The sequence below is a fragment of the Antribacter sp. NEAU-D49 genome, from assembly GCF_057158775.1.
Map to the genome: position 1 here is coordinate 113812 of NZ_JBXTSN010000006.1, position 57671 is coordinate 171482.

Sequence of the window (57671 nt, forward strand, 5' to 3'; positions counted from 1 at the left end):
CGACTCGTCCGCGGCGGCGTTGAGGCCCGTGTGCGGTTCTGCGACGCGGCCTTCGTCCCTTCCACGGCGAAGCTGGACGCGACTGTCGACACTCCACGGACCTCGCTCCTGCGCCGATTCGAGCAGATCCTCGCGCCGTACTTCGACCCGCGCGACAACACGAAGACGCCGGCTGACAGGACCGTGGCCGCCGCGCTGTTCCAGCCCTTCTGGGACGCCCTGAACAAGATCGACGAGAGGGACTGACATGCCTACCTACGACCGGATCGAGACCGCCGCCTACCGGTTGCGGCTACCCGCGGACCTGCCACAGCTCCTGGGCGGGTTCCACGCGTTCAACTTCCCCGGATCCTGGCCCGAGGTGATCCGCCAGGTCTGGGAGCACGACGCGAAGTCGTACGACCCGGAGAAGAAGCTGCCCGTCTACGGCGTGAACCGGGCGATCCGCGCGCTCGTGCCAGATGTGCTGTATTCAGGCTCCGAGCTCGACCGGAAGGATGGCCTGAACACCTGGCTCTACGCGCGCGAGCCGATGGACGCCGGGCTGCTCAAGCGGGTGGTCCAGTCCTGGCTCCAGACCAAGCTTGACGCGAAGAGCGACTATCCCCGGCTGCGCGACGCGGTCCGGGCGCTCGACCTCGACTCCCACACGACGGACTGGCGACCTGCCGAGATCGACCCCGACGGCATCGGGGTGAACGAGGCACGGACCGCGACGATTGACCCCGTGCTGTACCGGCTGATCCCCGAGGCGATCGCCGAGCGGATCCTGCGACTCGGGACGTTCGACGGTGAGCTCTCGTTCCGCCAGGTCGCCAGTGACAACGGTGCCGAGCTCATGTCTTGGCCGCCGCAGTCGTACCCCAAGAAGAGCCGAAACGGCGAGACGCGTCTCTGGTATTACTCGGCCGTCCTCACGATTGTCCTGCGGACCGTTCCCTTTGACCCCGCTCCGCGGCTGCACCTCGCGGTCTCGACCCGTCGGTGGGTCTCGGACAACAAGCTCTTCGTCCCGCCGAACCTCTCGCCGTCGGTGTATGTCCTCCCGATTGCCGATCCGGCGACCGGCTTCGCCGGGGCCCGGTTCGCCGTGCCGTCCCTGACCTGGAGCAAGACGGTGGGGGACTACGTCTGGCGGAACAACGGTCCGGCCGGTGTGCTCGAGAGTCTGACCGTGGGCGGCAAGTTCCCCGACGCCGCACGTATCAAGAACGATCCCGGCGCCTACCTCCCGCCCACCTCGAACCTGGAGGCGGTGGTGGCCTTCCACACGAGAATGCGGACGCATGCGGTCCAGCCCGGGGTGATGCCAGACGAGCGCCGGCGGATCCTGTCTTGGGCGGCCGGGGCCCTACCGGACGCCTTTGAACCGGCGCTCCAGCTGGAGAAGATTTCCCTGGTGGGAGTCGAGCGTCGGCTCGTGGAGCGTACGTCGTTGCCCATGGAACCGAAGGAACCGCGGCGCAAGCACGCGCCGGACGACGCAGAGGCAGCCCGCGAGTACGAGGAGAAGCGTGCTGCCTACGAGCAGAAGCACGCGGTGTGGAAGGTTGAGCACCCCGTCAAGGCCGCAGAGCGGGCTCAGGACGAGGCGAGGAACGCCCAGGTCAACCGCGAGATGCTCGCCCTCGGGCTGCAGGGCAGTGAGCTTCGGATTGACCTCGTCACCGACACCGACGCGGTCCGCGCGGCTTTGGTGAAGGCCGCAGGGGAGTGGCTCGGCCTCGAGCCGGACAGCGGGATGCCATCGGATCACGTCATCTTCCAGGACGGGGACCTCCGAGTGAGGCTCGTCTGCCACCCGGCCGGCCGCATGGCCAGCGCGCTCGGCGACGGCACGACGCCGAAGCGCGGCGCTGCCCACCGGCAGGCGATCGACGAGCGAGCGGAGGCGGTCAGCGCCTTCCTACGGAGCCAGGAGCTTGCGAGCGAGCTCGCCCTGGTCGAGATCCAGGGCCCGGATGCTTACCAGAAGCAGGAGCGTCGCAAGGACCCATACCACGCGATCCGCCAGGGGGCCGCGCGTGCCGGTCGGGTCACCCAGTTTATCACCACTGGCGACGGCGACGACCTGACATTCCGGGCCGCGGCGGCGTGGGCTGACGGGATCCGGTCCCTCGGGATCGGGTTGGGCACCCCGCACTCGGCCGGGCTCGGCCTACCCGAGCAGATCGACCAGGTGGCGTTCTGGCTGGTACGGCGCAACGTCACCACGACGGTCTCCCGTCCTGTCTTCATGCCGATCGCCGTCCTGATCCGGCCCGGACAGCCGCGGGTGATGGCCCGGACGCCTGAGACCAAGGACTGGGTTCCCTACAACCAGCTCCTCTGCGATCTCGCTTGCGCCGACCAGCGACCCAAGGACCTAGCCAGTGCTCAGCGGCAGAGCGAGGAGATGGGGCGGTTCATGAGGGTGGCCCTCCCGTCGCTCCGTGGACGTCCGCTCCTGCTCCTCGCGGATGCGGCGAACCTCCGCAGCCGGTGGTCCTGGCTGCTTGACACCGGACTGCGAGCCGACGCGATCTCCCTCGGCGAAGCCGCCACGACGCGACTCGCCGCGCACAACAAGGAGCTTCGCGTGGTCCGCGTGCGGACCGACGCCGGTCGTCTGGAGACGCCCATGTGGTGGACCGTCCCGGGCGAGGACGGGGTCTCCGGCTTCACGTCCGGGCTCTTTCGCGCCGCTGACACGGACACTGGTGACCGCGTCTTCTACAGCCTGACGGACAAGAACAAGAACCTGAACAAGCACAACCGGAGCCTGCGCAAGTTCACGCGTAACGGCGTCAAGGCCCCGTCGCCGAACGAGACCGCCCCGGTGCCCAGGATCATCGAGTTCGACGTCGCCGGCCTGGCCCCATCCGACGGGGACGACGCCGCGGCGGCCTGGGCGACTTTCGTCCACCAACAGCGGTTCACTGAGGACCGTCCGGACGGGCGTGAGCTGCCCCACGTGCTGGACCTGTGCTCCAAGGCGGGGAAGTACGCCTTCCCGGAGAGCCTGGCCGAGGAGGCGGACGACGACGGTCCGGACCAGGTGACTGCCGACGACATGGGGTTCATACAAGAAGCGCTGGACCTGGAGTTGTAGCGGCTCATCGTGGTGGCCGGGAGGGCCCGGCCACCACGATCGTCGCGGTCTTCATCCCGTCGGCCATGGAAGCCGCACGTCGATGACGAAGGATCCACCGGACGGCCCCGCGGAGAGGGTCCCGCCGAGGCGTCGGGCGCGGTCGGTCATTCCGGAGATTCCGGAGTCCGGACGAGGCAGGCCGGTGAGACCGTCCGGGAGTGGGTTGGTGACCACGATCGTCACCCCCATACCGGGAGCTCCGCGGAGTGTGATGTCGATCGGCAGCCCGCTCGCGTGCTTGATGGCGTTGGTGACGGCTTCTTGCACGATCCGGTAGCAGGCCCGGGTGAGGGTACTGGGCGCGGTGTGTCCTTCGGCGAGGTCGACAGCGCTCGTGACCCTGGCACCGATCCCCTTGAGTTCGTTCAGCAAGGTGGTGAGGTCGGCGAAGGAGACGGCGGTCTGTCCGTCAGCCCCAGAACGCAGCGTGACCAGGACGCTTCGGAGCCCGACGTGGGCGCTCTGAGCGTCGGCTCGAATCAGTGCGGACAATTCACGGACCTCGGGGCTGTCCGACTCGACGGCGAGTGCGGACGCTGCGAATCCGATCCTTCCGAGGTAGTGGCCGACAGAGTCGTGGACCTCGCGGGCGATTTCGGCGCGTTCGGCTTCAGGCGTGCGGCCGGGGTCGGGAGCCGCGGCGACCGGACGAGAACTCTGCTGAGGAAGCAGTTCGCTCTGTGCGCCGTGCCAGACGATTGCGAGCCGGTCTCTCGGCCGGGTGATTGCTACGTACAGCAGCGACCGCTCGCGCTGCAGCGCTTCGGGCCGTTCATCCTCGTGCAGCCGGTCGAGCGCTCGGGTCGCGCCAGCCGCGGCACCGAAGATCAGGACGTTGCGGAATTCCATGCCCTTCGACCGGTGCATGGTCATCACGACGATCCGGTCCCCTCCGGGGGCAACGTTGTTGCCGACGTACTGGCTCGGTACTCCCTCGCGGACCAGGCGCTGGTGCATGGCGGTGGCGTCATGCCTCGTCTTGACCAGGACGGCGATGGTCTCCGCCGGGACGTCGTCCTCGAGCCACCCCCGAAGCTTCGTGACCGTCGCTGCGTAGGCCTCGTTCAGCGTCCCGCGACCGATCAGCTCGGGCGGCGGTCCGGACCGCGCAGACCGCATCCCGGTGTCGTCGAGGACTCCGTCCTCCAGGTCTGTGAGATCGTGACCGGCCAGGACGCTGACCGCATAGTCGAGGTTCTGGGCGGTCGTGCGATAGTTCAGGCGCAGTCGGCGGGAGCGGCCGGTCACGTGGATGCCGTGGCGAGAGAGCACGGTCCTCGCAACGTAGATGCGCTGTTGCGAATCCTCGGCGAGAAAGAGGTCGTCCGGCCCGGGAGCACTCAGGGCCCGGAGCAGTAGGAGCCGCGCTGGCGTGAGGTCCTGGGCTTCATCGACCAGGACATGGTCCGCAATACTCCGACCACCGGTGGCAGCGGCTTGGTCGAGGGCGAGAGCAGCCAGCTTTGCCCTTTCGTCGAAGTCGGTGGTGTTCCCGTCGACGGACAACGAGCGGTAGGCCTCGATGACCTCCCAGACCGCCTGCCGCTGGGCCCGGCCGAGCCCGACGCCTCGTCCAAGGCGCCGGGTCCGGAGATACTCCTCACGCGTGCTGACTGCCTGGGGCACGACGACGGCGGCGTACTCTGCGACGAAGAAGTCCCGCTGACGCAAAGGCGCAGGCAGCTGCTCGCCGGCTTGGCGCAGCGCGGCGTCCCAGACTTCGTTCTCCGTCATCTCGATGAGACCACCACGAGGGCGCCCGAAGACGGTGTGCACAGCAGCGGCGAGGTCGAGCCCATGATCGGCAGCATGTGAGACCAGGTGCCAGGAGATCGAGTCGACCGTCGCGACATGGACTCCGACGTCGCCCGGCCGCTTCGCGAGCTTTATCCCCTTGTCCAGCTCTCGCAGACCGTCTTCAAGGGCTCCGGCGAGCGTCTTGTTGTACGTCGTAAGGATGATCCGCGCGTCGGGGTTCTTCCGATGCAGGTAGCGGGCACGGTGCAGCAGTACGACGGTCTTGCCGGTCCCCGCGCCGCCGGACAGGCGGAACGCGCCCTTCGTGTTCGCCGTCGCGTACGCCGCCTGCTCTGGATGGAGGAAGACCCGCCAGGCGGCGAAGGTGCCGTCAATGGCGGCCCGTAGGTCTTCGTCATCCTCGAGGTAGGTGAACTCCATCCGGGACGTCGGATGCTTGAGCGCGTCGATTAGGTCGTCGTCGGTGTCGTTCTCGGTGCCACCCGCGACGGGCTCGATGTCGTAGGCAGCCCGAACATCCGGGATGCTCTTCCCGTCGGCGAGCCACAGGAGGGCATCAGTCTGGAACGTCGACGGCGCGGCCAGAGCGATCTCCATCAGGCTGTCTTGGTCGGTCGCTCCGATCGCTCGGTAGGCGATCAGCGGGGCGATCCCAAGGTCGATCAGATCCTCGAACGTGATGTCGTGAGCCTGGAGAATCGGGACCAAGGGGCCCGTCGGGGACGCTTCCTGGCCGGCCCCTGATCCCGCCACCGCGTGGGCTGTGCGTTCTGGGACCGGTGTGGCCGCAGCTCCGCTCTGGTCGACGCGGATCACCTCGGCGCCGCTCGTCTGGGCGTTGCGTCGGAACACCACGTTCTTCGCGTAGGAGTTGGCTTCGTCGTGTTCGAAGGTGCCCAGGTAGATGTACCGGTTCTCGCCGTCGGAACCACTGAGTTGGATCAGTACCGCGCGGAGACTGTCATTGACCCGGCCGGTCCGCGCCCGGCGGTCCGCAGCCCCGGTCATGGGCTTGATGCGTAGCCCTGGCGCGGTGTCGTCCCGGCGCAGCTTCTCGATGAACGACCAGACGAGAGACCGCAGGCTGCCATCGATCGAAGGGATTTCCGACGGGATGATCACCTGAGGCACGGAACGAGAATAGTCGCCGAGCAGGGGTTTTACTTATCACCGTCGCGCGCGGGTCCTGTTCTGGTGGCGACCGCGAGAGGTCAGTCGGGTGCTTCGAGCCCTGCCAGCGCCGCGAGCACGGCCAGCTGTGTCCGGTTCCGCAGGCCAAGCTTGGCGCGTGCCTGGGCGAGGTGGACCTTGATGGTCTCCTCGGACAGGTAGAGCCGCTTGGCGATCTCGGTGTTCCCCAGTCCCTCGACGAGGAATGCAGCGATGTCGCGTTCGCGCTCGGTAAGCAGAGCGATCTTCGCGCGGGCAGCGACTCCGCTGCCTGCACGGTCCTCGGATCGCTCCCTCATCCGCTGCAGGACCGCCGCGGTCGCCTCGGTCCCCAGGACCCCGTTGCCCACCGCGACGCTGCGGACGTGGGCGGCGAGGTTCTCCTGGTCCTCGTTCTTGGAGAGGAAGCCCGCAGCGCCGGCCTCGATCGCCTGCACGACGGCGTCTTCGGTGCTCAGGCTCGTCAGCGCAACGCAGTACGGTGGGTCCGGCAGGGCAGCGACCTGACCAATGGCTTCCACACCGTTGACGCGGTGCATCAAGAGGTCGACAAGGACCACGTCGGGTCGGTACTTGGCCACTGCGTGGAGCACCTGGCCGCCGTCATCCGCTTCGCCGACGACATCCAGGCCCTCAGCAGTCAGGAGCCTGCGGATCAGGGACCGAGTCATGGCGTCGTCGTCCACGATGAGCACTCTTGTCACGGCCCCACAGTAAGGCGTCGTTACCGGGCTGAGCCGCGGGCTACCCGAACGGGTAGTCGGAGATACCGAAACGGGGGATGGGCCCATGGGATGTCAGGTGCGAGGGTAGAGACGCCAGCGAGGAGACGGCGCCGCCTCGCGCCGGACCGGGTGAACCTGTCAGTGATTCCTCTGACGAGGCCCGTTGCCCGTGGTTCGCCATCGTGACATCGGTGGTCACTTGGTAGTTTCGACGACGTACGACGCTGGTGACGACCACCGGCCTGGACGGTGGGACGGCAGGGGAATTGGACGCCTTCAAGGTTCATCGGAACCTCATCGAGGACTACCGGCGGTTCACGACGGGTTACTTCGACTTGCGCGACGAGCGGATCCGCTCCTCCGTCGACGAGCAGGTCGCCAAGGGGGCCCAGTGGCCCGACCCGTGGCTCGCGCTGAACCCGTCGTTCGCGTCCGGCGGGACCGTCGAGCACCTCGTGGCCGACGGCGGCCTCCACGAGCGCACCGCGGAGATCTTCCGCGTGGGCAAGGAGAAGAGCCCCGCGACAGCGTTCCCGATCACGTTCCACAAGCACCAGACCGACGCGATCGAAGCAGCCCGCAGCGGTGACTCCTACGTCCTGACGACCGGTACCGGCTCGGGCAAGTCGCTCGCCTACATCGTCCCGATCGTCGACCACGTGCTGCGCAACGGGTCCGGTCGCGGAGTCCAGGCCATCATCGTCTACCCGATGAACGCCCTGGCGAACAGTCAGATGGAAGAACTCGAGAAGTACCTCGTCAAGGGCTTCGTCGATGAGAAGGGAAACGGGAAGCCCCCGGTCACGTTCGGTCGGTACACCGGACAGGAGTCCGACGAGGAACGCCGGGCGATCCTGGAGAATCCACCGGACATCCTCCTCACCAACTACGTGATGCTCGAGTACGTGCTCGTGCGGCCGCACGAGCGCGAGAAGCTGGTCGAGGCAGCCCGCGACCTGCGGTTCCTCGTCCTCGACGAGCTGCACACCTACCGCGGTCGACAGGGGGCCGACGTCGCGCTCCTCGTACGCCGGGTGCGGCAAGCCACGGGCGTCGGCGACGCGCTGCAGTGCGTGGGAACTTCGGCCACCATGGCGACGGCGGACACGGTAGAAGGCCAGCGGCGCGAGGTCGCTGCCGTCGCCTCGACGATCTTCGGGACGAACATCACTCCGGACCGGGTCATCGTGGAGACGCTCGTCCGCGCGACGAAGGACCCCGCTCCAGCCGCAGAGGCGCTCGCTGCCGCCGTTGACGCCAGGGCCGACGCCGAGAGCAACGACCCGGTCCTCGCAGCAGGCTACGAAGCCCTGCGCCAGGACCCGCTCGCCGGATGGATCGAGTCGAATTTCGGCATCCACGAGGAACCTGGGACTGGCATCCTCGTCCGCACGACGCCGATCACCGTCGAGGACGCAGCCAAGGACCTCGCGCTCACTACCGGCAGGAGCCTGTCGTCCTGCGCCCAGGCGATCCGCTCGACCCTGATGGCTGGAGCGACCAAGGCGAAGCACCCGGTCACCCAACGGCCCCTTTTCGCCTTCCGGCTGCACCAGTTCATCTCCAAGGGTGCATCCGTCTACGTGACGGCCGAGCCTGAAGACACTCGCGTCATCGAGCACGACTACCAGGTCTACACCGAGGAGCACGGCGCCGAGCGGCGCCTGTACCCGCTCGCGTTCTGCAGGGAGTGCGGCCAGGAGTACCTGATGGTCACGCACGACCGGGCGGGCGGAGAGTTCCGGGCCCGCACCGGGAACCTGGTCAAGGCCGACGACGGCGACGGGTACCTGTACATCAGCACGAAGAACCCCATGCCCGTGGACATGCTGCCCCAGCTCCCGCAGACCTGGATAGACCCGGCAGGGAAGGTCGTCCCGTCGCGGCGGCACCGAGTGCCGACGTCGTACCGTGTCGACCTCCTCGGCAAGGCCCGTCCGGTCACCGACGCTCACGAGACCCAGGTCTCGACGGCAGACGGCACCTACACCACGTTCGTTCCGGGCGGCCTGCTGTTCTGCCTGCGCTGCGAGATCGCTTACAACAATCCGCGCCAGAGCGAGATCTCAAAGGTCGCAACACTCGACATGGAGGGACGGTCCAGCGCTGTCACGATCCTGTCCACGAGCATCATCCGGTCGCTGAACGCCGCAGAGGACCTGCCCGACGAGGCCCGCAAACTGCTCACCTTCGTGGACAACCGCCAGGACGCGAGCCTCCAGGCCGGGCACGTCAACGACTTCATGCTCGTGGGGCTCCTGCGCTCGGCGCTCTACCTGGCCGCGAAGGGGGCAGGGGAGACGGGCCTGGACCCGTCGGAGGACTTCGTCTCTCGGATCGTCAAGTACTTGCCGCTGGAGTCGAAGGACTACATGCAGGCGCCAGAGGCCTTCGACACGACCCAGGCGGACCGAGCACTGCGCCAGGTGATCGAGTTCCGGGCGCTCCAGGACCTCCGTCGAGGCTGGCGCGTGACGCTGCCGAACCTGGAACAGACGGGACTGATCCGGGTCAAGTACCCCGTCGCCGAGCGGCTGTGTGGCGCCGAAGAGCGGTGGACCGGCACGCATCACCTGCTCCGTCACCGGACCGCTGCCGAGCGGTACGAGTACGTCCAGGTCCTCCTCGACGAGTTCCGTCGTGTCCTCGCCCTCGACACAGAGGTCTTCTCCGAGGAACGGATGGAGACCCTCAAGCGCGCCAGCGAGACGCACCTCAGCGGAGTCTGGACGGTTGGCGACCAGGAGCGTCTGCCGACGCTCGGCTTTGGCTCCCTCACCCCGCAGAAAGCAGGCGGCGCCCCCGGATACCTCTCGCTAACTCCTCGCGGTGGCTACGCCCGCTGGCTTGCAGGCAGGCTCGACACCGCCAAGATCGACCTCGACACGATGGACGCGGTCATGCAGTCACTCGTCGACGTGCTCGTCAACGCTGACGTCCTCGTGAAGTTCAAGGACGACAAGGGAGCCGACGGCTACCGCCTGCGCGTCTACCAGGCGCGCGTGGTCGCGGGCGACGGCACGCACGCAGCCCCCGATCCCATCCGCCGTACCGTCGATCCTGAGCGCACCGCCCGCGTACTGCCGTTCTTCCGGGACATGTACCAGACGATCGGCAAGGACCTCGTCGGCCTCGTCGCGCGCGAGCACACCGCCCAGGTACCAGCCAAGGACCGCGAGGAGCGTGAGGACGCGTTCCGCAAGGGGGAGCTCAAGCTCCTCTACTGCTCGCCGACGATGGAGCTTGGCGTCGACATTGCCAAGCTCAACGCCGTCGGCATGCGCAACGTCCCACCCACCCCGGCGAACTACGCCCAGCGGTCCGGTCGGGCCGGCCGCTCGGGGGATCCCGCCCTGGTCGTGACGTACTGCGCGTCCGGCAATGCACACGACACCTACTACTTCAAGCGCGGCAACGACATGGTCTCCGGACGCGTCCAGCCACCGCGGATCGACCTGACCAACGAGGAGCTCGTCCGGTCCCACGTCCACGCCGTCTGGCTGGGGGCATCCGGCGCGACGCTCGGCCGCTCGATGAGCGACGTCGTGGACACCACCGCCACCAGTTACGCCGTGCAAGCGGACCTCGCGGCAGCGATGACGGCACCGGACCTGGCCGCGAAGGCGCACGAAGCCGCCCGCCAGGTCCTCGCCCCGCTCCAGCCCGTCCTGGACCACGCTCCGTGGTATGTCGACGACTGGTTGGAGACCGTCGTCGACCAGGCGCGTCAGGAGTTCGACAAGGCCTGCGAGCGCTGGCGCACCCTGCACCGCACTGTGAAGTCCGAGATGGACCTGGCCAACGTGCAGGCGCAGATCGCCTCCTCCGCGAAGAAGGACCGCCAGGCGGCCCGCTATCGGCACGCCGACGCGCAGCGGCAGCTGGAGCTCCTGCTGAACTCCGGCGAGCAGGCCGGTCAGGGCGACTTCTACCCCTACCGCTACTTCGCCTCCGAGGGCTTCCTCCCCGGCTACTCGTTCCCGCGACTGCCGCTCGCCGCATACATTCCCGGTATCCCGAACGCGAAGAACCGGGAGTCCACCTGGCTCCAGCGTGCTCGGTTCATCGCGCTGCGCGAGTTCGGGCCCCGCGCCCTCATCTATCACGAGGGTGCCCGCTACCGAGTGGTCCGCGTCAACCTGCCGCGAGACGGCGAGGGGGAGACGGGCAAGCTGACTCTCCACAAGACGTCGTACTGCACGAGCTGCGGCTACCACCACGAGCGAGCAGTGGGCATAGACGTCTGCGAGAACTGCGGCGAGCAGCTCACCGCGACCATGGACAGGATGCTGCCGCTCCAGGCGGTCGTGACCCGGCGTGCAGAGCGCATCTCCGCCGACGAGGAGGAGCGCACCCGCGTCGGCTTCGAGGTCCTGACCAGCTACCGCTTTCTCCCGCGCGGCACCGACCCCGGCTTTGCCGACGCCGCCGTCGAGACCACCGGCACACGGCTCCTCGACCTGCGCTACGGCGACGCGGCCGAGCTCCGCATGACGAACATCGGCGAACGGCGTCGCAAGAACAAGGACGACCACGGCTTCTACCTCGACACCGTCCGTGGCACCTGGCTCACCGAGGCCCGCGCCCAGGAGGCCGACGAGCCCGCGGACGACGACGAGACTCAGGTCAAGGCTGAGGACCTCAAGACCGCGCAGAAGGTCATCCCCTTCGTCCAGGACCGCAAGAACATCGCGATCCTGCGCTGGGCCCAGAACCTCAACCGGTCCGAGGCCGTCACGCTGATGTACGCCCTGGAACGCGGCGTCGAGGCGACGTACCAGCTGGAGGACTCCGAACTGTCCAGCGAGATGCTGCCCGACACTCTCCCCGGCACGGACCCCGATGCAACCCGCGGGCGCTTCCTGCTCGTCGAGTACGCCGAGGGCGGCGCCGGCGTGCTACGCCTCCTCCAGTCCGAGCCGGATGCGCTGGCAAAGGTAGCCCGCAAGGCGCTGGAGATCATGCACATGGACCCGGAGACCGGGGCCGAGGCCGAAGACGCCTGCGTTCGCGGCTGCTACCAGTGCCTCCTCACCTACGGCAACCAGATGCACCACGAGACCATCGACCGGCGCACGGCGATCGCCCGGCTCCGTCGGCTCACGGGCGCCGCCACGACCCCAGCGGTCGTCGCGGCGACGCCTTCACCGACACCCGACGACGTCGTGCTCCCCGCCGCGCCCCGGGCGCGAACGCTGTTCGAGACCCTGTTCGCCAAAGGCTTGCGCCTCCCAGACCGCATCGACGACGAAGTCTCCGGCTTTCCCGCCGACCTCGTCTATGACACGCTCCAGACCATCGTCGCGGTGAGCACCGCGGAGGCCCCAGTCGAGACTCCGTGGGACCTCGTCAGCGCCGGCTGGCACGTCGTCCTTATCGATGACACGACAGACCTGGACCAGCTCATCGCAGAGAACCCCTCGACCTTCGGGAGCCCCGTCTGATGCCCTACGCCTCCGGGACCCTCGTCCGCGCTCGCGGACGGGAGTGGGTCGTGCTACCCGACAGCACCGACGACTTCCTCGTGCTCCGCCCACTTGCTGGCGGCGAGGCAGACATCGCGGGCGTGCTCCCGCACGTGGAGCACGTCGAGGAGGCGACCTTCCCGCTGCCGAGCCTCGACGACGTGGGCGACTACCGTTCAGCGAACCTCCTGCGCGACGCCCTGCGGATCGGGTTCCGCTCCACCGGCGGCCCGTTCCGCTCGCTCGCGTCCCTGGCCGTAGACCCACGTCCGTACCAGTACGTGCCGCTGCTCATGGCCCTGCGCCAAGAGGTCACGCGCCTCTTGATCGCTGACGACGTCGGCATCGGCAAGACCGTCGAGGCGGCCCTCGTCGCCCGCGAACTCCTGGCCCAGGGGTCGGCCAGAGGCCTGACGGTGCTGTGCCCGCCTTCGCTGGCCGAGCAGTGGCAGGCCGAGCTTCGCCAAAAGTTCGGGCTGGAGGCGGTCCTGGTCCTGGGATCCACCGTCACGCGCCTGCAGCGCGGCCTGGCGCACGACGAGTCCATCTTCCAGCGCTACCCGCACACGATCGTCTCGACCGACTTCATCAAGTCTGACCGGCGGCGCGACGAGTTCCTGCGCACCGCACCCGACCTGGTCATCGTCGACGAGGCACACACCTGCATCTCGGACGGCACCTCCGGTGGCGGCCGAGGACGTCAGCAGCGACACGACCTGCTCAGCAGGCTCGCCGCAGACCCCGAACGGCACCTCGTGCTCGTCACCGCCACCCCGCACTCCGGCAAGGAAGCATCCTTCCGCAACCTCCTCGCGCTCCTCGACCCGGCCCTGGAGAACGCCGACTTCGCGAGTGACGCGGGCCGACGTCGCCTCGCGCGCCACATGGTCCAGCGGCGCCGAGCGGACATCCGCACCTACCTCGACGAGGACACCAAGTTCCCGAGCGACCGCGAGACCCGAGAGGTCGCCTACGGCCTCTCGCCCGCGCACAAGTCGTTCTTCGAGGACGTCGTCGCATACGCCCGCGGCCAGGTGCAGGACAAGTCCGGCACCACGCTCGACCAGCGAGTCCGATGGTGGTCCGCGCTCTCCCTGCTCCGGTCGGTCGCCTCGTCGCCAGCAGCCGCGTTCGCGACCCTGCACGCCCGATCCTCCGCCCTGGCCGCCGGAAGCGCAGACGCGGCGGACGCTCTCGGCGCGTCGGCGGTCCTTGACCAGGTGGAGGACGACGCGACCAACGCCGACGACACCGTCCCCGGCGCGATCCCCCTGCCTGACGAGGCATCCCCCCACCTGCGGACCCTCCTCACCCTGCGCAACGCGGCGAACCAGCTCTCTCCGACGGACGACGCGAAGCTCGCCATCCTGATCAAGGAGATCAAGGGCCTACTCAAGGTCGGCCAGTCGCCGATCGTCTTCTGCCGGTTCATCCCCACAGCGCACTACGTCGTCGAGCAGCTCCGAGCGGTGTTCCCGAAGCAGCTGGTCGACGTCGTCACCAGCGAGCTCGCGCCCGACGACCGTGCCGCCCGCGTCCGGGACCTCACATCCGACGAAGCTTCGCGAGGACGGATCCTCGTCGCCACCGACTGCCTGTCCGAGGGAGTGAACCTCCAGAACGGCTTCCAGGCCGTGATCCACTACGACCTCGCCTGGAACCCCACCCGCCACGAGCAGCGCGAGGGCCGCGTGGACCGCTTCGGCCAGCAGGCCGAGGTCGTGCGCGCGCTGACACTGTACGGCGAGGACAACGGCATCGACGGCATCGTCATGAACGTCCTCCTGCGCAAGCACGCTCAGATCCGCAAGGACCTCGGGATCAGCGTCCCCGTCCCCAACGACGCCAGCGACAAGGTCCTGACGGCACTCCTCGAAGGCGCGCTCCTGCACGGCAACCAGGGCGAGCAGCTCACGCTCGATCTCGGCCTGACCGAAGCCGCCGCGCTCGACGAGGACTGGCGGTCCGCGGCTGACAGCGAGAAAGCATCCCGCGCCCGGTACGCGCAGCACGCCCTGAGCCCGGCCGAGGTTTCCTCCGAGGTGTCCGAGGCTCGTTCCCGCCTCGGACGGCCCGACGACGTCGCCCGCTTCGTCACCGACGCGCTCGCGCAGCTCGGAGCGCAAACGACGAAGACCGACCTCGGCTTCGACCTCGCGCTGCACACCGTTCCGATCGGCCTCAAGGACATCCTCCGCACCGGCAAGGATGTCCTGCCGTGGGCACGTGATCTGCCGGCGCCCGTCGGCGCCGCCATCCTGCACCGCACCGACGAGCGTGTCGGCTCCCTGGCCCGGTTTGTGCTCGACGGCGCCCTCGACAACCGCGTGCCCGAGGACCAGCGCCCTGCCCGACGGCTCGGCCCCATCACGACGACGGACGTCACCACCATGACGGTCCTGCTACTGGCTCGCTTCCGGGTCCACCTCACACTGCCAGGACGCTACGGTTCGGCCACGCAGGTCGCCGAAGAGGCGCGGACGCTCGCCTTCACCGGCAACCCCGCCACGCCGCATTGGCTAGAGCGCGACGAGGTCGAAAAGCTCCTCAAGGCACGCCCGACGTCGAACACCGCACCGGATCGGGCTCGAGGATTCCTCTCGGCCGTGCTCGGAGCGCTCCCTGCCCTCCAGCCTGCGCTGGAAGCGGAAGCACAGCGAGCAGCAGACGAACTGCGCGAGGCCCACACCCGTGTCCGGCGCGCCGCCCGCGGTACCGACCGAGCCGACGGCACCGGTGTCCGTGGCCTCGCCGTGCGCTCGCAGCTGCCCGTCGACCTGCTCGGCGTCTACGTCTACCTGCCCGACACCACGCGAGGGAACGCCGCATGAGCACCGCGCTGCAGGCCGTTCGTATCGAGGGCGGCATCGTCCCTGCGACCCTCTTCCAGAGGCTCCAAGGTGGTGACCTGGCCGACGGTTCACTGGCGCCCTCGTCGTACCACCTCGCCGCCCGCGAGACCGTCCGAGACGCCGCGAACCGCGCCTGGACCTACCTCACCGGCGTCTACGAGGCCTGGTCCGAGGCTCAGGCCAAGGAACCGGGCGGACTCGACGCGACCACGTCGGCGACCACTCGGGACCGGTGGCTCCTGCCGCTGCTCGACCAGCTCGGCTACGGCCGGGTGCCCGTGCACCCCGGCGCACTCACCGTGGACGGCAAGGACTTCCCGCTGACCCACCTGTGGCAGCACGTCCCGGTGCATCTCGTGGGCCCCGGCGTCGACCTCGACCGTAGGCATGCCGGCGTGCAGGGCGCAGCCCGGGCGCCGCAGGCCATGGTGCAGGAACTGCTGAACCGCTCCGACACTCACCTGTGGGCGATCCTCGCCAACGGCAAGAAGCTGCGGCTGCTCCGTGACTCGACTGCTCTCGCCGGATCCGCATACGTCGAGTTCGACCTCGAAGCCATCTTCGGCGGTGAGCTCTTCGCCGAGTTCGTGCTGCTGTGGATGCTGTGCCACCAGTCCCGCCTGGAGATCCGCACCGTCGAGCCGGGAACGGACCCGAACCCGGCCGACTGCTGGCTCGAGACCTGGCGTGCCGACACGGTCAAGGCTGGTGCCCGTGCACTGGAACGTCTCCAAGACGGAGTGAAGAAGGCACTTGAGCACCTCGGCAGCGGGTTCATCGCACACCCCGGCAATGCGACGCTCCGGGAGGACCTCGGCACCGGCAAGCTCACCGACCGAGACCTGCACCGCCACCTGTTGCGGCTCGTCTACCGGCTCCTTTTCCTCTTCGTCACCGAGGACCGCGGGGTCCTCCTCGACCCCGCGGCCGACGCCACGGCGAGGCTCCGCTACGAGGCCTATCTTTCGACCAGGCGCCTGCGCGACACGGCTCGGGTACGGCATGGGTCGGCCGCGTATGGAGACCTGTGGCAAGGACAGCGTCTCGTCCTTCAAGCCCTCGGCGGCGACGGCGAGCCCGCGCTCGGCCTGCCCGCGCTCGGCGGACTCTTCGACCCTGAAGAGGGCCGGGGCGAACCGCTGCTCGTGGCCGAGCTCGCCAACGACGCTCTCCTGGAGGCGGTCCGCTCGTTGTCTTGGATCCAGCGCGGAGATCGCCTCCAGCCGGTCGACTACCGCAACCTTGGTGCGGAAGAACTCGGCGGCGTCTACGAGGTGCTGCTGGAGCTGGTCCCGCAAGTCTTCCTCCCTGAGTTCAGCTTCACATATGTGTCTGAGAGCGTCAGCGGAAACGAACGCAAAACCACAGGCTCCTACTACACTCCGCCAGCGCTCGTCTCGGCGCTCCTGGACACCGCCCTCGACCCGGTCATCGATGACGCGGTTTCTGGCGCCGCCGACGGCACCGAGGCGGAGAAGCGGCTCCTCGCGCTCACTGTCTGCGACCCCGCCTGCGGCTCCGGTGCATTCCTGGTTTCAGCCGCCCGACGAATCGCGCGGCGCCTCGCCGCGATCCGGGCCGGCGAGGACGAGCCGACACCCGCCGACGTCCGGCACGCCCTGCGCGACGTCGTGGCGCGCTGCATCTACGGCGTCGACATCAACCCGCTCTCCGCGGAACTGGCCAAGGTCTCCCTCTGGCTCGAAGCCATCGAGCCCGGCAAGGCCCTCGGCTTCCTCGACGCCCGGATCCGGGTTGGAAACTCGCTGCTCGGCGCTACACCCTCATTGCTGAAGAACGGCCTGCCCGACGATGCCTTCAAGGTCCTCGCGGGCGACGACTCGAAGTACGCCTCCGCGATCAAGAAGCGCAACAAGCAGGAGCGGGGCGCCTTCGGCAGTGTTCAGGACCAGCTCGACCTCGATTTCGGCGGGGGCGCGGTCCACAGCCTGGCCGAGCACCGGAGGCAGTTTGCGACGGTGTACGACGACGCAGCTTCCGTCCGGCGCCTGGCGCGGGCGTGGCGCGCCTATGCGCACGACCCGGAGTATGTACGCCGCAAGGTGCACGCCGACGCCTGGTCGGCGGCGTTCGTGTGGCCGCTCAAACCGAGCAACCTGTCGTTGGCGAGTTCCGAGCGCGCGGCGGTCGTCGACGTCCCGACGAGCGCGATCGTCCGGAAGTTCGAGACCGACCCTGATGCGAAGGCGCTCGTCGCCACGCGGGAGCAGGTGGAGGCGATCGCCGACGAGTACCGCTTCTTCCACTGGCACCTGGAGTTCCCCGAGATCTTCGACCGTCCCGACGGCCGTGCGGGAGACGCTGGCTGGACCGGCGGGTTCGACTGCATGATCGGCAACCCGCCGTGGGAGCGCGTCAAGCTCCAGGAGCAGGAGTTCTTCGCCGTACGAGACCCGCAGATCGCGACCGCGCCGAACGCCGCCGCGCGGCGACGTCTGATCGACGCCCTCGCGGACAGCGACGATGTCGTCGAGCGAGCCCTGTACCGCGAGTACACGGCGGCCCTACGGCGTGCTGACGGCGAGAGCAAGCTCCTGCGCAAATCAGGCTCCTACCCCCTGGCTGGCCGTGGCGACGTCAACACGTACGCGGTGTTCACCGAGCTTTTCCGGACGCTTACCGGGCCGAAGGGGCAGGCGGGCGTCATCGTGCCTACGGGCATCGCCACCGACGCCACGACCCAGCACTTCTTCCGCGACCTCGTGGAGACAAAGAGCATCGGGGCGCTCTACGACTTCGAGAACGCGGCGCCGATCTTCGACGGGGTGCACCGGAGCTTCAAGTTCTGCCTGCTCACCATGACCGGCCGCGACCGCGACGCCGGCGCAGCCGACTTCGCCTTCTTCCTCCACGACGCTCGTGACATCGCTGCCCGGTCCTTCGCGCTGACTCCCGAGGAGATCACGCTCCTCAACCCGAACACAGGCACCTTGCCAATCTTCCGCACCCGCCGCGATGCGGAGATCACGCTCGGCATCTACCGCCGCGTCCCGGTCCTGATCAACGAGGCCAAGGTCAAGGCGGGCGACCCCGGGGGCAACCCGTGGGGCGTCAAGTTCATGACGATGTTCCACATGTCGAACGACTCCCACCTCTTCCGGACTCGAGAACAGCTCGAGGTCGAGGGCTGGGTGCTCGAAGGCAACGTCTTCGTTCGACCCGAAAACAGCGGGGGGGGGGGTAGGCCGTGAGCAGGTCTGGCTGCCTCTCTACGAGGCCAAGATGATGCACCAGTTCGATCACCGCTGGGCTACCTACGAGCCCGATAGCACCGTCCGCGACGTCACTCTCGACGAGAAGCGAGACCCGTCGTTCTCCGTGCTGCCCCGTTACTGGGTCCAGCAGCAACACGTAGCCGAAGCGCTCAAGGACCGCTGGGACAAGACCTGGCTGCTGGGATGGCGGGACATCGCCCGGGCGACGGACGAGCGGACCGCGATCGCGGCGCTGCTCCCGACGACGGCGATCGGAAACAGCCTTCCGATCTTCAGCGCGATGAATACGGCGAGCATGCCGTTGCTTGTGGGAGCCTGGTCCTCCCTTGCGATGGACTTCGCAACGCGGCTCAAGGTCGGTGGCACGCACCTCAACTTCTTCGTTGTCCAGCAGTTGCCGGTCCCTGAACCGGAGGCCGGCCAGCAGCCAACGCCCTGGGATCAGGCAGTCACACTGACGGGCTGGATCCGAGACCGGTTGGTCGAACTCAGCTGTACGGCAGATGACCTGGCCCTGGACACTGTCGGCGCACCGTTCGAGTTCGAGCCCGAGCGCCGATCGATCCTTCGATCCGAGCTCGACGCCGCCTACTTCCACCTGTATGGCCTCGACCGGTCGGACGTCGAGTACATCCTCGACACCTTCCCGATCGTCCGCCGAAAGGACGAAGCCGCCTACGGGGAGTACCGCACCAAGCGACTCATCCTGGAGGCGTACGACACGATGACCAACGCAGTCGCGAGTGGCTCAACATTCCGCTCGACACTTACTCCTCCACCGGGCCAGGGACCCCGCCACCCCGCACAAGACCGAGAGGTCGTCCTGCCATGACCGAGGCGTTGGAGCGCATGCTTCCCTTCTACGAGGCCAAGATGCTCGATCAGTTCCATCATCGCGATGCCGACGTCGTCAAGAGCGCGACCGCAGGAAAGCGGCAGAACCAGCCGCGGTACCTGACCGATGCGGAGCTTGAGGATCCGTCTCGTGTGCCGCAGCCAAGCGTGTGGATCGCCGAATCTGATCTGCCTAGCGACACCGCGGCGTGGCTGGCAGGTTTCGCGGACGTCACGAGTGCGACCAACGAACGGACGATCCTGGCTTCGGCCTTGCCCCGATCCGCCGTCGCCAATACCTACCCCCTCTTCGACGCGTCTGACCGTGCCTGCGTGGTTGCATTGCTGAACTCGTTCGCCCTCGACTACGTGGCGCGACAGAAGGTTCCAGCGCTTCACCTCAACTTCCGGTATGTCATGCAGTTCCCCGTCCCCGCTCCCGGCGCCTTCGATGTCTCAGCGCCTCATTGGGGTGGTTCGCTGCGAGACTGGCTGCACGTGCGGGTCCTTGAACTCCAGTGGAACGCCATCGACATGGCTGCTTTTGCTCAGGACCTCGGGGATGCTGGCGAACCCTTCGTGTGGGACCCAACGCGTCGCTCTCTCCTCCGAGTAGAGCTCGACGCTGCGTTCTTCCACGTCTATAGTCTCGGCCGCGACGACGTCGACTACATAATGGATACCTTCGAGGGCGTTCGGAAGCGGGATATCAAGGCCCACGGCGAGTACCGCACAAAGCGCCTCATCATGGAGGTGTTCGACGCGATGCAGCACGCCATCGATACCGGCACCGAGTATCAGACGATCCTTGACCCCCCGGCCGGCCATGGTGCTCGGCACGAATCGGGCGCCGAAGCGTGAATACGCCAGCGGTCGAGCCGAGCCGGATGGACAACCCGAGCCTGTCCGTGCAGGCAGCGCGTCCGGTTCTTGATCACCTGTACGGGGACCAGATGTCTCTCGTCGACCCGACCCGCCGGATCTGGACGGCGGAGGTTGCTGAGGAGGTCCGGCACCGTATCGAGGACGCGCTCGACCAGGGCAAGGAGTCGACGTGGATCAAGCTGGCCAAGCAGCTCGATGGCGCTTCCGACGAAGCGATTCTGCTGGCGGCCGAACTCACGTACCTGCGGGAGCTGCCGCTGATCCACCGACAGCTCGGCCCAAGCACGAAGCGCGAACACGTCTCCCTGATCCTGTCGTGGCTTCCGGAGCTGCCAGAGATTCCGGAGCCGATGGAGCGAGGCTTCGGGGTCGAGGGTGCCTGGCATGGCGGTCAGGGCTACGTCCAATACGCGTGGCGTCACCTCGTATGGATGTGCCGGTTCATCAAAGTGTGGGCCGGCCTGTCCCAGACCGAGCGGGACGCTGCCCGGAAAGATCCGTGGACCTTCCGTCGGCTCACGGACGAAGCTGGCTCGCTCGCTCCGAGCATGCAGTCGTGCCTCCTGTATCTGACCTACCCCTGGGCGTTTGAGCCGTCGGTGAGTGTGGAGCACAAGCGGCAGATCCGGGACGCCTTTGCCCACGAGATCGGCGGCGCGACCGGTGACGACGGGTACGCAATCGACCGTGACTTGCACGAGATCCGGAAGCGGATCGAGGCGGCGCAAGGCGCAGAGATCAACTTCTACGTCGAGCCGTTTCTCGGTACCTGGTGGCGACGGAAGAAGGCGAACGAGCGGGCGTGGGCTGTGCGTCCGAAGCCTGGAGGCAAGGAGCTTGTCGAGGCGTGGCTGGGAGAGGGATATGTCTCGCTCGCGGCGACCCACCTGGGTGACGTCGAGCCCGGTGTCACGAAGAGCGCAGTCCGCGAGGTGATCGATTCGCGGTACGACCACGTGGACTACGCCCAGCGTCTCGGACTGACCGAGGATTACCACGCTTTCCTGTCTCGGATCCAGGACGACGACATCGTGATCGCACGCAACGACGACGACGCCTGGATCGGGCGGATCAGCGGTCCGCCGCTGTTCTACGACGTTGAGCCGAGGCTTCGTCGCGCGGTGGACTGGTCGGCCGAACCGGTTCCCGCGTCGGACTTGCCGTCTCCTGTGCCGAGTCTGCTCGGGACGCCGTCGCGCAATGTGATCGACCTGACCGACGCACGGGACGACCTGGAGAGACTGCTCCCTGACGCCGCGATGGTGCCTGTGGTCGAGCCCGACGAGATTGAGGAGCCCGCTACGCAGGCTGGCCCGCTCCGGCTGCGCAGGGCAGACGAAGGGCTTGTTCGTGCAACCTTCACCGACATGGACTGGCTGGCCGAGTACATCGGCCTGCTGGAGGCCCGGCGGCAGGTGATCGTGCACGGCCCGCCTGGCACGGGCAAGACCTTCCTGGCGCAGAAGATTGCCCGGTACGTCGCGGGCGATGAGCAGGTACAGCTCGTCCAGTTCCATCCGTCGTACGCGTACGAGGATTTCTTCGAGGGGTTCCGGCCACGGGCGCAGGGGGACGGGAGCCTGACGTTCGACAAGGTGCCGGGCCCGCTGCGTCGGATCGCATCGGATGCGACGGCGAACCCGGGTTCGCCGTACGTGTTGGTCATCGACGAGATCAACCGTGGGAACCTCGCCAAGGTGTTCGGAGAGCTCTACTTCCTCCTGGAGTACCGCGAGGAGAATGTGACGCTGCAGTACTCACCAGAGTCGCCGTTCACGCTGCCGAAGAACCTGTTCATCATTGGGACGATGAACACGGCCGACCGATCGATCGCCATGGTCGACGCCGCGATCCGGCGCAGGTTCGCGTTCATCGAGATGCACCCCGACGTCGAACCGGTTGACGGGCTCCTTGCGCGGTGGCTCAAGGCGAACGGGGGCGAGGACGACCGTCCACGCCTGCTGGCCGCGCTCAATCGGGCCATCGGTGACGCCGACCGTGACTTCAAGATCGGGCCTTCGTACCTTATGCGGGCCGAGGCAGATTCTGACGAAGGGCTCACCCGGATCTGGAAGCATGACATCCTCCCGCTGCTGGAGGAGCACTACTTCGGTCGCCTCACACGGGAGAACATCGCGGCGACCTTCGGGCTGGAGGCGCTGCGGCGTCGGATCGCGCCGGTTGCTGAAGTAGCGGACGTCGGTGAGTATTCCGCGGCGGCGCCGTCGGACACCTGATGCGCGTCGACTTATCCGAGAACGATCCTGACGGTCGCGTACTTGCACTATCGGGCGAAATCGCGATGTCGCTGGCTAGGTCAGGGCTCGTCGAGGTCCGACCCCATGGACCGGACGCCCGGCACCTCGTTCCCCTGCGGAACAAGGTGGGGGCAGTGCGTGTCGGTGGCCTGGACGTCGTCGTGCAGCCGAAGGCGCCGTTTGCGTCGGTGCTGTTCATGCTGGGGTACGCCCGCGACCCGGGATTCACCGCGGATGAGGTTGATGGGCTGGCCGATGACGACCTGTGGGCAGCCGTGGGGGAGACCCTTGCCCGGCTCGCTGAGCGCGCGCTGCTCCAGGGTGTATTGCAGGGATACGTTACCCGCGAGGACGCACTCGCCGTGCTCCGCGGTCGTATGCGTGCTGCAGACCAGGTTGCACGCCACCCCGGCACGCTGCTTCCGCTCGAGATTGCGTACGACGAGTACGAGGTCGACATCCCGGAGAACCAGATCCTCCGGGCCGCGCTGCGGTGTATGGGATTCGTGCCAAGACTTCCGGGAACTCTCCGAGCGCGACTCGCGCACCTTGGCGGGCGCCTGGACGGGGCGTCTCCGCTCGTCCCGGGCTCTCCGGTACCGCGCTGGGTGCCATCGCGAGCAAACGTGCGGTACCAGCCTGCGCTGCACGTCGCAGAACTCGTTCTGCGATCGATCGGCATCTCGACGGCGGGCGGGAACGTGCCGGTGGCGTCGCTTGTCGTCGACATGGCGAAGGTGTTCGAGGATTTCGTCGGCACCGCGCTGCGTGAATCGCTCGCAGTGCTCTCACCCTGCGGGCGAACCGTCGAACAACACCCTGCATGGCTCGACGAGGGTTCCCGGGTACGGATCAAGCCCGACATCGTCCACCTCGTGAATGGAGCGCCGAGGCTTGTTGTGGACGCGAAGTACAAGCTCGGCTACGACGACGGCGGGTACCCGACAGCAGACGTCTACCAGGTGCTGGCCTACTGCACCGCGCTCGGCTTACCGCGTGGCTACCTCGTGTACGCGGGGTCACGAGTCGAAGGCGCCAAGCCCGTCTGGCACAGGGTGCTGAACACGGAGATCGACGTGATTCCGTGGCCGTTGGATGTTGCGACCCGACCTGCGCTGCTCCCCGTGCAGGTCCGCGGGCTCGCTGCCGCGACGCTCGCGAACTCTTCGGAAAGGAAGGCGCTGGGGTGATCGACTGGGGATCGGTCGGTGAGTGGGTCGGTGGCATCGGCGGCGTGGCCGCGGCGGCCGTGCCATTGATTCTCTGGTACCACGACCGGAAGGACCGGAAAGCTGCCGAAAGGGAACTCCGTGATTTGCGTGAGCAGTCGACGCGAGACGCCGTCGAAGCGCAGGCGCGGAGTGTTGCCGGATGGGTCGATCAGAGAGGAGTGTTCATACTCCGGAACGGATCACAGCTCCCAGTCTTCGACGTCCAGGCGAGATGGGAGCTCGAAGACCAGTCCGGTGAAACGATGGACGGTGGCATCGGAGCGTGGGAGGCGATCAGCCCCCAGGGCGAGGTGACGGACAGCACCTACAGGCCACCGGGGGTCCTCACCTGTTACGTGACGTTCCGTGACGCCGGCGGAGGCTGGTGGCGCCGATCGTCGAACGGAGACCTGGCCGCTCTGTCCGAGAAGCCCAACAGGGTTGTACCTATCACGGAGCCACCGGAGCCACAGATCTTCTGACGTGCGGATCCCGCGGCAGAGGACTCAGCGGTCATCGACATCGTACGATCGGAGGGCGGGGCGCCTTGTCCCGCAGATGAGCCCCACGACGACCCGTCGCGGCTCTCATCGGCTCCCCACCAACGGGGAGCGGCACATTGGCCCTTCCCCCAAGGTTCCCCCACGGAGCAATCCGAAGCGAAGAACCAGCAGGTCAGGGCCACAACGCACAGTTCAACGTCTGAGATTTCGGTGGGCGTGCAGGTCCGAACCGCACCGGTGACGGATCACGACGGAGGTTGGCGCCTACCTCGAGGATGAACGTTCTACGGCCAAAATGCGCAGGCTCACGGCCGTGACGAACGCGATGAAGACGAGCAGGACCACGTCCGAGACGCCAAAGGTCTCGGGTGCGATGAGGTAGCACCACCAGGCCCTCGGCAGCCAGCACCCGAATCGCCCCGGTGAGTCTCGACTCACCGAGGCGATTCGCACCTGCGGCTCGTGCCACGCTTCGCCACCGACTTCGATGGCGTACCCATCGACCTAGCCCGAGCCCGGCGAGGACTTCCGCAGCTGGCGCTGCCTCCGCTGTCTGCAGACGGCGCGCCCCGTCAGCGGCGCCGCCCCTGCGACCACTGCGCCTGAACCGCCTGCTAATGCCCGCGCCAGATCGACCACTGTTAGGCGGGGACGGGCGTCGCCTGCGACTTGAGGTGGTCATAGGCATCGGCCGCCACGAACAGCATCCGAGCGAACTCCCGCATCTCGGCTGAGTCCTTCGGGAAGTTGCAGGGCATGTCGATCCGCGGGACGCCCTGCGGCTCCCGCTCGTAGACGATCACGGTGAGATTCTCGGTCTCCAGCACTAGGTCACGGCAATTGTCCGAGTTAGTCCCGAGCATGCTCGGGTCGAAGATCATGCCGATCGTCTTCATGACCTCAAGGGCCTCGACCGCGCTCAGTTCGCCCGTCCGAACCTTCCCCAGGTGAGACGGGTCGACCGGGACGCCGCGAGCCTCACCCCAGATTTCCATGCGCTTGGCCCAGTCGGACAGCCCGGCCTTGATGCTCGGCGGCATGCTTCCCACGATGTCATTCCCTTCGGTCGAGTTCCTACGGCACGTGCAGTCGCAACCTTCAGGGCACGCCTTCGCGCTCGCGACCCACGACAGGGATGTATCAATTCGGCCACCTTGACCTCCAGCGCCAGCGAACGAATTGCGACAGGCTGGGCCGATCCTTGGCACGCCGTCACACCTGTCACGTGTGATGCCCCTGTTGTCGGCGGGTGAGGTCGCGTTAGCCCTGCTGCCTGACGACTACTGCCACCAGTAGCATCACCAGATGGGGCAGGTCCGGGGTGTAACGGATGATCCGATCCCGATTCACGCGCCGCAACAACGATGGAGGGGCCCCTCACCATGACCTACGAGACCGAGGACGAGGTCAAGAACGCGCTCGGCATCACCAGCTGGCGAAACCTGTCGAAGGACACCGTCATCAGGTTTGCCGCAATGCGATCCGACATTGACGCGGACGTCGCGAAGGCGATCATCGCTCAGATCCCGGCGTACGCGAGGCTCAGCGTCGACGTGCTGACAGTGGTGCGCAAGGCACATGAATCCACGGTGGGAGCCAACCGGCACAGCCAGGATCGAGTGCACGACGCCTTCGCTGATGTTCGACAGATGGCCAAGGAAGAACTCAAGAAGCCGGACCTGAGCCCTGAGGACCGTCGTTACTACCACCAGGTGGCGATGGACACGGCGCTGAGGGAGTCCGAGAAGGACTCCGAGAACAAGCAGTTCCTGGACAGCGGGCTCGGCAAGACTGTCACGGCCGCAGGCATAGTCATCGCGGCCAGTGCGGCGATCTTGGGTGGCCGCGCGGCTCTACAGCGTGGAGATGGCGGTCCGGGCTCCGGCGGCGTCTGACTGTCGACAGCCGTCCGGCGGGCCTTGATTTCGTACTACGTCTGCCCGTACTTGAGTACGGACGGCACTGAGGTCCCACATCCGGACGCCGTTTCACCCGCTTCGCGGCCTACACGGCGTTGGGGTCGCATGTTGCCCAGGAGTAGGTTCGCGCGCGTGGACGACACCAAGTACTTGCCGTGGGGCGCCGGGCTCGAATGGCTTGCTACGGCTCAGCTCGATCGGGTCCTCGTGCTCGGGGGCCCGACAGAGCGGGACGTCGCGGCCTTGGCGACGATGAGCGCCGATGTCCGAACCTGCGCTGACTACGACGATCGCGGTGGCGTCCCCAGGGGGGTCTATGCTCGCCTGCGCCGAGGAAAGTGGCGGGCCCTGGCGATGGCCGACGGCCTGACGGAACGGGAAGCCCGCAGCTTTGAGAATCGGTACCGGGAGTACGACTGGATCGATCGTGCCCTGGCAATCTGGGGCGACGAGTGGGAGGACGCGGTCCCCTTCGGCGGAGGCTCATCGCTGAGGCCTGGCGCGATGGTGAGGGTCCCGAGCTCGGCGGAACTCGGGACCGTTCGCAAGGTCGTCCGGATGACCTCCGGCTACCGGGTCACAGTCGAGATCGCCGGGATGCTCAGGGAATATCCCGAGGACTCGCTCGAGGAACTGGCAGGCGACCCTCGATCGTACGAGTTCTGGACGAGCCAGCCTCCCGCGAGATCGTCTGACATTGCGCTGACAGTCACGCATGCCAAGCTCCGCAACCCGCTCACGGACGTGCTGTACTCGTTCGCGGCGAGCAAGACGGTCTTCCGGCCCTACCAGTTCCTTCCGGCGATCAAGGTCCTGACCTCCGGTACGGGCCGGATGCTCGTGGCCGACGAGGTCGGTCTAGGCAAGACGATCGAGGCTGGGCTCATCTGGAACGAGCTCGATCAGCGGCACGACGGAGGGCCGGCAGGAGGCAACGGTCAGCTCCGCAGAGCGCTCGTCGTCGCGCCGTCGGCCCTGACGCACAAGTGGCGCGACGAGATGAATCGCCGGTTCGACCGGAAGATCGAAGTCATCAAGCCAGATCGTCTCCAGCAGCTCGCAGACGACCTGCGGACGGGCGGCGATCCGGAAATCCAGGCCGTCATCAGTCTGGAGTCCCTCCGTTCTGCGACAACGGTGCTCGACGCCCTGAACGAGGTCAATCCGCGCTTCGACCTGGTGATCGTCGACGAGGCGCACCAGATGCGCAATATCGGGCGGAGGTCGAATCGCCTGGGACACCTCCTGTCGGACTGGTCCGACCATTTGGTGTTCCTCTCTGCGACTCCGATCAACCTCCGCGAGGACGACCTGTTCAACCTGCTGGAGATCCTCGACGAGGGCAGCTTCTACGACAAGGACGTCTTCAGGCTCCAACTGGAGCCGAACGCATTGCTGAACGAGGTTCTGCGGACGGTGGCCACCGGTGGCGTCGGTCAGGAAGCCCTGCGGACGCTGATGAAGGTCGCATCGGTGCCTTTCGGTGGTTCCTTGGCCAGGAGGCCCGACTTCGAACGGCTCAGGAAGGTGCTCGACATCGACCGGCCGCTGCTGCCGGAGGAGCGGTCGGAGGCGCGCCGGTTCATTGCCGAACTGTCGCCCCTCAACGGAGTGCTCACCCGGACTCGGAAGATTGACGTGCCAGGAAAGAAGGCCGTCCGTGAAGCGCACTCCGTCGAGGTCGCATGGACGGCAGAGGAGAAGGAGATCTACGACGCGGTCGAGTCCTACTTCCGAGAACGAGGACGACGTGAAGGGATCCCCGTCGGGTTCGCGATGCAGATGCCCCTTCGGCAGGCGGCGAGCTGCCTGCCTGCTCTGCTCCGCAGAGCACAGTCCGCCGGACCCGTCAGCAGGATCACGGATCCGGACGAGCTGTTCGATGAGGATTCCACCGAGCTGCCCACCACCACGGCGCCAGCCTGGGCGGAGATGCTCGCGTCGTCTCCAGTCTTCCGCAGGGGACTCCGGCTTGACTCGAAGTTCGAGGCGTTCGTCGCGGATCTCCGGCGGCTGCGTGACATCGGGGTTCGGCAGGTCATGGTCTTCTCCACGTTCCCCGGTACCCTGGAATACCTCCTCGAGAGAGTGCGGCCGGAGTTCACGGCGGAGATCATGCACGGCAGGACGCCCCTTGAGAAGCGAGCAGACCTGATGGAGCGCTTCCGGGCCGGCGAGTTCGAGCTGCTCCTGCTCAGCGAGGTGGGCTCCGAAGGCCTCGACTTCGAGACCTGCAATGCCGTGGTGAACTACGACCTGCCGTGGAACCCGATGCGCGTCGAGCAGAGGATCGGCCGGGTCGACCGGTTCGGTCAGGAGGCTGAGAAGATCTTCGTCCGCAACCTTCACGTGCCCGGCACGATCGAGTCGGACATCCTCGAACGGCTCTACCAGCGCATCGGCGTGTTCGAGCGGTCCATTGGAGACCTCGAACCCATCCTCCGTTCACGCTTCAAGGAGTTTCGCAACGAGCTCCTCACCCAGCGGTTAAGCCCAGAGGAAGCTCGTCAGCGGCAGGAGCAGCTCGCTGTCGCGCTGGAGAACAACCGCCGGGAGATTGAGCGGATCGAGGAGTCTCGGGCAACTCTCGGAACCGCCGACCACCTGCGCATCGAAGGCGTGGGAGAGGACGGCCCCGACCGGGGCCGGTTCGTGGGGCGCACTGAGATCGAGAGACTTGTCCGGAGGCTGCTGGAGCCGACCGACAGCCGCCTCGCGGGCCCGGACGAGAGCGGGATCTACCTACTCCGCGGAACACCGGAGCTGGCCGACAAGTGCGGACAGATCCGCGGCGAGCGCGGACGGGGAACATTGTTCCCCCTGAGCCGGCTCGAAGGGGCGTTCCGCAACGGCCGCGACGTGCGTGTCACGTTCGACGCCGACACGGCGAGCAAGCACGACGTCGACCTGCTCTCCGTCCGACATCCCCTCGTGAGCCTTGCACTTCTCGAAGTCGAGCGGACCGAGACCGACCTGCGGCGGTTCGGCGCGGTCGCCGTCCCTGGGCTGCCGCCCGGTGATCACCTGCTGGCCCGCATCGACATTGCCCGGACCAGCGGGCTGCGCCCCCGGCTGGAGCTCTGGGCTACAGCCATCGACGCAGCGACGCAAAGTGTGGTGCCTGGGGCCGAGGACGCACTTCTCGCAGCAGTCGCTTCCGGTGCACTCCGAGACGCGCACGTCCCTGACAACTTCGACCCACAGGGGTTGCTGCCGTCCTTGGCCAATGCGATCTGGGCGCGTCGGGACTCCGCTGAGGCGACACGCTCGCAGGACAACGTCGCCCTCGTCGACGCCCGCGTTGAAGCTCGTGAGCGGTACTTCGCGATCAAGATCGACCGGGCCGAGCGAAGTGCCCGTGAGTACCAGAGCAGTGACCCTCGGCATGCGAAGGGCCAGCTCACACGGGCGCGAAACCTGCGGGAGTCGCTCGAGCGGGAGAAGTCGATGATCAGTCGCAGTCGTCAGCTCGATGTCTCGCTCACACCAGTGGCCGTGGTGGTCGTGACCGGTACGACGAGCTGACCGGTCCGCCTGGCATCAGTAGTCCTGCTGGTGCCAGGCGAGCCGCCGGTCGATCGAGACACCTTGGCGAACGCTCTCGACGAGCAGGCGCTGGTAGGTCGCGCCCTTGAGGACCGGCCACCGGTCGACGCGCAGCTCAGTGGTCCGTCCCGTGCCGTCACCGACCAGGACGGATCCGTCCTGTGACAGGCGCAGGACGAACCGGTCACGTCCGAAGCTGACCTTCACGCCGTCGAAGTCGCCGTCCTTGTCGGCGAAGCGGATAGGGATCTCATCCTTCTCGTGCACCTCGACGGACCGCACTGTCAGGACGCCGGTCCCGCTGACAGGCAGATCCCCTTGGTCCCGCCAGTAGTACCGTGCAGTATCTCCGCCGATTGCTCGCCACGGGTCGTAGAACGGCGTGTAAGCGTCGTAGATCCGGCGCTCCTGGCGTCCCGCGGGGCCGTCCCACTCGAGGTAGAAGTGGAATCCCGGGCGGTGCAGCGAGAGGCGCTCGTATGAGGTCGTCTCCGCCAAGCCGACGGCGATCGCCTCATCAGCGGCGATCTCCGGAATCTCATGGACGTTGGCCTCGATGAACTGGTTGCGCAGGTACTCCGCAATGGCCGGTGTGCGGCTCATCCCGCCAGCCAGCAGCACGTAGTCGACGGAGTCGATCAGCGCCCGCTCGGGGACGGACCTGATGGCGGTCATCGACGACTCACCCCTCTCGGCGAGGCGAGCCGTTCGCAGGGTCGCGACGACCAGCTGATGGGCGCGATCGAGCTGCGGGCGGATGATCTCGTCCAGCGACTCTCGCGAGAGGATCACATCGGGAAGGGGGACCTGCGCGTAGCCGACCGGAACGCGCGCGTCGATCGTGGTCGTCAGGTTGACCTTGGCCTCGCGCGCGGCGCGGCGTGCCCAGGCGCGTGCGACGGCCGGATGAGGTAACTCATCGAGGTACAGGTCGTGCTCCGCGCAACGGAGTTCATAGTCGGCCAGGACTGCCTGGTCGACGGCATCGCCTGCCTCGTCGATACCGAGGGCCGCCAGAACATTGATCGTCGGGTCCCTGTGGGGCTCGGCCTGAACGTCGAGAACAGCGATGTCGAGGGTGCCGCCGCCCATGTCGTAGACCAGGACCCGCCCATTGACCTCCTCGCCCCGATCGCGGACCCGCTTCATCAGCCACGCGACACCGGCGGCGATCGGTTCGTCCACGAGCGTCGACGACCCGACGACGATCCCGGCCTCCTCCGCCAGCCCCATCAGGCGGCGGCGCTGCGCGCCGGTCCACATCGCTGGGCACCCGAGGCGGACATTGCCCTCGGTGAGGTTGAGAAACGCGGCCCTCTCGGCGCGCGTCCGCAGCTCCCGCAGAAGGTGGTAGATCGCATCGTCGGCCTTGACTGTGATGTCGGTACCCGGGACGGCGACCTCGGTCAGGTTCTTAGTGATCGCACGCTTCACGGACCGGACCAGTGCGTGTTCGGCGACGGCGACAGCTTCCTCACCCGCAAGCAGCCCGCGCTCACCATGTGCGACGACCGACGGCATCCATGACTGACTCCGCCCGATGGGAACGATCTGAGTCCTCAGGGCGTTGCCCTCCGCGATCAGGCTCGTGCTGGTTCCGAAGTCGATACCGATCGCGGTCTGTGCCACCGATGCTCCTATGCGTGCAGTGCCTCAACTGTCGCGCGGACCAGCACGATCTGCTCGTCTGCGTGAGCCCATGTATATCCCGGGTGTCTGACACTGACGTCGGTCCCGGGCTGGATTCCACGCTCGATGCTGTCGTGGAAGGCTGGATCGTACGAGACGATAGCCCCGAAATCACCCACAAGGTCCAGACCGGCTCGCCGGATCAGTGCCGTGATGCGGGATCGTGCCCGGTCCGTATCACCGGCTCCGGCTTCCTCCATCGCGAGCGATGCCACCGCGGCGACCGACCGCATCGCGTCGATCCGGATCTGCCGTTCGTTCGCTCCGTGTGACGATCGAGCAGCCTCTCGCATCGCGTCGATCTGAACACGGGCTCGCTCGAGGTCAGCTCGCAGCGCTGCCATCTCGTCCATGACGGACGTGTTGTGCTGGACGGCCGCGTCACGCTCAGCAGCAAGAGCATCGATCTGGGTCTGAAGCGCGTCCCGCTCTGCTCGCCCGGAGAGGATCTCGTGCCAGGCCGCGAGGTCCCGGTCGGCGATGCCGACTCGTCCGAATGCCCGCCCGACCCGAACCGGATCGATCATCGCCGTGACTTCCGGCGGCGCTGCGAGGATCGTCAGGAGACGCCGTCGGGTGGCGGCCTCGTCCACAGCGGCTCGTACTCGAGATGCCACGTTGGACACCACCACGGGGTCCGCGAGGGCCCGCAGCAGAGAGCCGTCAGTGACTCTGAGTAGGTCGTCTGCCCCTACGTCGCTCCACCACCGAGCAAGGCTCATCTCAGCTGGCTCGATCAGATGGAGCCGGCCGAGCAGCGCCTGCCGTGCGGGCGAATCACCAAGAGGAATGAGCGCGACCTGACGGGAAAGGTTGCGCAGAGCCTTGTCAGATAGCTTCGGCCCGTCTGATCGCTGCAGCCCCCGGACGATCGACCTGACAATCGCCTCACCGTGAGCACCGACCTCTGCGGGCGAAAGTGCAGCAAAGAACTCTACGAGGGGCTCGAGCGAGACGACTTGGGGAAGAAGGTGGGTTGTCTCGGCGATGAAACGGTCGAGCGCGGCCTCGGGCCGTCGACCGGTGACCATGCGGAGCTCGGACGCCACCGACTGCAGAAGGAACGCCAGCGCGGCTGGCTGCTTGCCGACGAGCTCCCGGGGCAGTTCATTGGTCGAGGCTGTGGTCAGCAGAAGTGCCGCTAGGTCGCTATTGACAGCGGTAGCAGCCGCGGCGTTGACGACCTTCGGACTGATCGTCTGCAGGCGAGTCAGCGTGGCAAGCGGACGCCTTGCAGCCTCTTTGAGGGCGGCGCCTGGGACGTCATTGATGAATGCGCCAGCTAGGAGCTGGATGACGGGGTCCCTCTCCGAAACTAGGGCCTGAGCGAGCAGCCGACGGTTCTCGACGCTGTCCGTTCCCGCAAGGTCCTGAAGCCGGCGCGAGACGGGGACGACCGACGGTTCCTCCGGGTCGTCTCCCGCAGCGCCAGGAATCGGCGTGTGGCTGCTCTTACCGGCACTGGCCTCGGCAGTGGCGGCCGTGGGCTCGGCGGTTCGGGCTGCGGCATCAGGGACGGTCGACGCAGCCGCCGCTGCCTCGGGTCCGGTCGGTGTGGCTGTCTCCTCGGTATCTGCAACACCTGCCGCGGGCGCGGGCGCTTCTGCAGGGTCACCCCGGACTTCGGACGTGACCGGCTGGAAGGCCGCTGCATCAAGCCGCACCGTCTTGCTGTTCACCGACATCCCAACGGCGGCGAGATCCGCTCGACGCGTACCGAGAACGTCCTTGACGGCATCCTCTGGGACGCCGTCGGACACGAACTTCTTGACGAGCTGGTGAGTCGTCCCTTTTTGCTCGGCCATGTCGAGCACAGCCGCCACGATCGCTGCGACCGGGTCCTCGGTGAAGGCGTCGGCAGGTGTCGTCTGGTTCACCCAGCGCCGGTACACCAGCCCGCCGGTCGGCATCATGACGACACGGTCTTTGCCCCGCGCGATGACCTCTTCCGTTCCGTCCTCCCACCTGACGGTGGCCTTCTTCGTAGAGGGGTCCAACGACAGCACCTCCCCGCGACGCAGGACAGTCTTCGTCCGGGGCTCGGTGAGCAGAGCGGAGTGGTGAACAAGCACGCAGCGATTCTAGAGACTGGCAGGGCCTCAACCTGTCTCGCGCGCTGGGCTCCGCTCCAGAGTCACGGAGCGGACGCATGGCGCGCGCAAATCCACTTGGTTCAGGGCCGCGCCCCGACGTTCCACGCGGTTCCTGGGAGCAACTCGCTGCGCCGCCCCGTCCAGAGGACCGCGAGCTCGTCGCGTGCCCGGGTCGCAGCCACGTAGAGCAGCGACCGCTCGCGCAGCTCGGCGTCGGCCCGCTCCGCCTCCGGCAGCGCAGCGAGCCCCGCACCCCAGCCGGCCTCGTCCCGGGACACGCCGAAGAGCACGACCCGCTTGAACTCCATCCCCTTGGAGCGGTGCATCGTCATGACCAGCACCTGGCCCGCCTCGGCGGGAGCCTCGTCCTGGACGAACCGCGCCGGCACCCCGGCCGACGCGAGCGCCGTAGCCACCTTCTCCCCGAGGGTCCGGGTGCGTACCAGCACTCCGAGTGTCTCGGGCGAGTCGCCCGCGGCGACCCACCCGGCGACCAGGGCACCGGCCCGCCGGAACTCGTCCGTCAGCGAGGACGCGGGCACCTCACGCGGCACCGGTCCCGACCGGGCCGAGCGGAACCCGCTCGTTCCCGCCGCCTCCGCCTCCAGATCGAGCCACTCCTCACCTGCCAGGACGCCGACGGCGTACCGCAGCACGGGTGGCGCCGGGCGGAGCGAGGGCGCGGCTCGCCGTGATGCCCGCCCAGCCGACCCGCTGGTGCGGGGAGCAGGATCCGTGCCCTGGCCGGTGACGGGCGGCGAGCCGCGCCGTGCTGAAGACCCAATGCTCCGGCGGGTGTCCGCAGTGGTGGCCAGAGCAACCCACCCGCTGACGTCGTCCCGGCACGTCCCCGCGCCAGTGTCAGTTGCGAGTGCCACGCTATCCCCATGCCTCGACACATCGAGAAGGAAGACTTCAAGGACGCCACCATCACCCGCTCGAACTTTGCGGGTGCCACGATCCGGTTCTCCGACCTCACCGGAGCGAAGCTGCGGGGCGTCGACGTCGGCGGGCTGGACATCGACAGCCACGACCTCTTCTTCGGCAGCCTGATCGTCAACGGTGTCGACGTCGTGCCCTACGTCGAGGCCGAGCTCAACCGGCTCTTCCCGGGCCGCGAGCTGCAGAAGGCACAGACGCCCGAGGGGCTGCGCGAGGGGTGGGCGGCGGTCCAGGCCGCCTGGGCGGAGACCGTCACGCAGACGCCGCCGGATCTCGTCGACGCCCACGTCCCCGACGAGTGGTCGCTGTCGCAGACGCTGCGCCACCTCGTCCTCGCCACGGATGCCTGGCTGCGTGGCGCGATCCAGGGGATCGAGCAGCCGTTCCACCCGATCGGGCAGATCTTCACCGGCGCGGAGCGCATGGGCTTCGACATGTCGATCTTCGTCACCGAGCCGCCGGCGTACGACGAGATCCTGGCTGTCCGCGCCGAGCACCAGCAGCTCGTCACGGACTTCCTCGCCACCGTCACGCCCGAGCTGCTCGCCGAGGAACGCAACGACCCGTGGGGCGGTCCCGACAGCGACTGGCACCCGACCGTCGGCGACTGTATCCGCGTGATCCTCGAGGAGGAGTGGGCGCACCTGCGCTACATCCGCCGCGACCTCGCCCTGCTCACGGCCCCGAGGCCGGCCCCGCAGCCCAGCCCGTAGCTGGGGCGCCGTAGCCCAGCCCGTAGCCCAGCCCGTGGCACCTCGCCAGCACGCCCGCCCGCCTGCGAGGATGCGCCCGTGAACTCTCCCCAGCAGCACAGCACCGACGCCGCGCGGGCGGTACGAGACCTCTTCCTGCGGGCGGTGCGCGGCATCGCCGAGCCGGAGCCTGTCGAGGGCGAGGTGACGCAGGCGCACCTGGAGGAGATGGCCGGCCGCCCGCTGGAGGAGACGACCGCGGCCGAGATCGTCGAGCGCCTCGAGGGTGACCCGCCGGGCGCCGCGCTCCTGGTGGGGTTCGACCGCCCGCAGCGGCCGAGGCACTGGGTCATCGGCTACAACGACGGCGGTACGGCCGTGACGATCGACCCGCTCGTCAACGGCGCGCAGCCGTTCCCTCCGCCGGGGTCGGAGGACGCGGTGCGCTGGTTCGCCGACGGCCCGCCGGTCCGGCCGTTCGGCGTCGACCGCGGGGCGGACCAGGTGACCGTCGGCGCCGCGGTCCTCGGCATCGACATCGACACGGCACGCACCTGCTCGCGGCCCGTCGAGGACGACGGCCTCCTGCACGTGTGGACCCCAGGCCGCGGCGGTGCGCACGCCGTCGTCGCGCCGGACGGGCAGGCCCTTGCGGGGGAGTCCGCGATCACGCTGGCCAAGCTGGTGGCCGCGTTCCGCGCGGGACGCCGCCGGGCGTCGACCCACACGGTCAACCACGCGGCATCGGCCGTCTCCGCCACGATCGACTGGCTCCGCGGGGGTGAGCTGCGCCCGGCGCAGCGCACCGGACCGGACCAGGCCGCGCTGGAGGCGCAGGTCGGCGCGGGTCTGCAGGAGACCACACCCGAAGAGATCGCCGAGCGCCTCGCGGCCCGGCCCAACGCGTCGTTCCTGCTCGTGGGCGTCGACCGGGCCCAGGGGCCCGGCCACTGGTACGTCGCCCTGAACACGGGCGACGGCGTCGACGCGCTCGACCCGATCGCGAACGGCCGGCACGCGTGGCCGCCGCCGAACGCGGATGCCGTCCGCTGGTGGGCCGACGGCGAGCCCCTGCGCCCGGTGCCTGTCCCCGCCTCGGCGAAGGCGTCGGAGCCCGTCGAGGTCGAGGCGTACAGCAGCGCCGGGGCGCGCCTGTGGGCACGGGTCGGGCCCGCGTACCAGGAGCTCGGCACGAGCCTCGTGCGCGACACTGCCGCGCTCGACGAGAAGTGGCACAAGCACGGCCAGACCTACTTCTCCGGCTTCTGGCAGTACTCGATGCATGACGACGGGAACCGTGGCCTGCGCCTGGCCGCCTGGAACCTGGCGACCGAGCGCTTCGAGTGGGACCTCAAGCCCGCGCTCGACCTGCTCTTCCAGGAGCGCAAGGTGCTCGGCTTCACGAAGGCGACCCGCACCAGCGTGCGGTTCACCCGCCTGTTCACGGTGGAGCGAGGGGCGCTGGAGGCCTACGTCATCCACCTGGTCCGGGGCGAGCAGACCGGAGCGGAGGACTCCGGGTGGTACATCGGGACGACGCCGGAGCGGGCGGCCGACGTCGAGACGCTGACCGGCATGGAGCTCCATCTGCGCAACCCCGACCTCGCCCGGTTCTTTGCCCTTCCGACGGGGTGGCGTGCCTCGTGGGACGCCGGCAAGAAGCGCATCGGCGTGCTGGTGGACCCGGATGGGAACACTGTCTGGGACGCGGCGGGCTGAGCACCGCCACCATCACCTGCGCCGGCTCGGGGTGGCCGTCGCGCCCTGGACGGGCGTGACGGCCACCGCCGGATCACAGGTTCTCGTTGCGGCACGCAGCCGGAACACGGGCATGAGCCGGCCCGACGTGGCCTGGTAGGCCGCGAAGGCCGGCACGCGTTTGATCACCCGCCGCCAGGCCCGGTCCCGGTCGGCCCCTGTCAGCTCCAGGGCCGACACGGGCACCGTCGCCACATGGCCGTCGACGACGGCCTCGATCGCGACGTCCGGGTGCGCCCGCAGGTTGACGGCCCAGGCCGGGTCGCGTGGCGCCCCCATCTTGGAGCCGACGACGAGCCAGCCGCCGTCGTCGTGCAGGGACATCGCGGGGTTGATGCGCTCGACGCCGGTGCGGGCGCCGCGGTGGTGGATGAGGACCAGGTCGGACCAGCCGGCGACTCTTCCGTCGTTCGCCCGGAAGTCGGCGATCACGCGGTCGTTGAACTCGGACATGGCTCTCCTGGGTCTCTGTCGGCGTCAGACCGCTGCGGGAGCGTCCAGGACGGGGTAGTCGGTGTAGCCGCGGTGGTCGCCGCCGTACGCCTTGGACAGGTCCGGCAGTGCCGGCTCGGCGTCGGCCGCCAGCCGGTCGACGAGGTCGGGGTTGGAGATGAACAGGCGCCCGAACGACACGAGGTCGGCCGTGCCGTCGTCGACCAGCCGGAGCCTTCCCGGGTGGTCGACGGGGTCGGCCCCCGCCGGGTTGAGGAGCAGCACGCCTTCCCAGGCCTCGCGCAGCACCGGCGTGAGTGCCGGGTCGCCGGCCTCGACCAGGTGCAGGTAGGCCAGGCCGAGCCCGTTGAGCTCGTGCACCAGCCGCGTGTAGGTCGTGGCGTGGTCGTCCTCGGCGGTGTCGCCCAGGCCGTTGGCCGGGGAGATCCGCAGCCCGGTGCGGCCGGCACCGATCGCGTCGGCCACTGCGCGCGTCACCTCGACGGCGAACCGCACCCGGTTCTCCGGCGAGCCGCCCCACCGGTCGGTGCGCTGGTTGGCGTTCGTGGCGAGGAACTGGTGGATCAGGTAGCCGTTCGCCCCGTGGATCTCCACGCCGTAGAACCCTGCGGCGACGGCGTTGCGGGCGGCGGAGGCGAAGTCCTCGACCGTGGCGCTGATCTCATCGGCGGTCAGCTCGCGCGGGGTGACCAGGTCCTGCGGGCCCGTCGGCGTGAACACCTGCCCCGCTGCCCGAACCGCCGACGGGCCGACCGGCAGGAGCGGACCGTGGCCGACCGCCTCGGTGGTGCTGGGGTGGCCGATCCGGCCGGTGTGCATGAGCTGGGCGACGATCGTCCCGCCGGCCGCGTGGACGGCGTCGGTCACCTGCCGCCACGCCTCTGCCTGAGCGTCTGAGTGCAGGCCCGGTGTGTCCGGGTAGCCCTGCCCGACTGGGCTGGGCTGGACGCCCTCGGTGACGATCAGGCCGGCGCCTGCGCGCTGGGCGTAGTAGGTGGCCATGTCGCTGGTGGCGAGCGTGCCGGACGCCCTGCTGCGGGTCATCGGGGCCATGACGATGCGGTTGCGCAGCTCGAGGCTGCCCACGGAGATCGGGTCGAACGCGGTGGTCGTCGTGAGGGTCACGGGAGGTGCTCCTTCGTGTGGCGGGCTTGATAGTTAGCCGAACAACCATCTGGACCACAGTTATTCCTTGTTCGGCTAACTATCTTGTCGGGCCTCCCTCCCGCCCGAGGTCCGACGGCGTACGCTCGGCCTCGTGGACGACCGCACCGGCCTTGACGCCAGCCCGCTGAGCCACGCGATCTTCCGGGTCGCGAGGGCACACAAGGCGCTCGCCGCGCGCCTGCTCCGGGACGCCGGGCTCCGCCCGGGCCAGGAGCTCGTGCTCATGACGCTGTGGCACGAGGGGCCGCAGCGTCAGGTCGATCTCGTGCAGACGTTGGACTCCGACGCGCCCACGATGGCGCGCAGCATCGCTCGCCTGGAGAAGGCGGGCCTGGTGCGCCGGTCACCTTCCGAGACCGACCGGCGGGCGATGATCGTCGAGGCCACCGAGGCGGCCGTCGCCCTCCGGGAACGTGTTGAGGGAGCGTGGCAGGAGCTCGAACGGGCCACGCGGGGAACCTTGACGGACGGCCGGGTGGCCGAGATCCTCGCCGCGCTGGCCGAGCTCGAGGAGAACGTGGCGCCGGCGGCCGCCGGCTGACCGCCGCCCGGCCGCCGCCTGGCCGTTGCCTGGCCGCCGCCCGGCCGCCGCCCGGCCGCCGCCCGGCCGCCCAGCCGACGAGCTACCGCCCGCCTGACCGGTCAGGAATCGAGAAGCCGTCCCGGGCTCCCGCGCCTAGCGTGAAGATCGCACGATCACCACGACGACCGAGGAGCGGGACGATGGCCAGGAACACCGAGACCGCGGGAGGGTTCTCCGCGCAAGAGCGTGCCTCCATGAAGGAGCGCGCGGCGGAGCTGAGGGCGGAGGCCAAGCGGGCGAAGAGTGCAGACAAGGCTGCGGCCGAGGCGGCGAAGGTCGTCGAGAAGATCGCGCAGATGCCCGACGGCGACCGGCAGCTGGCCGAGCGGGTGCACGCGATCGTCGCGGCCGAAGCACCGGACCTGGCGCCGAAGCTGTACTACGGCCAGCCGGGCTACGCGAGGAACGGCGAGGTCGTCGTGTTCTTCCGCAGCGGGCAGATGGACAAGGAGCGCTACTCGACGTTCGGGGTGAGCGCTCGTGCGGCCCTCGACGAGGACAGCGGCCTCTGGCCCACCGCGTACGCGCTCACCGACCTGTCCGAGCAGGCGTGGGAGCGGCTCGCCGACGTCGTCCGTCGCGCGGGGGGCGCTCAGCCGTCGACCGCCGCCTGAGCCGGGCCGGGAGGACGACCGATCATCCTTCCGGTCCCAGCCAGCTCCGCCGCTGCGCGACCCACCCGGGATGCTCGGTCGCTGCCCGGACGACGACGTCCGCCTCCCTGCCGAGGTCGACCGGGAGGTGGGGTGACCGGGTGCCGACCCGGTAGCCCATCGCCCGGTAGACGGTCACCACGACGTCCACGAGGTCGGCGAGCATCGCCGTGGCCGGGCGGTGGTCGGGAGTGCTCCAGTCGAAGAACTCGCGGTCCGGCCAGACGAACTCGCGGGCACCGTGCCGCGCTGTGAGGACGGCGCCGATCAGGTAGTCGTCGTGCTCGGCGCCCGCGCACATCACGGGGAACAGCTCGTCGCCGAACCCCACACCCCAGGTGGACGACAAGAGTCGGCGCTCCACCCCGAACGACAGGTGCTCAGCCAGGGCCTCGCGGGGGGTGTCCCAGTCGTGGAGCCCTTCGAGAGCGGGGAACACCTCCGGGGCACGCTCGAGCGCGGTGCTCACCAGGGGGTCTCGCCACAAGCTCTTTGCCGCTGCCTTCGTCATGCCCGACATCGAACCAGCCGCCACCGACGTTCCCCTCAGCGCGGCTCCTCGCCCGCCACGTACGGCTCCACGCTCCACTCGGGGTGCAACCCCTTCTTCCCCCGGTAGAACGCGCGGATCACCTCCATGTCGGCGTGGAGGTCGTCGGTCACCTCGATCGTGGGCCCCAGCCCGACGGTCCGCGTGACGCTGTCCAGGTAGCCGAGGATCACGGGAACGCCCGTCTCCCTGGCGATCCGGTGGAAGCCCGACTTCCAGGGGACCGGGCTCCGGGTCCCCTCCGGGGCGATGACCAGGTAGAACCGCTCGCCGGCGCGGATACGGCCGGTGAACTCGGCCACCAGCCCGTTCCGGTGGGCGCGGTCGACGGGGATGCCGCCCAGCCCGCGCATGATCGGCCCGAGCGGGCCGCGGAAGAACCGGTCCGCGCCGAGGAAGCGCACGTGCAGCCGCAGGGTCCAGAGGGCGGCGAGGAAGAACGCGAAGTCCCAGTACGACGTGTGCGGCCCGCCGACGACGACGGCGGGCGGGCCGGGGAACGGCTCCGTGACGACGCGGTACCGGGTCAGCCGCAGGAAGAGCGCGGCAAGTGCCCGGCGGATCATGCCGACCCCACGGTGGCGAGGAGCGCGTGCCGGTTGGCCGCGACGAAAGCCTTCAGCTCGGTCGGGACCAGGTCGATCCGCAGGAGGGAGGCCTCGTCGCGCAGGTCGACCAGCTCGACGTCGTACGACCCGCGGGTGGGGTCCTCGAACTCGGGCCCGTTGCGCAGCGACACGTCCATCGACGTCAGCCGTGCCAGGAAGTACGACTGCACGGCGAGGCCCCCCGCGCGCGGCACCGAGCTGAGGAAGACCTGGCCCAGGATCGTCGCCGTCGCCCCGAGCTCCTCGAACAGCTCCCGGCGGCAGGCGGCCTCGGGGGAGGCGTCCTCCGGCTCGATCCCGCCCCCGGGCGTCACCCAGTAGCTGGGGCGGCCGTGCACGGTGCGCCGGATGAGGACGAGGCGTCCCGCGTCGTCGATCAGGATCGCGCGTGCCGCCCGCCGCACCACCTGCAGCGGCGTGGAGGTGGAGGGGAAGGGCGGGTCGACGACGGGCGCGTGCCGCAGGTACCCCTCGAACATGGGCCCGCCGGCGGCCTCCAGGACTTCTTTCGCAAGGGCGGTGAGCGTGCCGTCGTCGTGCACGGAGGAGACCCATCGTGCCGCCCAGCCCGCGTCCCACGCCCGTAGCTCGCGCAGCAGCCACTTGCCGCCGCCGTCCCACCGCCCGGCCACGGCCAGGGCCAGGTGCCCCAGCCGTTCCCACAGCACCTGCCGGATCACGGCGGCCTCGCCGTGGTCGCGCGCGTAGGCGAGGTCGTCGAGCAGGTCCGTGACGCCGTACCGCAGGTCCTCGAGGCTCGTGTCCGACGGCGTCCCGGGGCCGCCTTCCAGCAGCGCCCGGCACTCGACCTGGAAGCCGGCGGGCGCGTCCGGCAGGCCCGCGACCTGCGTCCCCGTCGCGATCATCCGCGTCAGGGTCGGCTTGCGCCGGGCGACCTCCTTCTCGAGGAACCACCGGTGCCCCGCCTCGGTGTTCGCGAAGACCTCCACCGGCCAGCCGCGCCAGCGCAGCGAGTCCCGGTGCCCGACGGCGCCGTCGGGCAGGCAGACGACCACGTCCAGGTCTGAACCCTCGGTCCGGGCGGCATCGTCCAGCACGGAACCGGCCAGCAGCGCCCACCGGGCGTCGGGGTAGCGGTCGGCAACAAGGGCGGCGGCATCGGCAAGCGGGTCCACCTGCTGATCGTCCCTGACAAACCATGGCCCTGACCAGCACGTATCGTGATCGGTTTGTGCCATCGAGCTCCTTCCGAGGGCGTCACATTGCGGGCATTTGGCTCCGTGCTTAGCATCGCTCGGTGGACAGCCGCCCTAGCGCAAGGGGGACGACGATGCCCGAGAACCGCTACGTCAAGACGTTCCGAGACCTGACGACCGAGGCGCACGAGGCCGGCCTGATGCGCCGCCGCTACGGCTTCTACTGGACCACGATGCTGCTCTGGACGCTGGTCGTGGTGGCCGTCCTGGTCGGTGTGGCGACCCTGGGGGACACCTGGTGGCAGCTCGCCCTGGCTGCCCTCCTCGGCCTGGCGATGGCCCAGCTGGCCTTCGTCGGGCACGAGGCGGCCCATCAGCAGATCTTCGCGTCGAGGGGCTGGAACGAGTGGACGGCCCGGGTCATCTCCTGCCTGTTCGCCGGGATCAGCTACGGCTGGTGGGTGGACAAGCACAGCCGCCATCACGCGAACCCCAACAAGGAGCGGCGCGATCCCGACGTCCGGTCGCGGGTGCTGTCCTTCACACCCGACAGCACCGACGAGCGCACCGGGCTCGCGGCGAGGCTCGCCCGGTACCAGGGCTACTACTTTCTGCCGCTGCTGCTCCTCGAAGGGCTCTCGCTGCACGTCAGCTCGGTCAGGACCGTCCTCACCCGCCGGGGCGTGCCGCACCGCTGGACGGAGATCCTGTTCCTCGGGGTGCGGCTGCTCGGCTACCTGGCCTTCCTGCTGGCCGTGCTCCCGCTCGGGATGGCGCTCGCCTTCGCCGCCGTGCAGGTCGCGGTCTTCGGCTTTCTGCTGGGTGGCGCGTTCTCGCCGAACCACATCGGGATGCCGACCGTCCCGCACGACGCCGACGTGGACTTCCTGCGCAGGCAGGTCTACATGTCGCGCAACGTCCGCGGCGGACCGCTGGTGCACTTCCTCATGGGGGGCCTGGAGTACCAGGTGGAGCACCACCTGTTCCCGAGGGCGCCCCGGCCTGCCTTGCCGGCCCTGCAGCGGCTCGTCCGCAGGCACTGCGCGGAGAACGGCATCGCCTACACGGAGACCTCGCTCGTCGGAGCGTTCCGGACGATCATCGCCTACCTGAATCAGGTGGGCCTCAAGCACCGTGACCCGTACACCTGCCCGCTGGTACGCCGGTTCCGGGGCTGAGACGTGGCCGACGCCGGTGGCGCACCTCCGCGGGGAGGCGCGCCACCGGCATCGGGCCGGGCCGGGCAGGTGGGTGCGGGTCAGCAGACGTTGACGCTCGCGTTGCCGGTGATGTTCCAGGTGGTGTTCACGCCGCAGGGCGACTCGCGCACCGAGGTGTTGTCGACCCGCAGCGTGATGGTGATGTCCCGGGTGTTCGCGAACTCGGTGCGGGCCGCGATCCGGACCTCGCCGCCGCCGTTGACCGTGCCGCTGTCGATCCGGACCCCGTAGCAGTTCTCGATGAGGACCGCGTTGCTGCCGTTGCTCGCCAGGTCGACGCTCTTGATCTGCGCGCCGCCGGACTCCGAGACGCAGAAGATGCCGCGGCCGCCGCCGCGGGAGACCACCCGGTCGATCACGACGTTCGTCGGGTAGGAGCCGTCGGCCATGCGGCCGTTCCGGTTGGCCATGCGCAGCGTGGCGTAGCCCGTGCCCGCGCCGACGTTGTTGCCGTCGACGGTGCCGACCCGGGCGTTGGTGGTGTTCTGCAGCAGCAGGCCGGACTCGCCCACGTTCCGGGCGGTGACGGTCCCGACGGTCAGCCCGTTGATGTTCCAGGTCTCGACCGCGTGGCTGCTCGCCCCGGACACGTAGATGCTGTCCATCACGACGTTGCGGCTGCCGGCGTAGTCGCGCTCGAACCGGATGCCCATCCCGCTGCTCAGGTTGAGGTTGATCCGGCCGAGGTGGAGCCCGTTCATGCCGTAGAAGCGCAGCCCGAAGTACGGGTTGCCGGTCATGTTGAGGTCCCAGATGGTCACGTTGCTCGCGTTGAGCGCCTCGATCGCACCGCGGCCGGAGCGGTATGCCACGTTCATGGTGCCGCAGACCGAGATGGAGGTGTGGCTCGGCAGCGAGATCGTGCTCGCCCCGATGGACCCGCTGGCCGGGACGGCGACGTGCTGCTGCGACGTGCGGCCGGCGGTCAGCGAGTCGATGCCCGCCTGGATCGCCGCGCGGTAGTCGGAGCCCGTGTAGACGGTCCGGGTCCCGTTGCGGGTCGTGTAGCTGCCGGGTGCGCCGGTCACCATCGCGTTCCCGGAGCTGCAGTCGGCGGCGGCCGCGGGTGCGGCGACGGGCAGCAGCCCGCCGACGACGACGAGCGTCGTCGTCGCCACCACCCCGATCACGTGTCGAACACGCTTGAGATACATCTGTCCTCCTGGAGATCGTCGTTGATCCTGCCGGGCGGGGTGTCCCTACGCCGGCAGCTGCCGCAGCATCGCGGCGGAGGTGCTGTCCTTCGTAGGGGACGGTAAAGGTTGTAGGAGGCAAGCGGAAGCGCTTTCCCACATATTGAACCGTTTCAGTTTTCCGCGAGCACCGGGCTCAGTGCCGTTCGGCGGTGTGAAAGCTGAACCGTGCCACCTCGCGCGCCCATGCGCGGTAGCCGCCTACCTCGGCCGGGACGCCCGCGGCGACCGCACGGTCCACGACGCCGCGCATCCGCCGCCACGCCGCGCACGCCGGGCACCGCTCGTGGCCCGCCGACGCGTGCTGGCCGCCCAGGGTCTCGATCACGGCCGAGAGGTGCGCCGAGTCCGCCCGGTCGTCGAGCTCGCCGAGCAGCTGCGTGGTCTGCTCCGGCGCACCCACGAGCAGGGCGAGCAGCAGGGCCGCCGGCCGCGCGTCGCCGTCGGGCCCCGCCGCGTACCGGACCAGCTGGTACAGCGTGAGCAGCTTCTTCGCCGCGCGCGGCGTGGTCACCGCCTCGCAGACCAGGGCCAGAAGTTCCGCCTCGCGGACGCTCAGGGTGGCCGACGGCGGAGGCCCGGCCGGGGCGTCGTCGTCGGCCAGGGCGGGGGCGAGGCCGTAGGGGAGGAGGCCCTGGTCGGCGGCCGTCCGCAGGAGGTAGCGGCCGCTCACCGGGGGTGTGAGGCGGGGGAGGGCGTAGGGCACCTGGAAGAGGGCGTCGAGGTGGTCGAGTGCCCCGGCCGCGCGGCCCTCCAGGTGGGTGGCCGCTGCGGCGTCCTGCTCGAGGGCGTGCCGCAGCGTCCGCGGGTCGGCGGCGACCACGACGACGAACAGGCTGGTCGACAGCAGCAGCGTGAGCGCCTGCAGCACGTCGACGACGCGGTCGGGTGGGCAGCGGTCGAGGTCGTCGACGTGGAGCACGATCCGCTCGACCCGGCCGTCGGCGTCGGTGTCGCCCGGGCGCCGCAGGTGCTCCTCGGCCTGGGCGAGCTGGTCGGCGAACGTCCCGACCTCGTCGCGCAGGATTCCCACGAACCCGTGGGCGCGCTCCAGACGGCCCTGATGGTCGTCATCGTGCAGCAGGGCGGACAGGCCGTCGACGGCGTCCTCCGCGTCGAGCTCGGCGAGGCGCGCCTCCGCCTTGACCCGCTCCTGGTCGAACGTGACCAGGACGAGCTGCGCGAGCGTGCCGACCATGCCGGTACGCAGCGGGTCCAGCTCGGCCACGCGGCTGCGGTAGCCCGCGACGAGCGCCGTCACGGCGGCCACGACACCGGACGAGGCGAGCACCCCGCTGACCCAGGCGCCGGACTCAGCCAGCCAGCCCGCGACCTCGGGCACGACGACGGGCAGCAGCGCCGGCCCGGCGACGAGCAGCACAGCGACCGCCAGCACGACGGTGAGCGGCAGCGCCCGGCGCCACCCGCTGCGGAGCAGGGCCCACGGCACCAGGAGCAGCACCCGGGCCTGGTGCAGGACGGTGACGAGCGGGTGGGCGTCCTCGGCTACCTCGATCCGGTGGTCGAGCCGCTCGGCGCGCGCACGCATCCGCTGCGCGCGGTGCGTCGTCGCGGTGCGACGGCGGGCGCGGAGCCGCGCGTCGAGCGGACCGCTACGACGGCGTGCCGTCAGGCCCTCGCCGCGCAGGGCGGCGACCACCTTGGTGACGATCCCGACGAGGACCGACGTCTCCCCGTGCGACCAGGCGTTCCACCGGACCACCAGCACCGACGCCACAGCCTCCGGGTCGCCCGAGGCGGCCCGCGCCTCGACCTGCGCCTGCAGGCGTCGCAGGAACGCTGACTTGCCGCCTCCCCACTCGCCCAGGACGGCCACGGCGTACGACGGCGGGGCCGTGCGCGCCGTGAGCAGGTGCGCCAGCGCCTCGACGTGAGGCCGCAACCCGAGGTCGTCGCGCACGTCGGTCGACGTCATGAATCCTCCTGATCTGGACATCAGGGACGCACGCTAGCGCACCGCGCGGGCGGCGCCGGGCCTCGCTCGGACGGGCCCGACGAATCGATCGGACCGGTCCACGGGGTGTGTGACCGAACGGGTGAAAAAGGGGTGAAACCTTTCGGTCGTTATGCACGATATGTACCTTCGGTCCGTACGGCCAGACCCTGTGACCCGGGAGGAAGCATGCGCTTGACCGCCAGGTGGTTCCGACGATCCGTCGCCGCAATGACAGCGGCGGCAGTCCTGGCTCCGATGGTGGGAGCCGCAGCACACGCGAACGAGCCGCCGCTGTGGCAGACGGAGATCGCCAAGATCCCGTCCACCGAGTACAGCCGCGACGCACTGCACTACATCACCGACGGCACCGAGGCGCTGCGGCCCTGGGTGGGTGAGGACGGGCTGGACCTGTCCAGGCTCGAGCCCGTCCTCGAGGACGTCGGTACCCGTTACTACGACGGCGCGCGGTTCCAGTCCCGCACCGACGCCGAGGCCGCGTTCGGCAACCTCGCCCACTTCGAGTCCTTCCTCAAGTCCCGGATGACGGGCGCCTCTCCGCCCAACGGGGACGCAGAGGTCGGGCACGTGACCGCGCTCGTGAGCTCGATGACGGGCGTCCGGCTCCTCGCCGACGCCGCCATCCAGGACGCAGAGGCCACGATCGGCCCGTTCCGCTCGCCGGACCTTCCTTCCGACGTCGAGGTCCCGGCCGGCATGGACGCGGCCTTCGCGCTGCTCGACAGCGCGGAGGCGGACCTGGCCAAGGCCGACGAGATGTTCCGCAAGGCCAACGTCGAGCCGGCCACCATCAGCTCGGAACGCGCCTGGAGCGACGGCTTCGCCGTCCTCGAGACGTTCGGCATCACCTACGACGGCGATCACGACCAGGACGGGCTCAAGGACGTCCTGGAGCTGATGTTCGGAGCCAGCCCGCTGCTCGCGGACTCGGACTTCGACGGCCTCACCGACTCGTTCGAGATCACGGAGCTGGTCGGCTGGACCTGGCCGGCCAACCGTGACAGCGACGGTGACGGGCTCGACGACGGTGCCGAGGACGTCGACGTCGACGGGCTGACCAACCTCCAGGAGCAGGCGCTCGGCACGTCGCCGACCAACCCGGACACCGACGGAGACGGCGCGAGCGACGGTGACGAGGTCGCCGCGGGTACCAACCCGCTCGTGCCGGACCAGCCGGACCCTGAGCCGGTTCCTCCCACCGAGCTGCCGCCCATCGAGACCGTGCCGACCGAGGTGGACACCGACGGTGACGGTCTGACGGACACGGACGAGTCGGACGACATCGGGTCCGACCCCGCTGATCCCGACAGCGACGGTGACGGCCTCTCCGACTCCGAGGAAGTCAACCTGGACATCAGCCCGCTCGCGGTCGACACGGACGCCGACGGCCTGAGCGACGGCTACGAGGTCCAGAACGCCGCCGTCGAGGGGATCGATCCAGCCGTCTACGACGAACGCCTGAGCAAGTGGGACTACATCTCGGACTTCCTCCTCGGCATGTTCGCCGGCGAGTTCGAGCCGCGGGACTCCTTGGCGTGGCTGGCAGGCAACCTCTGCTCGGGAGCGCTCAGCTTCATCCCTGTCGTGGGCTGGATCGTCGGGGGCATCGCAGACATCCGCGACACGCTGGGTGCCGCGATCCACGGCGACTGGGTGGGCGCGGGCCTCAGCCTCACGGGCGTGGTGCCCTATGCCGGCGACGTCGTCACGATCGTCGGAAAGATCCTGAAGTGGGTCAACCGGACGTTCAGCACGAGCGCGATCAGACCATCGCGTTTCACCGAGGGTGTCTCCGACTTCATGCGACGGGACGACGTCCCTCGGTTCTTCAAGGTCGAAGTCCTGGAGTCGATGCTCGGTGACGCGTGGACGCCGCTGATGCGCTGGGCCGGTGACGACGTCGATGTCGCCAAGGCGGAGGACCTCCTCCTTCTGCTCTCGCGCAGCAGGAACGTCGACCTCCAGAAGCTGGGGGCGCAGCTGAGCCACCCGCTGTCCCGGCCGGGGGCGTCCGCGCTCTGGATGCGGCCGGACCCCGTTCCCGGCGCCAAGGAGATCCCGGCGAACAAGGTCGGGGAGGTGTGGGTCGCGTCGGAGATCAGCACCCGGACGGGCCGCCAGGTCACCGTCGACCCCAGCACCAACACGATCAAGGCGTCCGACGGCAGCGAACGGATCGTCGACGCTCTGGAGCACCTGGGCGACGGCCGCGTCGTCGCGCACGAGACAAAGACGGGGCTGACGAACCCGGACTGGATGTCGCACATCCTCGGGCAGTGCCAGAAGGACGCTCAGCTGCGGCGTGAGGGCAAGCTCGCCGGCGTGATCTGGCACTTCGTGGGCAACAACCGGGCCCTCGGCGACAGCGACGACCTGCTGGGCCGTTCGATCGGCATCCGCGACGAGGTGTTCGACTGCCTGACCGCGAACGGGATCGAGTTCGTCGTCCATCGTCCGAGCGGCGACGTGCTTCCCTGAGGGAGCTCATGACCGCTCGTGCCGCGGCCTGAAACCTGTTCAGGCCGCGGCACGAGCGTCAGTCCCAGTAGGCCCTCCAGAACCGGTTGCCGAGGAGCCCGGCAGCAGTCTCGGTCAGGCGCTCGCCGTAGATGTCGTGCTCGCTGTACACGCGGAACTCGTGGGCGGTCTGGAGCGCCTCGTACCTCGACAGCGGTGGCCGGGACACGTGGAGACCCACCGAGTCCCCGGTCATCGTGACGACGCGGGCACCGTAGCGCTGCTCGAAGTAGCGGAGCGTCGCAGAGTGCTTCGAGGGACGCGGAAATGCCTCCCAGCCGACGTAGCCGAGCGCGCAGGGCACCTGCCATGAGTGCGCAGCCTCCAGCATCAGGAGGATCGGTGCGCCGGGTAGTGCCGCGAGGAGCTCGGCCGACTCCTCCCGGGGCGCGATGTCCGGCCAGGGTTCAGCACCGTCGACATAGGCGAGCACGTCGTCCCGGACCCATTCGCGGTTCCGGAGGGCGTTCTCGAAATCGACGGCCAGCTGGTGAGCGACATCGAGGCGGAGCGAGACGGCCAGGCTCTCCTCGCTCGTGCGGTCCTCGTCGGTGCGCTTCCGGAACGTCTCGATGCTCTCGGCGTCCGTCACGAGCGGCACCAGGCCGGTCGTGACCGAGGCGTCGGAGAGCTCCTTCCACCGCGAGAACGCCTCGACCCGAGGGACCTCGAAACCCTCGATCACCTTCCCGTCGGAGAACGTCAGCATCGGCGCACGTTGCGGCAGGTCCTCGTCGATGTTCACCCGGACATCCTGACCGCGCACCGGTACCGGCCGCAATGGCCGGTCGCGGAGCCGCTCAGGGTAGCGGGAGCTCCTGCCCGTCGAGGATCAGCTCGCCGGCGCGGACCTTGGTCTCCATGAAGTCGGGAGTGCTCCACAGGCGGGAGAGCGTCTCGACGTCCTCCGCGGTGTAGCCGGCCTCGAGGAACGCCGTGGTCGCCGCCTCGGTCGCGTCCGTCGGCTCGGGCAGGCCGGGCGTCCCCGTGCCCGGAGCGAACGGCAGCGGGTCGCCGTCGAGCACCAGCTGACCGGCACGGGCCTTGGCCTGGGTCTCGTCGACCGACCAGAGCTCGGCGAGCGCCGCGACGTCGTCGCCGGAGAACCCCGCGCCCCAGAACGCGTCGTACTGCTCGCGGGTGTACCCGTCCGGCATGGGTGACCACGGGACGCCGACGGCCTGCGCGAGGTTCTCGACCGTCCGGGCGAAGGGTGTGTACGGGGAGGCCTCCGCCGCGGCCGCGGCCGCGGCACTCGCGCCGGCGACCACGAACGCGGACGCGACGACGCCGGTCGCGGCGGCAGTGACCGTCCGCCGGGCCGGCGAGGGCATGGCGCGGTTCCGGACCGCGGCCGCGCCGGCGACGCGCGCGGCGATCTGCTGCGCGGTGGCGGCGGTCTCGGCGGGGTCGGGCTCGCGGGATCGCAGTGCCGCGGTGATGCGCTCGGCGAGGTCGTCGTGGTCGTGGCCCGGCTGCGTCCCGGGCGCCGGCGTGCGGCCGGCACGGTGCTGGGTCATGGCTTCTCCAGGGTGGTGGGGTCGCTGCGCCGGAGGGTCGTCAGCGCGCGGGAGGCGTGGGAGCGGACGGTCGCCGAGGAGGTGCCGAGCACGGTGGCGATCTCGACGTCGGGCAGGCCTTCGTAGTAGCGCAGGACGAGGACGGCGCGCTGCCGGGCCGGCAGCCGCCCGAGACGGTCCCACATGGCGTCCCGCTCCGCGTGGTCGTCCGCGTGGTCGCCGGTCGTGTCGCTGTGCCGGGCCAGCACGTCGTCGGCCGTGGGCCGGATGGTCCGGACGTGCCAGCGGCGGCGCCACGACAGGTGCTCGTTGGTGACCATGCGCCGCAGGTAGAGGTCGGGACGCTCCAGGAGGGCGATCCGGTTCCACCGCTCGTGCGCCCGCAGCAGCACCTCCTGGACCAGGTCGGCAGCGGTGTGCTGGTCGCCGGCGAGCACGGTGGCGTACCGGAGGAGCGCGGGAAGGTGCGTGCGCACCAGGTCGTCCAGGGTTCCGGCCGTGCCCGCTGGGCCCGCCGTGTCGGTCGCGCCGGGGCGAGGTGCTGTCACCACGGCCAGCACCCGGGGCGTCGGGGTGCTCTCCGGGCCGGCGGCCGGTAGCCAGACCGTCATCGCGCGGCACCTGTCAGGGCCAGTTCCTCCAGGGCCCTCGCCGGGTCCAGGGCCGCGTCGCTCCCGGGTGGGGCCAGCGGGCGCTCGTCGAGGCAGCGCACCAGGAGGCGCTCGACGAGCGCTGCCCTCCGGACGATGGCCGCGGCGTCGAGAGCACCGGGCAGGAGGCGCACCTCGACGGTGTCCCGGGCGGGACGCTCGGCGACGAGCTGGGTGAGGTTCACGTCGGCGTACTTGGTCAGGCCGGTCTCGCGGGCGCCTGCGGCAAGCTCGGCCCAGGGCAGGCCGCCGTGCTCCACGACCTGGAGCAGGTCGTCGGGCAGGGGGGCCAGACGGCGGCAGGCCGGGTTGGTCCCGAGCGCCTCCCACAGCGGTTCCCGCCAGTGCCCGAACAGGCGGACCAGGTTCGCGAAGGCCGCGGGCCGCCGGAACGGGGCCCCGTCGACGTGCAGATGGACGGCGGCCTCGGCGGGCACGGTGAACCCGAGGTCCCGCGCCGGGCCGAGGAGGGCCTCGAGCGCCTGGCCGTGGCTGGAGGTGATCGGCGGGGTGATGACCTCGCAGGGCCGCTCGCGCCCCGGGGGCAGCGGCATCGCGACGGCGATGGTCGCGCCCGTGGCGTCGTTCACCCGCGCGGCCCCGCCCATCAGGTCGACCCGGGTGCCGAACAGCGCGGCGACCGGCCCCAGGACCTCGGGCAGCTCGGCGGCGGGATCCGTGTGACGTTCGATCAGGCGAAGCAGGCGGGGCTCGTCGCACAGCAGCCGGTACCACCCGCGGTGGCCCGGCGGGGTACGTGTGCCGACGAGGTCGGACGCGAGGGTGATGTCGTCGACGAGCCGGGCCACCGGCGCGCCGGTGGCGTCCACGACGTCGAACGCGGGGGACAGGTGCCGGAACACCCCGACGCCCGGCACCGCTGACGGCTCGCTGTCGGTATGGAACGACCGGTGCACCCGGCCGGCGCGACCGGCGGCGAGGGCGTCGGCCAGCACCTGCCGGTCGGAACCGGCGGGTGCGAGCAGCTCGATCTCGAAGCCGGTCCGCAGCGTGAGGGTGTCGATGGTCGCCTCCGGGCGAGTCGTCAGCGGTGCGGGGCGCACGGATCAGCTACCGGTCGCGGCGGTCGGCCCCAGAGGGAGCTCCTGGCCGTCCAGCACCAGCTGGCCGGCGCGGACCTTGGTCTCGAGGAAGTCCGTCTGCCACAGGGCAGCCAGCGTGTCGACGTCCTCACCCGTGTACCCGGCGTCGAGGAACGCGACGATGGCGGCCTCCTCCGAGCCGGTCGGCTCGCTCCCTTCGGGAGCGGTGGAGCCCGGCTCGATCGGCAGCGCCACACCGTCAAGGAGCATCTGCCCGGCCTGCGACTTGGTCTCCGTGGAGTCGAGGTTCCACAGCTCCCCCAGGGCGGCCTGGTCCTCGGGGGTGAAGCCAGCGCCCCAGAACGCCTCGTACTGCGCCTGGGTGTAGCCCTCGGGCATCTGGGACCAGTCGACGCCGGCGGCGTGCACCGCCGTGCCGACCGCCTGGCCGAAGCTCGAGGCAGGGCTCGCGACAGCGGCCAGCCCGGCGCCGGTGACGCACAGGCCGGTGGCGCCCAGGCCGATCGCGGCGAGCCGGACGGTGCGGGAACGGGTGGTGCGGGGAGTGCGGGTCACGGAGCCCTCCAGGGGAGTGGGAAGTGCTTGCACTCCTAGAACGCGGCCGACCCGCGAGATGTGGAGTCCCGTCCTCAGGTTCCCACGTACTCGAACGACCGGACCGACGCGACGCCCCGCTCGGCGACCAGGCCGACCATGCGCCCGGTGAAGCCGCCCGCGACCTCCGTGGAGAGGTAGCGGCCGTCGAGACGGCCGAGCTCTACGAGCCCGTCGGAGGTGGCGACCGACGCGACGAGCTCGTCCGGGCCGCGCCGGTGGCTGTGGTGGGGGTGGGGTGAGTCGACCGACTCGAGCACGAGCTCGCCGGCCGGTGCGGCCTGACCGAGTGCGGCCTCGCCGAGCACCGTGACGATCCCGCCGATGCGTGCCACGGCCCGCACCATCGGTCCGTCGACCTCCAGAGTGAGCGCGTGCAGCGGGTCGATGCGGACCTCCAGCCCGCCGGCGCCGTCGGCCGCCTCGATGCGGGCGCGCGCCGTGAACCGGAGGTGCTCCTGCCGGCGGCCGACGAACGTCCGGGGCTCGGGAGCGGTGAGCGTCCAGCCCTCCCCGGCGGGCCGGAGCACCTCGTCGGGGAAACGCCCGGCGGCGACCCAGTCGTGCGCGAGGGGCGCCTCGAGGACGGTGCGGCCCGACGGCGCGACCCGGGGCTGGATCGGCGCTCCGAGCACCGGCCAGCCGTCCTCCCAGAGGAGCTCCGCGGCGAACGTCTCGCGGCCGAGCACGTGCCAGGACGGGAAGTACCCCGCCGGGCGGACGCCGAGGAAGACCGCGGCCCACGTGCCGTCGGGCCGCTGGACGAGGTCCGCGTGGCCGGTGTTCTGCACGGGGGACGCGGTGCCCCGGGCGGTGAGGACCGGGTTGCGCGGGTTCTCCTCCCAGGGGCCCTGCGGCGACGGCCCGCGGGCGACGGTCACGGCGTGCCCGGGTCCCGTGCCGCCCTCGGCGACCAGCAGGTACCACGCGCCGTCCACCTGGTACAGGTGCGGGGCCTCGACGTCCTTGCCACCCGTGCCGCTCCACAGCGTGACGGCCTCGCCGAGCAGGGTTCCGCTGACCGGGTCGAGGACGGCTTGGCGGATCGCGCCGTCGGACCACGTCAGGTAGCAGGTCCCCGCGTCGTCCCACGTGATGTCCGGGTCGATGCCGCCCGCGAGCCGGATCCGCACCGGGTCCGACCACGGTCCCGCCGGGTCGGCAGCGGTCACGAGGAGGTGTCCGCCGTCGGACACGTTGGTGGTGACCAGCCAGAACCGGCCGTCGTGATGGCGCAGGGTGGGCGCGTAGATCCCGCCCGACGGCGCCGCGTCGTCGCCGAAGCTCAGCTGGTCCGGGCGGTCCAGGGCGTGCCCGACGACGGCCCACGTCACCAGGTCCTCCGAGCGGAAGACCGGGACGCCGGGCGCGTACTCGAACGACGAGCACGCGAGGTAGTAGGCGTCGCCGGCGCGGCAGATCGACGGGTCGGGGTGGTAGCCGGCGATGACGGGGAGCTCGGGGAGCGGCATGGGACGAGCCTGCCAGATCTTGGCGGCCAGGTCAGGTGCCCTCGTCGCCCACGTCGAAGACCCGGTTGTAGAGATCCTCCGCCTCGTCCACCACCGACCGGTCGAGGAGTGCGACCGCCGTGACGTCAACGAGCAGGGGTTCGCAGTCCGGGCCGCGACCCGCGACCGTGCCGGTGAGCAGCCAGGGGAAGCGGTCCTCGGTCATCAGGTGCGCGTACTGGCACAGCTGCCGCGCGACCCAGTGGTCCACGGGACGGTCCCACCACGGCTCGGGATTCAGCGGGTTCACGCTGAGGCCGGGCAGCAGGCACCCGCTCTCGTGGTCGCGGCTGACGACCTCGCGGTCGGCGTCGGGCCCGCTGCTGAACCGCACGTACAGCGGGGTGTCGGTCGTGGCGAGCTCGGCCACCTCGTGCAGGGACCGGAGCGTGGGGGCGTCGTTGGACACTTGGCCTCCTCGGGACTCGCGGCGACGAGTGCGCGGGCGGCTTCCCGTGCGCTCGCCGGACGTCTTCGCCAGCGTCGGGCGGCGGGGCCGCGCTCGCACGCGGGGGAGCTCCGGCGCGCCCTTGGACGTCCGTCAGCGGGCCGGCTCCGCGTAGAGCAGGCGTTCCTCGTGCGAGAAGCCGTTCCGCGCGTACATCCCGACGGAGTCGGGCGACGTGTGCACGGTGACGTGCTCGACGCCTCGGTCGGCGGCCGTGTCGAGCACGGCCCGGACCAGCGCCCCGCCGATGCCAGCGTTGCGGTGCTCGGGCAGCACGTAGCAGGACTGCAGGTCACCGGACACGCGGTGGATCCCTCCGACCTTCGGCACGCGGGCCGCCAGGGCCAGCCACGCCATCCCGATCACGACGCCGTCGAGGACGGCCACGTGCGCGACGTGCGAGTCCTGGTGCGCCCTCGCCCACTCCGCGGCGGCAGGCACGTAGTCCTCCTCGGCGCCCGCTTCGTCGGGTCCCTCGCGCTCGGCTGTCCAGAGCCACCGCAGCCGTACGACGTCGGCCAGCTCCTCCTCGCGCGCGATCCGCACCACGAGATGTTCGTCCAGATGGTCCGTCATGGGGGCGAGCCTACGGCCGGACGCGAGACCGGCTGCGGCGCCCCTGTCCGGGTCGCCGCCGCCGGTCTCGGTCACGCCAGCGTCGCGAGTGCGCGGGCCATGGCCTCCTCGAACTGCTCCGGCGGGAGCGTCAGCCGGGACTTGATGTCCTTGCTCCACTGGTCGGCCAGCACCTCGGCCCGCCCCTGCTCGACGCCGTCGAGCACGGCGTCGGCGAGCGCCGTCGGCGCGAGCTTCTGCACGTCCCAGCCCGCCGACATGTCGGTGTCCGCCAGACCGAGGTGCACGGCGGTCACGAGCGTGCCCTGGGCGGCCAGCTCGAGGCGGACGCCGTTGGTCATGGCCCATGCGGCGGCCTTGGTCAGGTGGTACGAGTTGGCGCCCTCGACGCCGAACCACGACATGGCCGAGAGCACGTTGACGATGGCGCCGCCGCCGTTCGCGGCGAGCGTCGGTGCGAACGCCCTGGTCATCGCCAGGTGGCCGAACAGGTTGGTCTCGAGCTCGTGCCGCACGGTGTCGAGGGAGCCGGTGACGAGGCTGGTGCCGGTCTGGATGCCTGCGTTGTTGACGAGCAGGGAGACGTCGGGCGCGGCCTCGGCGGCGGCCTGGACGGCCTGGGGGTCGGTGATGTCGATGGCCAGGACCTCGACGCCGGGGAGGTCGACGGATTCCGGTCGGCGGGCGGCGGCGTAGACCTTGCGGGCGCCCCGCTCCAGCAGGCGCTCGGCGAAGGCGCGGCCCAGGCCACGGTTGGCTCCGGTGACGAGGGCGACTGAGTCGGTGATGTTCACACCGGGTACGCTAGAACCTGACGTTGACGTCAGAGGCAAGTGTTGCGTCGCCGACAGCGGAGAGGACATCGGGATGGTCGAGAACGGGCTGGTGACGCTGATCCGCATCGGCGAGGTCGCACGGCGTGCTGGCGTGTCCGTGCGGGCTGTGCGCTACTACGAGCAGCAGGGGCTGCTCTCCGCGCAGCGCAGCACCTCCGGCCAGCGTCTCTACCCGCCGGAGGCCGCCGACCGGGTGCGGTTCTTCCAGGAGATGTTCGCCGCCGGGCTCAGCAGCCGCAGGATCGCCGAGCTGCTGCCGTGTTTCGACTCGGGGCACACGGATGCCGAGCAGCGCGAGATGCTGCACGCCGAGCGCGAGCGGATCCGCGAGAAGGTCGAGGAGCTGCAGGGCGCGCTCCGGCGTCTGGACCAGATCATCGAGGTCACGGCGGCGCACCCGTAGCAGGACGCACAGGAGGGGTGGCAGCGGTCGCTGCCACCCCTCCTGCTGAACGCGCGGGCCTCAGCCCGCCACAGTCACCTCCGCCAGCCGGGGCGGGTTCGCCCCGGTCCGGCCGACGGTGATCGCGGCGACCCGGGCCGCGAAGCCCAGGACCGTCGCGAGCGCTCCGTCGGAGATCGCGGCGAGCCGCTCGCGCCCGTCCGCGCCGGTACACCCGTGGTCGTGCAGAGCGGCGAGCAGCCCGCTCATGTAGGCGTCCCCGGCGCCGACCGTGTCGACGACGGTCACGTGCTGCGGGGCGACGTCGACGCGTCGCCCGCCGGGCAGCACCGCCGTCGACCCGTCACCGCCGCGGGTGACGACCACGACGGCGCACCCGAGGTCGGTGACCCAGCGGGAGGCGACGCCGAGGGGGTCCTCGCCGGGCTCCAGCCAGGCGAGGTCCTCGTCGCTGACCTTGACGACGTCCGCGACGGCGACCAGCGCCTCGACCTGGGGTCGCACGGCATCGACGTCGCCCATGATCGACGGGCGCAGGTTCGGGTCGTAGGTGATGGTCGCGGTCTGCCGGGCCCGCCGGAGCAGGTCCAGCAGGGCGCCGGGCGGCTCGGTGGCCGCGACCGCGGCGATCGAGCCGGTGTGGAGCACCGCCACGTCCGGCGCGGGCGTGCAGGCAGCGAGGCTCCAGTCGAGGTCGAACTCGTAGGTCGCGCCCCCCGCCTCGTCGAGGCGGGCCAGGGCGGTCGACGTCCGGTCCGCGTCCAGCGACCCGGGCAGCACGGTCACCCCCGAGGCAGGTGGCACCGGTCCTCGCTGCCCCAGGCGTTGGCCTGGCGGAACGGGCCGCCCCAGCCCCAGTCGTTCACGTCGGTGACGTTGGCGTCGCTGTAGGCGTCGCCGTCGACGACGGTCCAGCCCGTGAGGTCGCACGTGGCGAAGTCGCCGTGGGCGAGCTCGCCGGGCGCCGCGGTACGGGGCTCGTCGTAGTGGGCCGGGGCGACGGGCCCGTGGGCGCCGTCCAGGTTCCACACCTCGAGGGACTTCACCATGACGTTGGAGCCGCCCAGCACGCGCAGCCCGACGGCGTCCGCGAGAGTCGGGTAGACGCGCGTGGTCATCGACTTCTCGTCGTCGACGAACGCCTCGACCACCGAGCGGTCCACGTACACGTGCATCGAGACCTTGCCGTTCTCGTCGATCTCGAAGGCCCCCTGGTGGACGCCCTTGCGGGTGTCGGGATCCAGGCTGGAACGGTTCCGGTCGAGGGACAGGAGGTCCGTGGCCTGGTCGACGGTGAGGACGGTCCGCTCGGTCCCGTCGGTGC

General features: G+C 69.5%; 43 protein-coding genes (2 of these 43 only partly in view). 19 read left to right on the forward strand and 24 right to left on the reverse strand.

Going from position 1 to position 57671, the window contains the following annotated elements; all coding sequences use genetic code 11:
- Positions 1–246 carry the end of a pPIWI_RE_Z domain-containing protein gene (locus AC060K_RS07265; protein WP_483764755.1) on the forward strand. 3192 nt of this gene lie to the left of the window's left edge, so 246 of the gene's 3438 nt are visible here — the last part of the coding sequence; the start codon falls outside the window, past its left edge; it ends in the stop codon at positions 244–246.
- Between the two features lies 1 nt (position 247).
- A complete protein-coding gene (locus AC060K_RS07270; RefSeq protein ID WP_483764756.1) occupies positions 248–3091 on the forward strand; it encodes a pPIWI_RE module domain-containing protein in 2844 nt (947 codons plus the stop codon).
- 51 nt (positions 3092–3142) lie between these two features.
- On the opposite strand, the gene AC060K_RS07275 is transcribed toward AC060K_RS07270, so the two are convergent.
- Both AC060K_RS07275 and AC060K_RS07280 read right to left on the reverse strand, forming a co-directional pair.
- The gene (locus AC060K_RS07275; protein WP_483764757.1) at positions 3143–6022 is read right to left on the reverse strand and encodes a 3'-5' exonuclease; all 2880 of its coding nucleotides are present in this window, start codon (positions 6020–6022) and stop codon (positions 3143–3145) included.
- Between the two features lie 80 nt (positions 6023–6102).
- Positions 6103–6747, reverse strand: a complete 645-nt coding sequence (locus tag AC060K_RS07280) for a response regulator (protein WP_483764758.1) — start codon at positions 6745–6747, stop codon at positions 6103–6105.
- Between the two features lie 266 nt (positions 6748–7013).
- Between AC060K_RS07280 and AC060K_RS07285 the strand changes: the two genes are divergently transcribed.
- The 8 genes from AC060K_RS07285 to AC060K_RS07320 all read left to right on the forward strand — a co-directional run bounded on the left by AC060K_RS07285 (position 7014) and on the right by AC060K_RS07320 (position 24009).
- Positions 7014–12230 (forward strand): DEAD/DEAH box helicase, encoded by a 5217-nt coding sequence (locus AC060K_RS07285; protein WP_483764759.1) that lies wholly within the window; start codon positions 7014–7016, stop codon positions 12228–12230.
- Complete coding sequence (locus AC060K_RS07290; RefSeq protein WP_483764760.1) at positions 12230–15082, forward strand: helicase-related protein; 2853 nt, start codon at positions 12230–12232, stop codon at positions 15080–15082. Before AC060K_RS07285 ends, AC060K_RS07290 begins: the two co-directional genes overlap by 1 nt.
- Positions 15079–18315: an Eco57I restriction-modification methylase domain-containing protein gene (locus AC060K_RS07295; protein WP_483764761.1), complete on the forward strand. Its 3237-nt coding sequence runs from the start codon at positions 15079–15081 to the stop codon at positions 18313–18315. Before AC060K_RS07290 ends, AC060K_RS07295 begins: the two co-directional genes overlap by 4 nt.
- Positions 18316–18346: 31 nt before the next feature.
- Positions 18347–19171: a hypothetical protein gene (locus AC060K_RS07300; protein ID WP_483764762.1), complete on the forward strand. Its 825-nt coding sequence runs from the start codon at positions 18347–18349 to the stop codon at positions 19169–19171.
- Positions 19168–20034: a hypothetical protein gene (locus AC060K_RS07305; RefSeq protein ID WP_483764763.1), complete on the forward strand. Its 867-nt coding sequence runs from the start codon at positions 19168–19170 to the stop codon at positions 20032–20034. The genes AC060K_RS07300 and AC060K_RS07305 overlap by 4 nt, the downstream gene beginning before the upstream one ends.
- A 92-nt stretch (positions 20035–20126) precedes the next feature.
- Positions 20127–22295 (forward strand): McrB family protein, encoded by a 2169-nt coding sequence (locus AC060K_RS07310; RefSeq protein WP_483764764.1) that lies wholly within the window; start codon positions 20127–20129, stop codon positions 22293–22295.
- Positions 22295–23506 carry an McrC family protein gene (locus AC060K_RS07315; RefSeq protein ID WP_483764765.1) on the forward strand — a complete coding sequence of 404 codons (1212 nt, stop codon included), beginning with the start codon at positions 22295–22297 and terminating at the stop codon, positions 23504–23506. The genes AC060K_RS07310 and AC060K_RS07315 overlap by 1 nt, the downstream gene beginning before the upstream one ends.
- Positions 23503–24009, forward strand: a complete 507-nt coding sequence (locus AC060K_RS07320; RefSeq protein WP_483764766.1) for a hypothetical protein — start codon at positions 23503–23505, stop codon at positions 24007–24009. Before AC060K_RS07315 ends, AC060K_RS07320 begins: the two co-directional genes overlap by 4 nt.
- 662 nt (positions 24010–24671) lie before the next feature.
- Here the strand turns inward: AC060K_RS07320 and AC060K_RS07325 are convergent.
- Entirely contained in the window at positions 24672–25070 is a 399-nt protein-coding gene (locus AC060K_RS07325; RefSeq protein ID WP_483764767.1) for a hypothetical protein, read from the reverse strand.
- 342 nt (positions 25071–25412) lie between these two features.
- On the opposite strand from AC060K_RS07325, the gene AC060K_RS07330 reads away from it, so the two are divergent.
- Positions 25413–25925, forward strand: a complete 513-nt coding sequence (locus tag AC060K_RS07330) for a hypothetical protein (RefSeq protein ID WP_483764768.1) — start codon at positions 25413–25415, stop codon at positions 25923–25925.
- Positions 25926–26081: 156 nt separating this feature from the next.
- Positions 26082–29474 (forward strand): DEAD/DEAH box helicase, encoded by a 3393-nt coding sequence (locus tag AC060K_RS07335; RefSeq protein WP_483764769.1) that lies wholly within the window; start codon positions 26082–26084, stop codon positions 29472–29474.
- 15 nt (positions 29475–29489) lie between these two features.
- Here the strand turns inward: AC060K_RS07335 and AC060K_RS07340 are convergent, their stop codons facing one another.
- The 3 genes from AC060K_RS07340 to AC060K_RS07350 form a co-directional block, all read right to left on the reverse strand.
- Complete coding sequence (locus AC060K_RS07340; RefSeq protein WP_483764770.1) at positions 29490–31124, reverse strand: Hsp70 family protein; 1635 nt, start codon at positions 31122–31124, stop codon at positions 29490–29492.
- A gap of 8 nt (positions 31125–31132) precedes the next feature.
- Positions 31133–33256 (reverse strand): hypothetical protein, encoded by a 2124-nt coding sequence (locus AC060K_RS07345; protein ID WP_483764771.1) that lies wholly within the window; start codon positions 33254–33256, stop codon positions 31133–31135.
- Between the two features lie 101 nt (positions 33257–33357).
- A complete protein-coding gene (locus AC060K_RS07350; RefSeq protein WP_483764772.1) occupies positions 33358–33933 on the reverse strand; it encodes a 3'-5' exonuclease in 576 nt (191 codons plus the stop codon).
- A gap of 231 nt (positions 33934–34164) precedes the next feature.
- Here AC060K_RS07350 and AC060K_RS07355 point away from each other — a divergent pair, with 231 nt between their 5' ends.
- Together AC060K_RS07355 and AC060K_RS07360 are read left to right on the forward strand one after the other, a co-directional pair.
- Entirely contained in the window at positions 34165–34932 is a 768-nt protein-coding gene (locus AC060K_RS07355; protein ID WP_483764773.1) for a DinB family protein, read from the forward strand.
- A gap of 78 nt (positions 34933–35010) precedes the next feature.
- Positions 35011–36630 carry an immunity protein Imm33 domain-containing protein gene (locus AC060K_RS07360; RefSeq protein WP_483764774.1) on the forward strand — a complete coding sequence of 540 codons (1620 nt, stop codon included), beginning with the start codon at positions 35011–35013 and terminating at the stop codon, positions 36628–36630.
- Positions 36631–36642: 12 nt separating this feature from the next.
- Here the strand turns inward: AC060K_RS07360 and AC060K_RS07365 are convergent, their stop codons facing one another.
- Positions 36643–37122, reverse strand: coding sequence for a nitroreductase/quinone reductase family protein (locus tag AC060K_RS07365; protein ID WP_483764775.1), 480 nt, complete (start codon positions 37120–37122; stop codon positions 36643–36645).
- A gap of 24 nt (positions 37123–37146) precedes the next feature.
- Complete coding sequence (locus tag AC060K_RS07370; protein WP_483764776.1) at positions 37147–38247, reverse strand: alkene reductase; 1101 nt, start codon at positions 38245–38247, stop codon at positions 37147–37149.
- A gap of 133 nt (positions 38248–38380) precedes the next feature.
- On the opposite strand from AC060K_RS07370, the gene AC060K_RS07375 reads away from it, so the two are divergent.
- Both AC060K_RS07375 and AC060K_RS07380 read left to right on the forward strand, forming a co-directional pair.
- Positions 38381–38830 carry a MarR family winged helix-turn-helix transcriptional regulator gene (locus tag AC060K_RS07375; protein WP_483764777.1) on the forward strand — a complete coding sequence of 150 codons (450 nt, stop codon included), beginning with the start codon at positions 38381–38383 and terminating at the stop codon, positions 38828–38830.
- A 182-nt stretch (positions 38831–39012) separates the two neighbouring features.
- Positions 39013–39486 (forward strand): DUF1801 domain-containing protein, encoded by a 474-nt coding sequence (locus AC060K_RS07380; protein ID WP_483764778.1) that lies wholly within the window; start codon positions 39013–39015, stop codon positions 39484–39486.
- Between the two features lie 22 nt (positions 39487–39508).
- Here the strand turns inward: AC060K_RS07380 and AC060K_RS07385 are convergent, their stop codons facing one another.
- The 3 genes from AC060K_RS07385 to AC060K_RS07395 are packed head-to-tail and all read right to left on the reverse strand — an operon-like array spanning position 39509 to position 41819.
- A complete protein-coding gene (locus AC060K_RS07385; RefSeq protein WP_483764779.1) occupies positions 39509–40036 on the reverse strand; it encodes a hypothetical protein in 528 nt (175 codons plus the stop codon).
- Between the two features lie 35 nt (positions 40037–40071).
- Positions 40072–40641 carry a 1-acyl-sn-glycerol-3-phosphate acyltransferase gene (locus tag AC060K_RS07390; RefSeq protein WP_483764780.1) on the reverse strand — a complete coding sequence of 190 codons (570 nt, stop codon included), beginning with the start codon at positions 40639–40641 and terminating at the stop codon, positions 40072–40074.
- Positions 40638–41819, reverse strand: a complete 1182-nt coding sequence (locus AC060K_RS07395; protein WP_483764781.1) for an NUDIX hydrolase — start codon at positions 41817–41819, stop codon at positions 40638–40640. The genes AC060K_RS07390 and AC060K_RS07395 overlap by 4 nt, the downstream gene beginning before the upstream one ends.
- 155 nt (positions 41820–41974) lie before the next feature.
- Here AC060K_RS07395 and AC060K_RS07400 point away from each other — a divergent pair, with 155 nt between their 5' ends.
- On the forward strand, positions 41975–43018 hold the full coding sequence (locus AC060K_RS07400) for a fatty acid desaturase family protein (protein ID WP_483764782.1): 1044 nt from the start codon (positions 41975–41977) through the stop codon (positions 43016–43018).
- 80 nt (positions 43019–43098) lie between these two features.
- On the opposite strand, the gene AC060K_RS07405 is transcribed toward AC060K_RS07400, so the two are convergent.
- Together AC060K_RS07405 and AC060K_RS07410 are read right to left on the reverse strand one after the other, a co-directional pair.
- Entirely contained in the window at positions 43099–44214 is a 1116-nt protein-coding gene (locus AC060K_RS07405) for a hypothetical protein (RefSeq protein WP_483764783.1), read from the reverse strand.
- Positions 44215–44389: 175 nt separating this feature from the next.
- Complete coding sequence (locus tag AC060K_RS07410) at positions 44390–46189, reverse strand: P-loop NTPase fold protein (protein WP_483764784.1); 1800 nt, start codon at positions 46187–46189, stop codon at positions 44390–44392.
- Positions 46190–46438: 249 nt separating this feature from the next.
- On the opposite strand from AC060K_RS07410, the gene AC060K_RS07415 reads away from it, so the two are divergent.
- On the forward strand, positions 46439–48706 hold the full coding sequence (locus AC060K_RS07415; protein ID WP_483764785.1) for a hypothetical protein: 2268 nt from the start codon (positions 46439–46441) through the stop codon (positions 48704–48706).
- A gap of 58 nt (positions 48707–48764) precedes the next feature.
- Here AC060K_RS07415 and AC060K_RS07420 read toward each other — a convergent pair whose 3' ends face one another.
- The 9 genes from AC060K_RS07420 to AC060K_RS07460 form a co-directional block, all read right to left on the reverse strand.
- Positions 48765–49490 (reverse strand): DUF4253 domain-containing protein, encoded by a 726-nt coding sequence (locus tag AC060K_RS07420; protein ID WP_483764786.1) that lies wholly within the window; start codon positions 49488–49490, stop codon positions 48765–48767.
- A gap of 55 nt (positions 49491–49545) precedes the next feature.
- Positions 49546–50265: a hypothetical protein gene (locus AC060K_RS07425; RefSeq protein ID WP_483764787.1), complete on the reverse strand. Its 720-nt coding sequence runs from the start codon at positions 50263–50265 to the stop codon at positions 49546–49548.
- Entirely contained in the window at positions 50262–50876 is a 615-nt protein-coding gene (locus AC060K_RS07430; RefSeq protein WP_483764788.1) for an RNA polymerase sigma factor, read from the reverse strand. Before AC060K_RS07430 ends, AC060K_RS07425 begins: the two co-directional genes overlap by 4 nt.
- Positions 50873–51979 carry an amidoligase family protein gene (locus tag AC060K_RS07435; RefSeq protein ID WP_483764789.1) on the reverse strand — a complete coding sequence of 369 codons (1107 nt, stop codon included), beginning with the start codon at positions 51977–51979 and terminating at the stop codon, positions 50873–50875. Before AC060K_RS07435 ends, AC060K_RS07430 begins: the two co-directional genes overlap by 4 nt.
- A gap of 3 nt (positions 51980–51982) precedes the next feature.
- Positions 51983–52534, reverse strand: coding sequence for a hypothetical protein (locus AC060K_RS07440; RefSeq protein WP_483764790.1), 552 nt, complete (start codon positions 52532–52534; stop codon positions 51983–51985).
- Between the two features lie 74 nt (positions 52535–52608).
- Complete coding sequence (locus tag AC060K_RS07445; RefSeq protein ID WP_483764791.1) at positions 52609–54045, reverse strand: glycoside hydrolase family 43 protein; 1437 nt, start codon at positions 54043–54045, stop codon at positions 52609–52611.
- 31 nt (positions 54046–54076) lie between these two features.
- The gene (locus tag AC060K_RS07450) at positions 54077–54493 is read right to left on the reverse strand and encodes a DUF6098 family protein (protein WP_483764792.1); all 417 of its coding nucleotides are present in this window, start codon (positions 54491–54493) and stop codon (positions 54077–54079) included.
- A gap of 132 nt (positions 54494–54625) precedes the next feature.
- Positions 54626–55108, reverse strand: a complete 483-nt coding sequence (locus tag AC060K_RS07455) for a GNAT family N-acetyltransferase (protein ID WP_483764793.1) — start codon at positions 55106–55108, stop codon at positions 54626–54628.
- Positions 55109–55179: 71 nt separating this feature from the next.
- Positions 55180–55902: an SDR family oxidoreductase gene (locus tag AC060K_RS07460; protein ID WP_483764794.1), complete on the reverse strand. Its 723-nt coding sequence runs from the start codon at positions 55900–55902 to the stop codon at positions 55180–55182.
- A gap of 73 nt (positions 55903–55975) precedes the next feature.
- Here AC060K_RS07460 and AC060K_RS07465 point away from each other — a divergent pair, with 73 nt between their 5' ends.
- Positions 55976–56347 (forward strand): MerR family transcriptional regulator, encoded by a 372-nt coding sequence (locus AC060K_RS07465; RefSeq protein ID WP_483764795.1) that lies wholly within the window; start codon positions 55976–55978, stop codon positions 56345–56347.
- Positions 56348–56407: 60 nt separating this feature from the next.
- On the opposite strand, the gene AC060K_RS07470 is transcribed toward AC060K_RS07465, so the two are convergent.
- Positions 56408–57151: a PfkB family carbohydrate kinase gene (locus AC060K_RS07470; RefSeq protein WP_483764796.1), complete on the reverse strand. Its 744-nt coding sequence runs from the start codon at positions 57149–57151 to the stop codon at positions 56408–56410.
- Positions 57130–57671 carry the 3' portion of a GH32 C-terminal domain-containing protein gene (locus AC060K_RS07475; protein WP_483764797.1) on the reverse strand. It continues 529 nt past the right edge of the window, so 542 of the gene's 1071 nt are visible here — the last part of the coding sequence; its start codon lies off the right edge, out of view — the gene reads right to left on this strand; the stop codon is at positions 57130–57132. Before AC060K_RS07475 ends, AC060K_RS07470 begins: the two co-directional genes overlap by 22 nt.

What these genes read in the sequence shown, in the direction of transcription:
- AC060K_RS07310 (WP_483764764.1), top strand. Translation starts at nt 20,127, where the DNA reads ATGTCTCTCGTCGACCCGACCCGCCGGATCTGGACGGCGGAGGTTGCT.
- AC060K_RS07365 (WP_483764775.1), bottom strand. Translation starts at nt 37,122, where the DNA reads ATGTCCGAGTTCAACGACCGCGTGATCGCCGACTTCCGGGCGAACGAC.
- AC060K_RS07455 (WP_483764793.1), bottom strand. Translation starts at nt 55,108, where the DNA reads ATGACGGACCATCTGGACGAACATCTCGTGGTGCGGATCGCGCGCGAG.
- AC060K_RS07425 (WP_483764787.1), bottom strand. Translation starts at nt 50,265, where the DNA reads ATGACCCAGCACCGTGCCGGCCGCACGCCGGCGCCCGGGACGCAGCCG.
- AC060K_RS07300 (WP_483764762.1), top strand. Translation starts at nt 18,347, where the DNA reads ATGATGCACCAGTTCGATCACCGCTGGGCTACCTACGAGCCCGATAGC.
- AC060K_RS07290 (WP_483764760.1), top strand. Translation starts at nt 12,230, where the DNA reads ATGCCCTACGCCTCCGGGACCCTCGTCCGCGCTCGCGGACGGGAGTGG.
- AC060K_RS07415 (WP_483764785.1), top strand. Translation starts at nt 46,439, where the DNA reads ATGACAGCGGCGGCAGTCCTGGCTCCGATGGTGGGAGCCGCAGCACAC.
- AC060K_RS07405 (WP_483764783.1), bottom strand. Translation starts at nt 44,214, where the DNA reads ATGTATCTCAAGCGTGTTCGACACGTGATCGGGGTGGTGGCGACGACG.
- AC060K_RS07385 (WP_483764779.1), bottom strand. Translation starts at nt 40,036, where the DNA reads ATGACGAAGGCAGCGGCAAAGAGCTTGTGGCGAGACCCCCTGGTGAGC.
- AC060K_RS07390 (WP_483764780.1), bottom strand. Translation starts at nt 40,641, where the DNA reads ATGATCCGCCGGGCACTTGCCGCGCTCTTCCTGCGGCTGACCCGGTAC.
- AC060K_RS07445 (WP_483764791.1), bottom strand. Translation starts at nt 54,045, where the DNA reads ATGCCGCTCCCCGAGCTCCCCGTCATCGCCGGCTACCACCCCGACCCG.
- AC060K_RS07295 (WP_483764761.1), top strand. Translation starts at nt 15,079, where the DNA reads ATGAGCACCGCGCTGCAGGCCGTTCGTATCGAGGGCGGCATCGTCCCT.
- AC060K_RS07325 (WP_483764767.1), bottom strand. Translation starts at nt 25,070, where the DNA reads ATGCCGCCGAGCATCAAGGCCGGGCTGTCCGACTGGGCCAAGCGCATG.
- AC060K_RS07330 (WP_483764768.1), top strand. Translation starts at nt 25,413, where the DNA reads ATGACCTACGAGACCGAGGACGAGGTCAAGAACGCGCTCGGCATCACC.
- AC060K_RS07465 (WP_483764795.1), top strand. Translation starts at nt 55,976, where the DNA reads ATGGTCGAGAACGGGCTGGTGACGCTGATCCGCATCGGCGAGGTCGCA.
- AC060K_RS07400 (WP_483764782.1), top strand. Translation starts at nt 41,975, where the DNA reads ATGCCCGAGAACCGCTACGTCAAGACGTTCCGAGACCTGACGACCGAG.
- AC060K_RS07305 (WP_483764763.1), top strand. Translation starts at nt 19,168, where the DNA reads ATGACCGAGGCGTTGGAGCGCATGCTTCCCTTCTACGAGGCCAAGATG.
- AC060K_RS07315 (WP_483764765.1), top strand. Translation starts at nt 22,295, where the DNA reads ATGCGCGTCGACTTATCCGAGAACGATCCTGACGGTCGCGTACTTGCA.
- AC060K_RS07380 (WP_483764778.1), top strand. Translation starts at nt 39,013, where the DNA reads ATGGCCAGGAACACCGAGACCGCGGGAGGGTTCTCCGCGCAAGAGCGT.
- AC060K_RS07270 (WP_483764756.1), top strand. Translation starts at nt 248, where the DNA reads ATGCCTACCTACGACCGGATCGAGACCGCCGCCTACCGGTTGCGGCTA.
- AC060K_RS07430 (WP_483764788.1), bottom strand. Translation starts at nt 50,876, where the DNA reads ATGACGGTCTGGCTACCGGCCGCCGGCCCGGAGAGCACCCCGACGCCC.
- AC060K_RS07355 (WP_483764773.1), top strand. Translation starts at nt 34,165, where the DNA reads ATGCCTCGACACATCGAGAAGGAAGACTTCAAGGACGCCACCATCACC.
- AC060K_RS07410 (WP_483764784.1), bottom strand. Translation starts at nt 46,189, where the DNA reads ATGACGTCGACCGACGTGCGCGACGACCTCGGGTTGCGGCCTCACGTC.